The 55,001-nt window shown below is 69.3% G+C and carries 54 protein-coding genes and 1 pseudogene (2 of these 55 cut by a window edge); 39 read left to right on the top strand and 16 right to left on the bottom strand.

What is annotated here, in order from left to right:
- The 4 genes from KY49_RS20890 to KY49_RS20875 all read right to left on the bottom strand — a co-directional run.
- Nucleotides 1-964, bottom strand: the 5' portion of a protein-coding gene (locus KY49_RS20890; protein WP_042586432.1) for a homocysteine S-methyltransferase family protein. Its footprint begins 116 nt before the window's first position; only the first 964 of its 1,080 coding nucleotides appear in the window; it begins with the start codon at nt 962-964; the stop codon falls past the left edge of the window.
- A gap of 189 nt (nt 965-1,153) precedes the next feature.
- Nucleotides 1,154-1,411 (bottom strand): BTH_I0359 family protein, encoded by a 258-nt coding sequence (locus KY49_RS20885; protein ID WP_010090525.1) that lies wholly within the window; start codon nt 1,409-1,411, stop codon nt 1,154-1,156.
- Between the two features lie 285 nt (nt 1,412-1,696).
- Nucleotides 1,697-2,971: a DUF3108 domain-containing protein gene (locus tag KY49_RS20880; RefSeq protein WP_042586431.1), complete on the bottom strand. Its 1,275-nt coding sequence runs from the start codon at nt 2,969-2,971 to the stop codon at nt 1,697-1,699.
- A gap of 141 nt (nt 2,972-3,112) precedes the next feature.
- Nucleotides 3,113-3,988, bottom strand: coding sequence for an IclR family transcriptional regulator (locus KY49_RS20875; protein ID WP_042586430.1), 876 nt, complete (start codon nt 3,986-3,988; stop codon nt 3,113-3,115).
- Between the two features lie 136 nt (nt 3,989-4,124).
- Between KY49_RS20875 and KY49_RS20870 the strand changes: the two genes are divergently transcribed.
- From KY49_RS20870 to rfaE2, 6 genes are all read left to right on the top strand, one after another.
- The gene (locus KY49_RS20870) at nt 4,125-5,117 is read left to right on the top strand and encodes a fumarylacetoacetate hydrolase family protein (protein WP_042586429.1); all 993 of its coding nucleotides are present in this window, start codon (nt 4,125-4,127) and stop codon (nt 5,115-5,117) included.
- A gap of 117 nt (nt 5,118-5,234) precedes the next feature.
- Nucleotides 5,235-6,062, top strand: coding sequence for an enoyl-CoA hydratase/isomerase family protein (locus KY49_RS20865; RefSeq protein ID WP_042586428.1), 828 nt, complete (start codon nt 5,235-5,237; stop codon nt 6,060-6,062).
- A 67-nt stretch (nt 6,063-6,129) separates the two neighbouring features.
- Nucleotides 6,130-6,903 (top strand): PhaM family polyhydroxyalkanoate granule multifunctional regulatory protein, encoded by a 774-nt coding sequence (locus tag KY49_RS20860; protein WP_042586427.1) that lies wholly within the window; start codon nt 6,130-6,132, stop codon nt 6,901-6,903.
- 31 nt (nt 6,904-6,934) lie between these two features.
- Nucleotides 6,935-8,143, top strand: coding sequence for a patatin-like phospholipase family protein (locus KY49_RS20855; RefSeq protein ID WP_042586426.1), 1,209 nt, complete (start codon nt 6,935-6,937; stop codon nt 8,141-8,143).
- 437 nt (nt 8,144-8,580) lie between these two features.
- Entirely contained in the window at nt 8,581-9,456 is an 876-nt protein-coding gene (locus KY49_RS20850) for a ferritin (RefSeq protein WP_029226324.1), read from the top strand.
- A 114-nt stretch (nt 9,457-9,570) separates the two neighbouring features.
- Entirely contained in the window at nt 9,571-10,056 is a 486-nt protein-coding gene (gene rfaE2, locus KY49_RS20845; protein ID WP_042586425.1) for a D-glycero-beta-D-manno-heptose 1-phosphate adenylyltransferase, read from the top strand.
- A gap of 22 nt (nt 10,057-10,078) precedes the next feature.
- Here the strand turns inward: rfaE2 and KY49_RS20840 are convergent, their stop codons facing one another.
- From KY49_RS20840 to KY49_RS20830, 3 genes are all read right to left on the bottom strand, one after another.
- Nucleotides 10,079-10,312 (bottom strand): hypothetical protein, encoded by a 234-nt coding sequence (locus KY49_RS20840; protein WP_042586424.1) that lies wholly within the window; start codon nt 10,310-10,312, stop codon nt 10,079-10,081.
- A 99-nt stretch (nt 10,313-10,411) separates the two neighbouring features.
- Nucleotides 10,412-11,200, bottom strand: coding sequence for a type III pantothenate kinase (locus tag KY49_RS20835; protein WP_042586423.1), 789 nt, complete (start codon nt 11,198-11,200; stop codon nt 10,412-10,414).
- On the bottom strand, nt 11,197-12,117 hold the full coding sequence (locus KY49_RS20830; protein ID WP_042586422.1) for a biotin--[acetyl-CoA-carboxylase] ligase: 921 nt from the start codon (nt 12,115-12,117) through the stop codon (nt 11,197-11,199). The genes KY49_RS20835 and KY49_RS20830 overlap by 4 nt, the downstream gene beginning before the upstream one ends.
- 480 nt (nt 12,118-12,597) lie before the next feature.
- On the opposite strand from KY49_RS20830, the gene KY49_RS38670 reads away from it, so the two are divergent.
- The 5 genes from KY49_RS38670 (at nt 12,598) to KY49_RS20815 (ending at nt 15,096) form a co-directional block, all read left to right on the top strand.
- Nucleotides 12,598-13,191, top strand: a complete 594-nt coding sequence (locus KY49_RS38670; protein ID WP_231636459.1) for a hypothetical protein — start codon at nt 12,598-12,600, stop codon at nt 13,189-13,191.
- Entirely contained in the window at nt 13,191-13,778 is a 588-nt protein-coding gene (locus KY49_RS35960) for a type VI secretion system amidase effector protein Tae4 (RefSeq protein ID WP_082062427.1), read from the top strand. The genes KY49_RS38670 and KY49_RS35960 overlap by 1 nt, the downstream gene beginning before the upstream one ends.
- The gene (locus tag KY49_RS37520) at nt 13,775-14,026 is read left to right on the top strand and encodes a hypothetical protein (RefSeq protein ID WP_143137440.1); all 252 of its coding nucleotides are present in this window, start codon (nt 13,775-13,777) and stop codon (nt 14,024-14,026) included. Before KY49_RS35960 ends, KY49_RS37520 begins: the two co-directional genes overlap by 4 nt.
- A 346-nt stretch (nt 14,027-14,372) precedes the next feature.
- On the top strand, nt 14,373-14,555 hold the full coding sequence (locus KY49_RS20820; RefSeq protein ID WP_059477329.1) for a hypothetical protein: 183 nt from the start codon (nt 14,373-14,375) through the stop codon (nt 14,553-14,555).
- Nucleotides 14,556-14,586: 31 nt separating this feature from the next.
- On the top strand, nt 14,587-15,096 hold the full coding sequence (locus KY49_RS20815) for a hypothetical protein (protein WP_042586420.1): 510 nt from the start codon (nt 14,587-14,589) through the stop codon (nt 15,094-15,096).
- Between the two features lie 25 nt (nt 15,097-15,121).
- Here KY49_RS20815 and KY49_RS20810 read toward each other — a convergent pair whose 3' ends face one another.
- From KY49_RS20810 to KY49_RS20800, 3 genes are all read right to left on the bottom strand, one after another.
- Complete coding sequence (locus KY49_RS20810; protein ID WP_042586419.1) at nt 15,122-15,652, bottom strand: hypothetical protein; 531 nt, start codon at nt 15,650-15,652, stop codon at nt 15,122-15,124.
- A 153-nt stretch (nt 15,653-15,805) separates the two neighbouring features.
- Nucleotides 15,806-16,651, bottom strand: coding sequence for a tetratricopeptide repeat protein (locus KY49_RS20805; RefSeq protein WP_042586889.1), 846 nt, complete (start codon nt 16,649-16,651; stop codon nt 15,806-15,808).
- A 20-nt stretch (nt 16,652-16,671) separates the two neighbouring features.
- Nucleotides 16,672-18,720 carry a bifunctional 2',3'-cyclic-nucleotide 2'-phosphodiesterase/3'-nucleotidase gene (locus KY49_RS20800; RefSeq protein ID WP_042586418.1) on the bottom strand — a complete coding sequence of 683 codons (2,049 nt, stop codon included), beginning with the start codon at nt 18,718-18,720 and terminating at the stop codon, nt 16,672-16,674.
- Nucleotides 18,721-18,996: 276 nt separating this feature from the next.
- Between KY49_RS20800 and KY49_RS20795 the strand changes: the two genes are divergently transcribed.
- The 10 genes from KY49_RS20795 (at nt 18,997) to KY49_RS20750 (ending at nt 27,935) form a co-directional block, all read left to right on the top strand.
- Nucleotides 18,997-20,121, top strand: a complete 1,125-nt coding sequence (locus KY49_RS20795) for an MlaE family ABC transporter permease (RefSeq protein ID WP_042586417.1) — start codon at nt 18,997-18,999, stop codon at nt 20,119-20,121.
- Entirely contained in the window at nt 20,118-21,005 is an 888-nt protein-coding gene (locus tag KY49_RS20790; RefSeq protein WP_042586416.1) for an ABC transporter ATP-binding protein, read from the top strand. Before KY49_RS20795 ends, KY49_RS20790 begins: the two co-directional genes overlap by 4 nt.
- A gap of 28 nt (nt 21,006-21,033) precedes the next feature.
- Complete coding sequence (locus KY49_RS20785) at nt 21,034-21,960, top strand: MlaD family protein (RefSeq protein WP_042586415.1); 927 nt, start codon at nt 21,034-21,036, stop codon at nt 21,958-21,960.
- A gap of 35 nt (nt 21,961-21,995) precedes the next feature.
- Nucleotides 21,996-22,619 (top strand): ABC-type transport auxiliary lipoprotein family protein, encoded by a 624-nt coding sequence (locus KY49_RS20780; RefSeq protein WP_042586888.1) that lies wholly within the window; start codon nt 21,996-21,998, stop codon nt 22,617-22,619.
- 16 nt (nt 22,620-22,635) lie between these two features.
- Nucleotides 22,636-23,799: a VanZ family protein gene (locus KY49_RS20775; protein ID WP_042586414.1), complete on the top strand. Its 1,164-nt coding sequence runs from the start codon at nt 22,636-22,638 to the stop codon at nt 23,797-23,799.
- A 106-nt stretch (nt 23,800-23,905) separates the two neighbouring features.
- On the top strand, nt 23,906-24,223 hold the full coding sequence (locus KY49_RS20770; protein ID WP_042586413.1) for a (2Fe-2S) ferredoxin domain-containing protein: 318 nt from the start codon (nt 23,906-23,908) through the stop codon (nt 24,221-24,223).
- Between the two features lie 17 nt (nt 24,224-24,240).
- The gene (locus KY49_RS20765) at nt 24,241-24,885 is read left to right on the top strand and encodes an alpha/beta hydrolase (protein ID WP_042586412.1); all 645 of its coding nucleotides are present in this window, start codon (nt 24,241-24,243) and stop codon (nt 24,883-24,885) included.
- 440 nt (nt 24,886-25,325) lie between these two features.
- On the top strand, nt 25,326-26,642 hold the full coding sequence (locus tag KY49_RS20760) for a D-alanyl-D-alanine carboxypeptidase family protein (RefSeq protein ID WP_042586411.1): 1,317 nt from the start codon (nt 25,326-25,328) through the stop codon (nt 26,640-26,642).
- A 58-nt stretch (nt 26,643-26,700) separates the two neighbouring features.
- Nucleotides 26,701-27,627: a D-amino acid aminotransferase gene (locus KY49_RS20755; protein WP_042586410.1), complete on the top strand. Its 927-nt coding sequence runs from the start codon at nt 26,701-26,703 to the stop codon at nt 27,625-27,627.
- Entirely contained in the window at nt 27,627-27,935 is a 309-nt protein-coding gene (locus tag KY49_RS20750) for an HP0495 family protein (RefSeq protein WP_010090550.1), read from the top strand. Before KY49_RS20755 ends, KY49_RS20750 begins: the two co-directional genes overlap by 1 nt.
- Nucleotides 27,936-27,962: 27 nt before the next feature.
- Here the strand turns inward: KY49_RS20750 and KY49_RS20745 are convergent, their stop codons facing one another.
- Complete coding sequence (locus tag KY49_RS20745; protein ID WP_042586409.1) at nt 27,963-28,907, bottom strand: transcriptional regulator GcvA; 945 nt, start codon at nt 28,905-28,907, stop codon at nt 27,963-27,965.
- Between the two features lie 102 nt (nt 28,908-29,009).
- On the opposite strand from KY49_RS20745, the gene KY49_RS20740 reads away from it, so the two are divergent.
- The 6 genes from KY49_RS20740 to KY49_RS20715 all read left to right on the top strand — a co-directional run bounded on the left by KY49_RS20740 (nt 29,010) and on the right by KY49_RS20715 (nt 34,330).
- On the top strand, nt 29,010-29,336 hold the full coding sequence (locus tag KY49_RS20740; RefSeq protein ID WP_042586408.1) for a DUF2917 domain-containing protein: 327 nt from the start codon (nt 29,010-29,012) through the stop codon (nt 29,334-29,336).
- 83 nt (nt 29,337-29,419) lie between these two features.
- Nucleotides 29,420-30,166: a lipoyl(octanoyl) transferase LipB gene (gene lipB / locus KY49_RS20735; RefSeq protein ID WP_042586407.1), complete on the top strand. Its 747-nt coding sequence runs from the start codon at nt 29,420-29,422 to the stop codon at nt 30,164-30,166.
- A complete protein-coding gene (lipA, locus tag KY49_RS20730) occupies nt 30,159-31,151 on the top strand; it encodes a lipoyl synthase (RefSeq protein WP_010090554.1) in 993 nt (330 codons plus the stop codon). The genes lipB and lipA overlap by 8 nt, the downstream gene beginning before the upstream one ends.
- Nucleotides 31,152-31,487: 336 nt before the next feature.
- Nucleotides 31,488-32,513 carry a taurine ABC transporter substrate-binding protein gene (gene tauA, locus KY49_RS20725; protein WP_042586887.1) on the top strand — a complete coding sequence of 342 codons (1,026 nt, stop codon included), beginning with the start codon at nt 31,488-31,490 and terminating at the stop codon, nt 32,511-32,513.
- A 27-nt stretch (nt 32,514-32,540) separates the two neighbouring features.
- Entirely contained in the window at nt 32,541-33,362 is an 822-nt protein-coding gene (locus KY49_RS20720) for a taurine ABC transporter ATP-binding protein (protein ID WP_042586406.1), read from the top strand.
- On the top strand, nt 33,362-34,330 hold the full coding sequence (locus tag KY49_RS20715) for an ABC transporter permease subunit (protein WP_042586405.1): 969 nt from the start codon (nt 33,362-33,364) through the stop codon (nt 34,328-34,330). The genes KY49_RS20720 and KY49_RS20715 overlap by 1 nt, the downstream gene beginning before the upstream one ends.
- A gap of 35 nt (nt 34,331-34,365) precedes the next feature.
- Here the strand turns inward: KY49_RS20715 and ggt are convergent, their stop codons facing one another.
- Complete coding sequence (gene ggt / locus KY49_RS20710; protein ID WP_042586404.1) at nt 34,366-36,249, bottom strand: gamma-glutamyltransferase; 1,884 nt, start codon at nt 36,247-36,249, stop codon at nt 34,366-34,368.
- Between the two features lie 71 nt (nt 36,250-36,320).
- The gene (locus KY49_RS20705; RefSeq protein ID WP_010090562.1) at nt 36,321-37,283 is read right to left on the bottom strand and encodes a LysR family transcriptional regulator; all 963 of its coding nucleotides are present in this window, start codon (nt 37,281-37,283) and stop codon (nt 36,321-36,323) included.
- 177 nt (nt 37,284-37,460) lie between these two features.
- On the opposite strand from KY49_RS20705, the pseudogene KY49_RS20700 reads away from it, so the two are divergent.
- The 9 genes and pseudogenes from KY49_RS20700 to KY49_RS20660 all read left to right on the top strand — a co-directional run bounded on the left by KY49_RS20700 (nt 37,461) and on the right by KY49_RS20660 (nt 50,418).
- Nucleotides 37,461-39,589: pseudogene (locus tag KY49_RS20700) on the top strand (3-hydroxyacyl-CoA dehydrogenase NAD-binding domain-containing protein).
- A 30-nt stretch (nt 39,590-39,619) separates the two neighbouring features.
- On the top strand, nt 39,620-40,828 hold the full coding sequence (locus KY49_RS20695) for an acyl-CoA dehydrogenase family protein (RefSeq protein ID WP_042586403.1): 1,209 nt from the start codon (nt 39,620-39,622) through the stop codon (nt 40,826-40,828).
- Between the two features lie 9 nt (nt 40,829-40,837).
- Nucleotides 40,838-41,992, top strand: a complete 1,155-nt coding sequence (locus tag KY49_RS20690; protein WP_042586402.1) for an acyl-CoA dehydrogenase family protein — start codon at nt 40,838-40,840, stop codon at nt 41,990-41,992.
- 22 nt (nt 41,993-42,014) lie between these two features.
- Entirely contained in the window at nt 42,015-43,223 is a 1,209-nt protein-coding gene (locus KY49_RS20685) for a CaiB/BaiF CoA transferase family protein (protein WP_042586886.1), read from the top strand.
- Nucleotides 43,224-43,313: 90 nt separating this feature from the next.
- Nucleotides 43,314-43,619, top strand: a complete 306-nt coding sequence (locus tag KY49_RS20680; RefSeq protein ID WP_010090568.1) for a DUF485 domain-containing protein — start codon at nt 43,314-43,316, stop codon at nt 43,617-43,619.
- A gap of 11 nt (nt 43,620-43,630) precedes the next feature.
- Complete coding sequence (locus KY49_RS20675; RefSeq protein WP_042586885.1) at nt 43,631-45,316, top strand: cation acetate symporter; 1,686 nt, start codon at nt 43,631-43,633, stop codon at nt 45,314-45,316.
- Between the two features lie 356 nt (nt 45,317-45,672).
- Nucleotides 45,673-46,962, top strand: coding sequence for a dicarboxylate/amino acid:cation symporter (locus KY49_RS20670; protein ID WP_042586401.1), 1,290 nt, complete (start codon nt 45,673-45,675; stop codon nt 46,960-46,962).
- 4 nt (nt 46,963-46,966) lie between these two features.
- Entirely contained in the window at nt 46,967-48,985 is a 2,019-nt protein-coding gene (locus tag KY49_RS20665) for a sensor histidine kinase (RefSeq protein WP_042586400.1), read from the top strand.
- Between the two features lie 77 nt (nt 48,986-49,062).
- Nucleotides 49,063-50,418, top strand: coding sequence for a sigma-54-dependent transcriptional regulator (locus KY49_RS20660; RefSeq protein ID WP_042586399.1), 1,356 nt, complete (start codon nt 49,063-49,065; stop codon nt 50,416-50,418).
- A gap of 138 nt (nt 50,419-50,556) precedes the next feature.
- Here the strand turns inward: KY49_RS20660 and KY49_RS20655 are convergent, their stop codons facing one another.
- Nucleotides 50,557-51,093 carry a TlpA disulfide reductase family protein gene (locus tag KY49_RS20655; RefSeq protein WP_042586398.1) on the bottom strand — a complete coding sequence of 179 codons (537 nt, stop codon included), beginning with the start codon at nt 51,091-51,093 and terminating at the stop codon, nt 50,557-50,559.
- Nucleotides 51,094-51,265: 172 nt separating this feature from the next.
- On the opposite strand from KY49_RS20655, the gene KY49_RS20650 reads away from it, so the two are divergent.
- Nucleotides 51,266-51,847: a hypothetical protein gene (locus KY49_RS20650; RefSeq protein WP_042586397.1), complete on the top strand. Its 582-nt coding sequence runs from the start codon at nt 51,266-51,268 to the stop codon at nt 51,845-51,847.
- 323 nt (nt 51,848-52,170) lie between these two features.
- On the opposite strand, the gene KY49_RS20645 is transcribed toward KY49_RS20650, so the two are convergent.
- On the bottom strand, nt 52,171-53,727 hold the full coding sequence (locus KY49_RS20645) for a YifB family Mg chelatase-like AAA ATPase (RefSeq protein WP_042586396.1): 1,557 nt from the start codon (nt 53,725-53,727) through the stop codon (nt 52,171-52,173).
- Between the two features lie 217 nt (nt 53,728-53,944).
- Entirely contained in the window at nt 53,945-54,196 is a 252-nt protein-coding gene (locus tag KY49_RS20640; RefSeq protein WP_006398174.1) for an accessory factor UbiK family protein, read from the bottom strand.
- 353 nt (nt 54,197-54,549) lie between these two features.
- On the opposite strand from KY49_RS20640, the gene KY49_RS20635 reads away from it, so the two are divergent.
- Nucleotides 54,550-54,888, top strand: coding sequence for a P-II family nitrogen regulator (locus KY49_RS20635; protein ID WP_006398175.1), 339 nt, complete (start codon nt 54,550-54,552; stop codon nt 54,886-54,888).
- A gap of 32 nt (nt 54,889-54,920) precedes the next feature.
- A protein-coding gene (locus KY49_RS20630) for an ammonium transporter (RefSeq protein ID WP_042586395.1) crosses the window boundary here: on the top strand, nt 54,921-55,001 show its beginning. Its footprint extends 1,431 nt past the window's final position; only the first 81 of its 1,512 coding nucleotides appear in the window; the start codon lies at nt 54,921-54,923; its stop codon lies off the right edge, out of view.

The raw sequence follows: 55,001 nt of genomic DNA, 5'->3' as shown, positions 1-55,001 counted from the left end.
CGAGCCCGGCCTGCGCGAATTCCTTCAGCAGGCCCGACGTGACGTCGGGCGTCTCGTCGAAGCCGGTGTCGCTCATCGGGTTCGGCAGGCCCGCGTTCGGGTAGCACGACACGTAGGTGTCGCACAGCTTCGCGAGCTCGGCGATGTACGGGCGCATCAGCGCCGCGCCCAGTGCGCAGTTCAGGCCGAACGTGAGCGGCTTCGCATGGCGCAGCGAGTTCCAGAACGCCTCGACCGTCTGGCCGGACAGGATGCGGCCCGACGCGTCGGTGACGGTGCCCGAGATCATGACCGGCAGGCGCTCGCCGGTGTCCTCGAACAGCTGGTCGAGCGCGAACAGCGCGGCCTTCGCGTTCAGCGTGTCGAAGATCGTCTCGACGAGGAACAGGTCGACGCCGCCGTCGAGCAGCGCCTTCGCCTGCGCGTAGTACGCGTCGCGCAGCTCGTCGAACGTGACGTTGCGCGCGCCCGGATCGTTGACGTCCGGCGAGATGCTCGCAGTCTTCGGCGTCGGCCCGATCGCGCCGGCGACGAAGCGCGGCTTGTCAGGCGTCGCGTATTTCGCGGCCGATTCGCGCGCGAGCCGCGCCGATTCGACGTTCATCTCGACGACGAGGTCTTCCATCCCGTAGTCGGCCTGCGCGACCGTCGTCGCGCCGAACGTGTTGGTTTCGACGATGTCCGCGCCGGCCGCGAAGTACTGGTCGTGGATCTCGCGGATGATCTGCGGCTGCGTGAGCGACAGCAGCTCGTTGTTGCCCTTGATGTCGCGCGGGAAGTCCTTGAAGCGCTCGCCGCGATACGCGGCCTCGTCGAGCTTGTAGCGCTGGATCATCGTGCCCATCGCGCCGTCGAGGATCAGGATGCGCTGCTTGAGCAGCACCGGCAGCTGGGCGCCGCGCGTGTACGGGGCGTCGGGCGCGGCTGACGGGGCGGAGCGAACGGCGGATGAAGTCGCAGACATGGCGGATGACCGGCGAAGTGGGAAAGAAGCGGGAAAAGCGCCATTGTAGCCGTTGCGGCCGCCCGCCGTCCGGCGTGGCGCGGCGCCAAATGAAAGCCCCCGCGCGGCGGACCGGGCGGGGGCGGGATCGGAGTGCTTGCGGCGAACCCGGCGGCATCGGCCAGTATCGGGCGCCGGGCTGGCGTGTCGTCAGTGCAGGACGACCGGTTGCGTCATCAGGCTGTCGAACTGTCCGAGGAATTCGTCGACTTCGTCGAGCGACGGCTCGTCCTCGATCAGCTGCTTCACGTGCTCGCGAAACCGGGCGGCGAGTTCGCCATCGATGAAGATTTCGCGCTGCGCATTCTTGTCGACGATTTCGTAGCCACCCGAATTCATCGCGTGATGGCCGACCTGCGGCGGAAACTCGACGACGCAGTAGTTGGGGCTGTTGTAGATCATTTGCATGGCGGCACTCCTCTTCGCAGTGGCTTCTGGCCTTGTTGTTCCCCTAGGTGGGGTAGACCTCGCCGGTTTCAAGGGGCTTGCGCTGCACACCCCGTTCCCTCTGCATGGGGTGTATCGGTTAGAAGCCGATATCTCAGAAACGTTTCCTATTGTCGGCCGGTGTACCGAAATAGTTGTTAAAGAGTGTCATGGACGGCATGACTGATATTACGGCGCGTGACCGCCGATCTTTATGGCGGGTAACCATCGGTCGAATTTGCCGATTCGCGGGCGCGGCACGTGGCCTCACGGCGCCGCGGGTGGCGACGACGCAGCCGAGGGCGGCGCATTCGGCATGCCCGGTGCGGCGGCGTCGGACGCCGCATTCGGTGTGCCGCCGGTGTCCGGCGCCGCTTCGGCGGGCACGGCGGGCACGGCGGGCACGGCGGGCACGGCGGGTGCGGCGGGTGCGGCGGGTGCGGCGAGCGGGCCGTGCCACAGCAGCTCGATCTGCGCACCGTTCGGTTCCGTCTGCATGAGCCGCGCGGGCAGCCAGCCGAGCGACGGCGCGAGCCACATGTCGATGCGCCGTGTGTCGCCGGCGCGGCGCGGCAGGCGCATGAAGTGCCGCGTCTCGATGAAGCCGGCGGCGGTCTGCACCGGCTCGTCGCCGATCACCGTGATCGGCCAGGTCTCGCCGCTGTTGTTGTCGATCACGAAGAACTGCTGCGTGACGCCCCGCCGGTAGGCGTCGGGATTGCCGCGCACGAGGCCCGACAGCTGCATCAGCATGCTGAAGCGGTCCTGCGTGCCGTCGGGCAGCGGCGCGTTGTCCGGCGTGCGCGTGAACACGACCTGCCGGATTTCGCGGTTGAAGATCGCGATGTCCTCCGGGCGCTTGCCGCGCTGCTCGACGTATCGGTCGGGCGCGATCCCGTATGCATCGACGCGGCCCTGGCTCCGGTACCTGAACGGGCCGATGAACGGCACCGGCATCGTCACCGACAGCTCATACGTTTGTCCGTCGGTGCGCCAGTGGATCGTTCCCGTCGAGTTCTGCATGCCGTTGAAGAACGCATCGTATTGCAGGTCGCCGGACGGCGGCGCGGCGAACTTCACGCCGCTCGACGCGGGGCCGGCCGTCGCTGCGCCGCTTGCGCCGCCGGCCGTTGCAGCCGAGGCGCCCGAGGCACCCGTTGCGGTGCCGCCGGCGGATGCGGCCGCGGCCGCCGGCACGCCTTCCGCGGCGGTCTGCGTCGACGTCAGCACCGGCTCCTGCGGCGCCGGTCGCGATGGCGCGGCCGCCGGCTTCGCGGGTTTCGGCGCGGCCGGCTTCGGCGCGCCCGGCCTGGCAGCCGGTTTCGGCGCGGGTTGCGCCGGCTGCCGCTCGATCGGCCGCGGCCTAAGCAGCTCGATCTGCACCGGCACCTCGGCGGGCGCCGGCGGCGTAAACGGTTCGCGATGACGCATGAACCACAGCGCGGCGAGCGCATGCAGCACGAGCACCACGACGAGCGCGACGCCCGCGCGCAGCCAGCGGCGGGGCGGAGCGTAGCGGGGGCGGGCGTCGGAGGGCGGCATCGTCGGGCAGCGAAGGGTTCGGGGCGGTTGCGCGGCGTCGGCGCGCCGGCTGGCAGGTTGCGTCAGGAATCGGACCGCCGGGCGCGCCGCGCGTTCATGCGGCGCGTCGCGCGCCACGCGTCAGGAGTCAGGCGTCAGGCGTCAGGCGTCGCGCGCGTCCGGACTATAGCCGAGTTCGTACGACAGTTTCTGCGCGCAGGCGCGCAGCGCGGTGTCGATCTCGCCGCCCCACGCGATGTCGAACGTGCCTTCGTGGCCGAGCGCGAGGATCGCGAGCGCGAGCTCGCCGACCGCGTCGAACACCGGCATGCAGAACGCGTGGATCGTCGGCAGCAGCATCCCTTCGACGCGCGCGGCCGCATGGGCGCGCACGTCCGCGAGCACCGCGTCGACCTCGGCGAGCGTGCGCGGCCCGCCGTGATGCGGCGAGCGGCGCGTGTCGGCGAGCTCGCGCTCGATCATCGCGGCGGTCTTGCCGCGCGGCAGGTACGCGGCGAACAACAGGCCCGTCGCGGAGCCGAGCAGCGGCATCACGTCGCCGAGCTTCAGCGACGCCTTCGCCGGATGGCTCGATTCCATCCAGTGCACGATCGTCGGGCCCTGGTTGCCCCACACCGCGATGCCGACCGTCTGGTCGAGCCGGTCGCGCAATTCGGTCAGCGCGATCCGCGCGAGCTTCACGCCGTCGACCCGCGCGAGCCGCGCGAGGCCCATCTGCAGCGCGAAGCCGCCGAGCTCGTAGCGGCCGGAGACGGGGTCCTGCGACACGACGCCGAGCCGCGAGAAGCTGACGAGGTAGCGGTGCGCCTTCGCCGGGCTCATGCCCGCGCGCTGCGCGAGATCGCGCAGCATCATCGCGCGCGGCTCGCTCGTCAGCACGTCGAGCAGGCGGAAGCCGACCTCGATCGACTGGATGCCGGAGCGGACCTTCTCGCCGTTGTCGCCGCCATCGCCGGCGGCTTCGTCGGCGGTGTCGGAGTCGGCGAGATCGTCGTCTGGGAGCTGGCTGGCGGGCATGGGGCAACGGCGCGCGGCGCGCGATCTGGAGGGAAGGTTCGAATCGGCCGCGGCGCTCGCAAGCGCGGTGCGCCGCACGGATTCACCATCGTAAAATAGATTCCTTCCATCGTCACTACAACGGCAGATTCCCCTTATGAAACTTGCTTCGCTGAAGGACGGCACGCGCGACGGCCAGCTGATCGTGGTGTCGCGCGACCTGCACACCGCGGCGATCGCCGACGCGATCGCGCCGACGCTGCAGCGCGTGCTCGACGACTGGGCGTTCTACGCGCCGCAGCTGCGCGACCTGTACGACGCGCTGAACCACGGCCGCGCGCGGCACGCGTTCCCGTTCGATCCGGCGAACTGCATGGCGCCGCTGCCGCGCGCGTTCCAGTGGGCCGACGGCTCGGCGTACGTGAACCATGTCGAGCTCGTGCGCCGCGCGCGCGGCGCCGAGATGCCGCCGGAATTCTGGACCGATCCGCTGATGTACCAGGGCGGCAGCGACGATTTCCTCGGGGCGCGCGACGACGTCGTCTGTCCGTCCGAGGAATGGGGCATCGACTTCGAGGCGGAAGTCGCGGTGATCACCGGCGACGTGCCGATGAGCGCGTCGCCCGACGACGCGCTGAAGGCGGTACGGCTCGTCACGCTCGTGAACGACGTGTCGCTGCGCAACCTGATTCCGGCCGAGCTCGCGAAGGGCTTCGGCTTCTTCCAGAGCAAGCCGGCGACCGCGTTCGCGCCGGTCGCGGTCACCCCGGACGAACTCGGCGAGCACTGGCGCGAAGGCCGCGTGCACCGGCCGATGATCGTCCACTGGAACGGCAGGAAGGTCGGCCAGCCCGACGCGGGCACCGACATGGTGTTCCATTTCGGGCAACTGATCGCGCACGCGGCGAAGACGCGCAACCTGCGCGCGGGCTCGATCGTCGGCTCGGGCACGGTGTCGAACAAGGATTCGAAGCGCGGCTACTGCTGCATCGCCGAGAAGCGCTGCCTCGAGACGATCGAGCACGGCGCGCCGCAAACGCAGTTCATGCGCTACGGCGACACCGTGAAGATCGAGATGTTCGACGACGCGGGCAAGTCGATCTTCGGCGCGATCGAGCAGTCGGTCGCGCCGCCCGACGGCGCCGCCTGACGTAATGTAGCGCGCGGGCGCAACCCGGTTGCGGCGCGCGCGCCGGGTTTCGCCCGATGTTTGCCCGTGCGGGCTTGGCTACACTCGACTCATGGGTTTTTCCGCAAGGAGCTGCGCATGTCCGATACCGCCATCTACAGCGGTTATGAAGCACTGAAGGTGCGGCGCCAGCCGCACGGCATCCTCGAGATCGTGATGAGCGGCGAAGGCGCGAACAAGAGCGGCCTCGCGACCGCCGACGAGCGCATGCACCGCGAGCTGGCCGACATCTGGCGCGACGTCGATCGCGATCCCGACACGCGCGTCGCGGTGATCCGCGGCGAAGGCAAGGGCTTCTCGGCGGGCGGCGACCTCGCGCTCGTCGAGCAGATGGCGAACGATTTCGACGTGCGCGCGCGGGTCTGGCGCGAAGCGCGCGACCTCGTCTACAACGTGATCAACTGCAGCAAGCCGATCGTGTCCGCGATGCACGGCCCGGCCGTCGGCGCGGGGCTCGTCGCCGGGCTGCTCGCCGACATCTCGATCGCGTCGAAGAGCGCGCGCATCATCGACGGCCATACGCGGCTCGGCGTCGCGGCGGGCGACCACGCGGCGATCGTGTGGCCGCTCCTGTGCGGAATGGCGAAGGCGAAGTACTACCTGCTACTGTGCGAGCCGGTGAGCGGCGAGGAGGCCGAGCGGATCGGCCTCGTGTCGCTCGCGGTCGACGAGCCCGATTTGCTGCCGAAGGCGTACGAGGTCGCGGAGAAGCTCGCGCACGGCTCGCAGACGGCGATCCGCTGGACCAAGTACGCGCTCAACAACTGGCTGCGCTCGGCGGGGCCGACCTTCGACGCGTCGCTCGCGCTCGAATTCATGGGTTTTTCGGGGCCCGACGTGCAGGAGGGAATTCGCTCGCTGCGCGAACGGCGAGCGCCCGACTTCCCCGGCGGCGCGCCGTTCTGACGCGCGCTATGATCGATCCAGGCGGCCGGGCGATCCGGCCGCTCCCCCAGTCAACCAGGATGCCCGCATGACGATCGATACCTCCGGCTCCAATCCTTTCTCCGGCTTCGCCGGCTTCCAGCCTGCAGACATGCTCGAACGCATGTGGGAAATGATCCGCATGACGCCGTTCGGCGGCATGGGCGCGTTTCCCGGCGCGACGCACGGGCTGCCGCCGTCGCTGTCGGGCATGTCCGACATGATGGCGCCGCTCGCCAGCGTCGAGGAGCTCGACAAGCGCATCACCGACCTGCGCGCGGTCGAGCAATGGCTGAAGCTGAACCTCGGGATGCTGCAGTCCGCGATCCAGGCGATGGAAGTGCAGCGCGCGACGCTCGCGACGCTGCGCGCGTTCGGCGCGTTCGCGCAAACCTCGATGTCGGCCGCCGAGGATGCGGCCGTCGCGGCGGCGAAGGCGGCCGCGACGCCGCTCGGCGACACGCAGCAGGCCGCGCCGGAAGGCGCGCAGGCGGACGCGCCGCCCGAGGGCGAGAGCGCCGCGCAGAACGCGGCCTTCGATCCGGCCGGCTGGTGGAACCTGCTGCAGGCGCAGTTCAACCAGCTCGCGAGCCTCGCGATGGCGCAGCCGGGCGCGCAACCGGCCGCGCCGGACGCGCCGGCTGCGCCGGCGGCATCGGCCGCGGCGCGGCCCGATCCGGCCGACCCGCCGCCGGCGGCGCCGCGCAAGCCCGCCGCGAAGCGCGCGAAGCCGGCCGGATCGTCCGGATCGTCCGGCTCGGCCGCGGCGCGCGCGGCGGCCGCGTCGACGCCCGCGAGCCGTCCGCCGAAGCGCTCGACGTGACGGCGCGGCGGCTCATGTAGCAGGCCTGGCGATGCGGCTCGCGCTCGTACTGATGGGAGGCGGCGCGCGCGCCGCGTATCAGGTCGGCGTGCTGAAGGCGCTGGCCGAGATCGCGCTCGCGGCCGATCCGCAACGGCGCACGCTGCCGTTCGGCGTCGTGTGCGGCTCGTCGGCCGGCGCGATCAACGCGACGTCGATCGCGAGCCACGCCGACGATTTCTCGCACGGCGTGCGCCGCCTGCTCGAATTCTGGGAGCACCTGCGCGCGGACTACGTGTACCGCACCGACTGGCTCGGCATCGCCGCCGCGGGTGCGCGCTGGCTCGCGGCGATGAGCTTCGGCTGGGCGGCCCGCCGTTCGCCGCGCGGCCTGCTGGACAACGCGCCGCTCGCGCATCTGCTGCAGCGCGAGCTGAGCTTTCACCGGATCGAGCAGATGCTCGAGGCGCGCACGCTGCATGCGCTCGCGGTGACCGCGCTCAGCTATTCGAGCGGCCGCCATCTGACGTTCTACCAGGCCGCCGAACCGATCCAGGCGTGGCGGCGCGCGCAGCGCACCGCGCGGCTGGTCGACCTGTCGGCGTCGCACCTGCTCGCGTCGTCGGCGATTCCGTTCGTGTTCCCGGCCGTGCCGCTCGTGCTCGACGGCCAGATCGAGTATTTCGGCGACGGCTCAATCCGCCAGATCGCGCCGCTGTCGCCGGCGATCCACTTCGGCGCGGACCGGATCGTGGTCGTCGGCGCGGCCGACCCGCGGCCGGAGATCCCGGTGAACGGCGGCGGCTTCGTGCGCGGCTATCCGTCGCTCGCGCAGATCGGCCAGCAGGTGCTCGCGAGCGTGTTTCTCGACTCGATCGGCTCGGACATCGAACGGATCGAGCACATCAACCGGATGATCGCGCACCTGCCGCACCAGATCGAAGTGGACAGCGGCTGGCGGCACGTCGACGTGCTGGCGATCGCGCCGTCCGAGCGCATCGAGCTGATCGCCGCGAAACACCTGAAGCAACTGCCGCTCACCGTGCGCGGACTGCTCGGCGCGGTCGGCGGCAGCCAGCCGGCGGGCGCGTCGTTCGCGAGCTACCTGCTGTTCGAGGAGGCGTTCGCGCGCGAGCTGATCGAGCTCGGCTATCGCGACGGCTGCGCGCAGCACGACACGCTCGCCGGCTGGATCGCGCATGCGGACGGCGCGAGCGCGTCGCCGGCCGACGGGCAGGCGGCCGGGGAAATGCGGGTCTGACGCGGATCGGCTGCGTTTTCGCGATGCCGGCTGCGACGCTTTGCCGCATGGCGGCTGTCGGGAAGCGACCGGAAGCCTGTCTCGGAACCGTCATGCGTGCGTGCTATCATGGCCGCCGCCGAATACATCAAATCGAGCAGCTCGCCGGACCGGCGCCCGCAAGGGGCCGCGACGGGCTCGCCAGCGAAGCCGGCCAGCGCCGGCCCCCACTCAGGCACGCGCGGTCGGTTCCGTTCGAGCGGAGCGCGGCGCGCAGGCTTGCCCCAAGCGAGCGGCTTACGCGGCCGCGCGGCTGCCGGACGCGGAACACGCGGCCCGGGGGCTGGTTTCACGCGTAAAATTACAGTCTTGGTTGCAAAAAGCGCGTCCGCACGCGCATTGCTGCAACGGTCACGTTTAAGAGAAGTCGCATTGCGCAGAACAGGGGTGGGACCATCATGAACACCATGCTTTATCCGGAACTTTACAGGTCGCTCGAAGCCGTCCGCTGGGACATGGAGAAGGACATTCCGTGGGACAAGTTCGACGCTTCGCTGCTCACCGACGAGCAGGCGAAGACGATCAAGATGAACGCGATCACCGAGTGGTCGGCGCTGCCCGCGACGGAAATGTTCCTGCGCGACAACCAGCACGACAGCGACTTTTCCGCGTTCATGAGCGTGTGGTTCTTCGAAGAGCAGAAGCACTCGCTCGTGCTGATGGAATACCTGCGCCGCTTCAAGCCGGAGCTGGTGCCGACCGAGGAGGAGCTGCACGCGGTGCGCTTCGAGTTCGATCCGGCGCCGCCGCTCGAGACGCTGATGCTGCACTTCTGCGGCGAGATCCGCCTGAACCACTGGTACCGCTGCGCGGCCGACTGGCACACCGAGCCGGTCATCAAGCACATCTACGAAACGATCTCGCGTGACGAAGCCCGCCACGGCGGCGCGTACCTGCGCTACATGAAGAAGGCGCTGTCGAACTGCGGCGACGTCGCGCGCGCGGCGTTCGCGAAGATCGGCGTGCTGATGGCGTCGGCGCGCCGCACCGAGAAGCCGCTGCACCCGACCAACCTGCACGTGAACCAGGCGCTGTTCCCGCGCGACACCGTGCAGTCGCGCCTGCCCGATCCGGAGTGGCTCGAGCGCTGGCTCGACGAGCAGATCCGCTTCGACGGCGAGTGGGAGAAGAAGGTCGTCGAGCGCATCCTGCACAACCTGTCGATCCTGTTTGAGCGCACGTTCGCGACCGCGCAGGAGCTCAACCGGTATCGCAAGGAAGTCACCGGCCGCCTGCAGGCCGAAGGCGGCCAGTCGGCTGCCCAGCCGGCCTGACGACGAGACGCGCGCCCGGCGAGGGCGCGCGCGACATGAAGCCCGCCCGGCTCGGCGGGCTTTTTCTTGGGCATGCGCGCCGCGCACGCCGTTCGCTTCCGCCAGTCACCCATCATGCCCGCTACCTTCGAACGTAAGCTGATCACCCGCGACGCGCTCGTCGCCCTGCGCGCGTCGCTGCCCGCGCCCGTCGTGTTCACGAACGGCGTGTTCGACATCCTGCATCGCGGCCACGTCACCTATCTCGCCGACGCGAAAGCGCTCGGCGCGTGCCTGATCGTCGGCGTCAACAGCGACGCGTCGGTGCGCATGCTCGGCAAGGGCGACGACCGCCCGATCAACCACGAGGACGACCGGATGGCGCTGCTCGCGTCGCTCGAAAGCGTCGACTGGGTCGTGAAGTTCGAGGAGCAGACGCCGGTGTCGCTGATCGAGGCCGTGCATCCGGACATCCTCGTCAAGGGCGGCGACTACGACATGGACGTGCTGCCGGAATCCGCGCTGGTGCGCGGCTGGGGCGGCCGGGCGCTGGCGATTCCGTTCGAGCACGAGCGCTCGACCACCGCGCTGTTGAAGAAGGTGCGCGCGCAGCAGCCGTAAATCCGCGCCGCCGCGCGCGGCGTCAGGGCGCGGATGCCGCGAGCGGCTCCGCCGGTGCCGCGATCGGGCCGCCCGTGAGCGCCTGATCGGCAGCGTGCGCGAGCGGTGTGACGCGCAGCGCGTCGGGGTGCACTTGCCGCGACAGCATCCCCGGTTCGCGCGGGCCGGCCGCCGGCAGCGGCCCGAACACGCCGCGCGCCACCACGAGCGCGAGCATGTTGGCGAGAAAGAGAACAGCGATCAGCCAGCGCAGCATCGTCGACACCTCTTTTCGTCATTCAGTCAGGCCAGCCGCGGGGCTGGTCATTCGGTTCGCCCGGCCCACCCGCGCATGAGAACGCGCATGCGTGCCGTTTCAACCATTCGCAACCATTTCCGCCGCAATCAGCGCCAGCCCGGACAGGATCAGCGCATCGTGGCGCGTATGCGGCACCGTCAGCGCGCGCGCGACGTCGTCGGCCGCGCCGCCCGCCAGCACGAGCCGCACCGGCGCTTGCCAGGCGGCGTTCAGGTCGCGCCAGGCGCGCTCGATCAGCCCGGCCTGCGCATACAGGCAGCCCGCCGACAGCGAGCGCGGCGTGTCGAGCTGGAACGGCTCCGCCTGAGCGAGCGCGAGCAGGCCGCTCGCGATGTCGGTGGTGAGCGTCGGCAACTGCGCGGTGTGCGTGCCGAGCGAACGCATCATCAGCGCCCAGCCCGGCGCGATCAGTCCGCCCGTGAAGCGCCCGTCCGCGCGCAACGCCTCGAGCGTCGTCGCGGTGCCGAACGTCGCGATCAGCAGCGCTTCGCCAGGAAACGCCGCATGCGCGCCGATCAGGCCGGCCCAGCGGTCGCTGCCGAGCTGGTCGGGCGTCGCATAGCCGTTCGTCACGCCGCACTGCGCGGCACATGCGCGGATCGTCGTGCGCGGCAGGCCCGGCCAGCGCGCCTCGAGCAGCGCGTCGAGCCGTGCCGCCACCTCCGCGCCGGCGACGTTCGAAATCCACGCGCCGCGCGGGCGCGGCACGTGCGACCAGTCCGGATCGGCGCCGCCGTCGCGCGCGTGGCCGAACGCGCCCGTCTCGACCAGCTCGCGCCGCGCGTCGGCGAGCGCCCACTTGATCCGGCTGTTGCCGGCGTCGATCAGCAGGTGCGGCGCGCTCATTGCGCCTCGCGCAGCGACACGTCGCCGGCCGCGATCGCCTGCACGCCGCCGGGCGTGTCGAGCAGCAGCTGGCCTGCCGCGTCGATGCCGGTCGCGATGCCGCGCGCGCGTTCCGCGCCTTGCTCGATCAGCACCACTTCACGGCCCGCGAACGCGTGCCGCGCGTGCCAGCGCGGCACGAACGGCGCGAGCCCGTCGGCCGCGAACTGCGCGAGCGCGGGCGTGAGCGCGTTCAGCGACGCGGCGAGCGTATCGGTAAGGTTCGCCTCCGCCCACGCGGACGACAGTGCCGCGGGCGGCAGCGCGCCCGCGGTCGACGCTTCGCGCGCGCGCTGCGCGTCGACCTGCGCGGCGACGGCTTCCGCGCCGCGCACGTTGACGCCGAAGCCGATCACGACGGCCGTCGCGTCGGGCGTCGTCCACACCGTTTCGATCAGGATCCCGGCGAGCTTGCCGACGATGTGTGTCGAACCGGCGTCGGCGGCGGTCAGCAGCAGGTCGTTCGGCCACTTGAGCGCGATCCCGGCGCGCGCGTCGAGCGGCAGCGCGGCGAGCCCTTCGGCGAGCGCGACGCCGATCGCGAGGCTCAGCCCGCCGAGCGCGTCGACCGGGCGCGGCACGATGCAGCCGACCGAGCAGAGCAGCGCGTTGCCCGGCTGCGCGAACCATGGGCGGCCTTGCCGGCCTCGGCCGGCCGTCTGCTCGAACGCGACCCGCACGAGCGGCGCGGGCAGCGCGTTCGCGGTGCGCGGCAGCGCCTTCAGGCGGGCGGCGAGGTCGGCATTGGTCGAGCCGGTCGCGGCGACGATGTCGAGCGGCCACGCGCGCGGCGCGGCGTCCAGGTGCGCGTCGAGCCGGCTGCGCGCGATGTGCGCGTCGCCGGAGTCGGGCGTGTCGGAGGAGGTGGGGGCGTTCATGGTGGCTATTGTAGCGACAGGGGACGAGATCGCGCCGGGAAGTATGGGGGCAGCGGGGACGCGGCGTGCGCGGGGCTGAGACATGTATTTTTCGTTCTGGTCGTGCAGGCGCTTGATCAGGTCAAGCACAAGCATGAGTGCCAACGCCTTGCCAAGCTGGATGGCGATTGCGTTGGTTCATCTCGTATTGAGCAAACAAACTTAAACGAATCTTATTGGTAAGGATTTCGAATTTGTCAGATTGATTCTTCTTTCTCGTTCGCGCAAATTTTGTACGGAGCAATCCTCAGCCATTTGTCGAGAAGGGAAAATCCAGATGAGTAACGATCAGAAGGCCCCGCCCCATCTTTTCGCCACCGACGACTCACGCACGGAGCGTGGAAGCCAGATAACCCAGGCCGTCAGCAGCCCGGCAGTCATCGGGCCTGCTGTCGTCCACGTCAGCCATATCGCAGCCTATGAGGCCGGTAGCGAGGCAGCATGATTCGCTACTTTCTCGCCAGAGGCGATCGAGGTGGCAGCGCCACGATTACAGAAGGATTGGAACACGTCACTTGTTCTAATCCGCCGCCGCGCGTGCATATTGCGACGCTCTACATGAAAACCTATTGCACGGCCTGCAAACAGGAAGGGTTCATCGCGCCAAAGGGGCCGCGCCTGCCGGGTACAGGCCCAAATGGCAAGCCGTGGGCGTTGAGCGGCGATATCAATGTCTGTGGATGCAATCCGCCACCCGTTTTCCATGCCGAGCGCGGCATGAAAATGATCGTCACGTCGCAGGAAGCGGCGACGCTGGCGGGAGGAAGCAGCGCCTCGGCTGCAAGCACCACGGGGACCGAGGCTGCGATGGCAGTGCAGACGGTTGCTTCAGCTACGTATGACGAACAGGTGCGCGCCGGTATACGCACCACACTACCGCAGGATTATCCGTATCTGATTGAACTAAGCGATGGACGGACCTTCGCAGGGCATGTCAACAGTAATGGCCAGTTGCCGCGGATCCGTTCCGAGATCGCCGACAGTTACACGGTCTATTGGGGCGAAGACGCTCTTGTACACAAGGACTGGACGTGATGCCAAACAGCCCGACAACGGTAAGAACGAACACAACGCCCGATTCCATCAAGGTTGTGCAATTGCGGGCGGTAACATTCGAGGAGCTGTGGGATGCTTACCCATCCGGCAATCCCTATGACAACCCAGCCTATACCAATCAATGCGCCATTCGCATGAGCGTCGCCCTTCATCGCGTCGGCATTGAAATGAAGTCGTTCTCGTCGAAACTGGTCAAACCGCTTGGTGGTCAACCGAGTATCGGACGAATCCTGCTGAACGGAAAGGCAACGGCTACGCGCGCCAACGAGCTTGGGGCATGGCTGAGGTTGCAGCCTTTTGCGGGCCTGGGGAGGGCGGAAAACGTCACTGGAGAAGATTGGAGGGATAGAGTCAAGGGGCGAACCGGGATCATCATGTTTGACGGCTACTGGACTCGCGACGGGGAAACAGAGGGGAATGCCAGCGGCGGGCACATTGATTTATGGAACGGCGAAAAGCTCACGGGATTCGGTACTGGACTCCGAACCCGGTGGAATATCGTGATTCCAGGATTGTGGTCCGATTTTCGTAGGTCGAAAACAATCTTATTCTTCCAGATAAAATGAAACTGCTGAGAACCGCCATCGGCGCAATTGCTGGTTCGGTCATAGTCACACTTGCTTGTTGGGGCGGCTTATATCTGTTCGGCGTTTTGATTCTTCACGGGCAAGGAAGTCTGTTCGATACGAACCCGCAAGTTGCGAACCTGTTTTTTGCCGGCTGGTTTATGTCCGTGGTTGTGGGCACGGTAATCGGCGGCTGGCGCGGGTATGTATGGGAGCGATGCCGGGTAAGAAAAAGGCGGAAAGCATGACAATTCATGCCGCCTTTGCGGCTGCCTTGTATTAGGTCGAAAAGACGGGGAGGCTTACCGCGATTTTCACAGCGCTTGGACTTGCCAGTTAAGCGAGGGCCGCGCATCAGGCGCGGCCTTTTTTCCACGACCCGGCTCGAACGGTCACGCAAGCGCTTGCAGTTCGGCATCCTGCATTACTACAGCTTCGTCGCTTTCGTCTGCGGAACCCGACGCAGCGACGCGCCGGCAACGTCGTCATCTTGATCTTCCCGACCGGCGAGACTACGTTCGATATATCCGCTTTGGCGGCATGCGCGGCGAGTGCCAACCGGTTCTCGTCGTTGCCGCATCGAGGGAAACGGCGATGAGCAAGCTTCATTCATGTTCGAGCCTGTCCAGCCTGTTCGAGCGCTTCCACCGCAAGACGACCCGGATCTCCGACGCCATCGGGCCGCCGATGACGCGTGCTTGTCACCGGCTGTCGGAATCGCTCGCGTCGGCATGGTCGGCGGTGCGTTCGGGTACGTCGCATACGCACCGGCATTGACGCGGCGGCTGACGTTTTCAAGGAGACGGCGATGCAACTCCACATGCATTCGCACCATTACGTGCACCGCATTCCGGTGTGGCGTGCCGCCGTGATCGGCGGGTGCGTGGCCGGCGCGGTTTTCCTCGTCATCCAGGTCGTCGCGGCTGCCATCATCGGACACGACGCGTGGGCGCCGCTGCGCATGATCGCGGCCATCTACTTCGGCGACGACGCGCTCGCGCCGTCGGCCACGGTCGAAGTGGGAATCCTGCTGGCGGCGCTGGGCGTGCACTTCGCGTTGTCGATCGTGTTTGCGCTGATCCTGGCCGTGATCATCGCGTGTTTCAGCCTCGATTCGAGCGTCGGGATGGCCAGCGTGACGGGAGCCGTATTCGGCGTGCTGCTGTACGTCGTCAATTACTACGGGATGACGCAATTGTTCCCGTGGTTCGCCGACGCGCGTGGCTGGGTGAGCGCACTCGACCACATCGTCTTCGGGCTGATCGTGTCCGACGCGTACATGCGTCTGGAGCGACCCGCGCAGAGCAGCGCCGCCTGACGCGATGTCGCGGCGCCTGGCCGGCTCAATGCTGTTCCATCTGCTCCAGCGCCTTGATGTCTTCCTCGGACGTCATTTCGCAGGCAAGCAGCGTCTTGCCCTTCAGCGCGGGGCCCTGGCGGGCCGAAACGAGGATCAGGGCGCCCCCCGGCCCCCGGACGGTCAGCCGGCGGGAATAGCCGACGGACGACGCGCCCAGCAGGTGGCCTTTCTCGGGGGCGAGCTTGTAGCGTTGCGCGAGCTGGTCGGCGACTTCACCTTCCACGAGCACGCCGATTCCCGTACTGGTGAACACGACGTTCTGCGTCGTGAAGCCGTCCCGGCGGATCGGCTCTGGCAGACGAAAGACCGCGGCGCCCAGCATCGATTCGTCCGGCTTCGGATCGGCCGCCTTGACGGTGTCGTAGATCGCGCTCATGAGGTCCGACGTAAACGGCGGCTTGCAGATCGCGGCGTTGAAGATATCGGGATGGGCGGGCGGCGCGGCGAGCGCGACGAACGGGGCGGCGACGACGGCGCCGAGGGCGGCGCGAAGGCCGGACAGGCGATGCAACATGGATGCGGTCCTCTCAGGTTTTGTTGTGAGGCGGCATGATACGGCATCGCCGCGCGCATGCCCGCGTCTCGCGACCGATCCCGGTTCCAGGCGATCGATGCGCGAGGCGCCGGGTCATGCGTGTCAGGCCACCGCTGCGCTTCCGACGCACCCTTACGGCGCGACGACCGGATGCTTCAGCGCGTGCGCGGTCTCGATCCACTGCGCGTGGAATGCATCCGCATCCGGCGTGAGGCCCAGTTCGCCGTTGCGATACGCCATCGCGAGCGTCTGCACCGCTTCCGGCAGTTCGTGCTCGGCCGCGCGCCGGTACAGCGCGAGCGCGCGCGCGTCGTCGCGCGGCACGCCGCTGCCGTCGCGATACGCGTTCGCGAGCATGAAGTCGGCGGCCGGGAGGTCCGCGCGCGACGCCACGTCGAACCAGCGTGCCGCCTGCACGGGATCGGCGGCAATGCCGTAGCCGCTGCGATAGATCAACCCGAGGTAGTACGCGGCGGCCGGGTCGCCGTGCGCGGCGGCGGCGGCCAGCAGCGTCCGGGCGCGCGCATAGTCCTTCGGCAGCCCGCCGCTGCCGAGCAGCAGCGCCTTGCCGAGCGCGAGCTGCGCGCGGCGCGCTGCCGGCGCGTGCGTCGCGCCGCTCGCTTGCGCGGCGGTTTCGAGCCAGCCGCGCCCTTCGTCGCGCAGGCCGGGCTCGCGCGCGTCGACGAGCGCGCCGCCCAGCGCCGCCTGTGCGTCGGCGGACCCGGCGCGCGCGAGGTCGCGCAGCCGCGCGAGCGCGTGCGGCTCGCCGGCCTGCGTGACCATCGCCTGCCATTCGTCGAGCTGCGCGGCGCTCGGCGCGGGGCCGGCGCTGCGCCAGCCGCTCGCCGCGACTGCGGCGGCGGCGATCGCCGCCACCGCCGCCAGCAGCACGGCGGGCGGCAGCTTCACGCGCAGCAGGCGCCGCGCGGCTGGCGCGAAGCCCGCCTCGGCGGGCCGCATGGTGCGGATCGGTTGCATCGCGTATTTCATCGTGGACTTCATTGCGTCAGGTCGATCTCGTAGGTGGCGAGGTTCTTGCCCGAGCCGTCGTCGGCCGCGACCTGCGTGATGCCGGTCAGGCCGGCCGCCGCCGCGTCGGCGAGGCGGTTCGGCGCGGACGCGAACTGCACGTGCGCGACCGAGCTCGCGAGCTTCGTGAAGCGCCAGCTGCGCTGCGCGCCGTCCGCCGCGCGCGTGATCGCGCCGCGCTTCTTGATGAACGCGATCAGCACGTCGCGGTTCGCGTCCGGCGACGCGAAGATCGTCTTGCTGCCATCGAGGCCGGGGAAGTTGCCGCCGCCGCTCGCGCGGTAGTTGTTGGTCGCGACGATGAACTGCCCGTTCGGGTCGATCGGCGCGCCCTTGTACGTCAGGTTCCTGATCCGGCTGCCGACCGGCTGCGTGACGTCGATCTCGTACGACAGATCGGCGGACGTGAACATGTCGAAGTTGTAGCCGGGGAAGCTGCTGACGAGCTTCTGCACGGTTGCCTGCGTCGGATCGATCCGGTTGAAGCGCTTCGCGGCGGTCTCGAGCCAGTTCTTCACGTCCGCGCCGCTCACCTTCACCGCGTAGACGGTGTTCGGATACAGGTACAGGTCGGCCGCGTTGTTGATCGCGAGTGCGCCCGGCGCGACGTCGGTGAAGTCGTTGCCGCCGCCGAAGCCGCTCTTGAACGGCGCGCTGACCGACAGCACCGGCAGCGACGCGTACTGCGGCAGGTTCGCCTGCACGTAGGTCTTCACGTAGTCGGCCTGCGCCTCGTTGACGATCTGGATCGCGCCCGGATCGCCGACGTCGGCGAAATACGAGGTCATCCGGTAGTCGGTCGAGCCGATCGGCGTCTTCACGTAGTTGATCGTCGCCTGGTGCTCGGCGGCGATCGCGGCCGCCACCGACGGGTCGGCGGCGACGTAGCTCTTGTCCGCGTTCTGGATCGGGCGCGCCTCGACGGTCGTGAGCGACTTGTCGACGCTCCAGGTCTTGCCGTCGAACGCGAGGCCGAGCTTGATCACACCGAGGTGCTTGCCCCAGTAGTTCGCCATCACGGTCGGCACGCCGTTGACGGTGCCCTTGACCTTGTCGACGCCCGGCAGGTTGAACTGCGGCACCGTGCTGTTCGCATCCGGGAACACCTGGTGCGAGTGGCCGATCAGCATCGCGTCGATGCCCGGCACGGTCGACAGCCACCAGCTGCCGTTTTCCATCGTCGGCGAGTACGCCGAGTTGTCGAGCCCGCCGTGCGAGATCGCGACGATGAGGTCCGCGCCCTTCGCGCGCATCTCCGGAATGTACTTCTCGGCCGCTTCCTTCAGGCCGGTCGTGTAGACCTTGCCGTCGAGCCAGCGCTTGTCCCAGTTCATGATCGCGGGCGGCGTGAAGCCGATGATGCCGACCTTCACCGGCGCGCTGACCGTCTTGCCGTCCGGCGTGGTCGCGGTGATCGTGCGGGTCAGGATCGTGTACGGCGTGAAGAGGGGCGCGTTGGTCTTCGCGCTGATCACGTTCGCGAGCACCTGCGGGAACGCCGGGCCCGCGCACTTCTTCTGCTGCGCGGGCATGCCGTCGACGTCGAACGTGTTGCCGGTCACCTGCGACAGGTACGGCAGCCCGTAGTTGAATTCATGGTTGCCGATCCCGCCGCCGTCGAACTTCGCCGCGTTCATCACCTTGTAGATCGCGAGCGTCTGGTCGCAGCCGACCGGATTCACGAGCGCCTGGTAGTCGGCGAGCGCGGTGCCCTGGATCGTGTCGCCGTTGTCGAGCAGGAGCGTGTTCGGGTACTGCGCGCGGGCCTGCGCGATCAGCGTCGACACGCGCTCGAAGCCGAGCGAGTTGTCCGCCGCGAGCTTGAAATAGTCATACGAGAGCACGTTCGTGTGCAGGTCGGTCGTCTCGAGCAGCGCGAGGGTCGCCTTGGTGCCGGCGGGCGCCTGCGACGACGGCGGGGCGCTCACGCCGTCGCCGTTGCACGCGGCGAGAAAGGCGAGGCTCGCGAGCGCGGCGGCTGCCGGCGCGCGATGGCGGAGAAGCGAGGGGAATCGCATCGGTTGTCCTGTTTGGTGTTCTGTTGTCGTGGGTCGCACGGAAAGCGGCGCGTGTGGCGCGCCGACGGCCGGTCGTGCGAAGCGTGAGAGTATCGAAAGGAAACGTGACGGTGGAATGAAAGGGCCGCAACGGCCGGTGAAATGGAGGCGGCCGGCTGTGGGCGACGCACTGCAGGCGTCCGGGGCGGGCCGCCCGCCCCCGGCGGAAATCCTCGCGTCGCGGGAGCGGACGGTTCGTTACAATGGCCGGTGTCATTCATTTGCAAACAAGCCGCCTTGGATTTCGACACTCCTCCCGGCCTGTCGGTCGATGCCGGCGGCCCGGGCCCGACCGTGCGCCTGTACGGACAGTGGACCGCGCTCGCGCTGGCGCGCAACCGCGGCGTCGTCGCGCGCCGGGTCGCGGGGCTCGCGAAAGGCCGCGTGCGCGAATGGGACCTGTCCGGCATCGAGCGGATCGACCACGTCGGCGGCCAGGCGCTGTGGCGGGTCTGGGGCCGCAAGCTGCCGGACGGCATCGCGCTCACCGAGACCCAGCGCACGATCTTCGAGCGCATCGAGCGGCTCGACCGCCAGCGCGAGGCGCCCGAGCGCATCGCGCGCATCGATCCCGTCACGCGCCTCGGCCGCGCGCTCTTCACGTTCGCGGAACACCTGCAGGGCGGCATCACGATGTTCGGCCGCGTGGTGCTCGATGCGCTGTCGGTGCTGCGCCGGCCGAAGACGATGCCGTGGAAGGAGACGTCGGCGAACGTCTACAGCGCGGGCGCGCAGGCGCTGCCGATCACCGCGCTCGTCGCGTTCCTGATCGGCATCGTGCTGAGCTACCTGTCCGCGCAGCAATTGCAGATGTTCGGCGCGAACCGGTATATCGTGAACATCCTGGGGCTGTCGGTGATCCGCGAGCTCGGGCCGGTGCTGTCGGCGATCCTCGTCGCCGGCCGCTCGGGCTCGGCGATCACCGCGCGGATCGGCGTGATGCGCGTGACGGAGGAGCTCGACGCGATGCGCGTGATGGGCATCCCGCACGGGCTGCGGCTGGTCCTGCCGCGGGTGCTCGCGCTCGGCGTCGCGATGCCGCTGCTCGTGATGTGGACCAACATCATCGCGCTCACGGGCGGCGCGCTCGCCGCGAAGCTCGCGCTCGGCATCGACTTCAGCTTCTTCGTGCGCTCGCTGCCGGGCGTCGTGCCGATCGCGAACCTGTACATCGGGCTCGGCAAGGGTGTCGTGTTCGGCATGCTGATCGCGCTCGTCGCGTGCCATTTCGGCTTCCGCATCAAGGCGAACTCGCAGAGCCTCGGCGAAGGCACGACGACGTCGGTCGTCACGTCGATCACGGTCGTGATCCTCGCCGACGCGGTGTTCGCGATGCTGTTTCAGAACGTGGGGCTCGGATGAACATGCTGAACCTGCCGACAACCGATGACGCGGCGCCCGCCGGCGCCGCGCAGCGCGACGAGCTCGTGATCGAGGTGCGCAACCTGACGAAGCGCTACGGGCGCAACATCATCCACCAGAAGCTCGATTTCGACGTGCGGCGCGGCGAGATCGTGTCGATCGTCGGCGGCTCGGGCTCGGGCAAGACGACGCTGGTGCGGCAGATCCTCGGCCTCGAGCGGCCGACGTCGGGCACGATCAAGGTGTTCGGCGAGGACACGTCGAAGATCGACGCGGCGACCGCGCGGGCGATGCGCACCCGTTCCGGGATGCTGTTCCAGCAGGGCGCGCTGTTCTCGTCGATGACGGTGTTCGACAACGTCGCGCAGCCGCTGCGCGAGCTCGGCCGCGTGCCGGCCGACCTGCTGCACGACATCGTGATGCTCAAGCTCGAGATGGTCGGGCTGCCGTGCAAGCATGCGTCGAAGATGCCGGCCGCGCTGTCGGGCGGGATGGTGAAGCGGGTCGGCATCGCGCGCGCGATCGCGCTCGAGCCGGAGCTGCTGTTCCTCGACGAGCCGACGGCGGGGCTCGACCCGCAGGCGTCGGAAGAATTCGTCGAGCTGATCGCGACGCTGCACCGCACGCTCGGGCTGACCGTCGTGATGGTGACGCACGATCTCGACACGATGGTCGCGCTGTCGACGCGCGTCGCGGTGCTCGCCGACCGCAAGGTGCTGGTCGCCGCGCCGGTCGAGGAGGCCGCGAGCGTCGACCACCCGTTCATCCACGAATATTTTCTGGGGCTGCGCGGCCGGCGCGCGCTGCAGGCGCTGCCGCCCGAGCGGCGCGCGAAGCTGCCGCCGGCAGCCCTCGAACCGGCGCCGGCGAGCGCCGAGCTGTAGCAGCAGGAAAGCACGAAGGAACCCGCGAATGGAAAACAAATCTCATGCGTTCTGGGCCGGCCTGTTCACGATCGCGCTGACGCTCGCGATCGCGGGCGCCGTGTTCTGGTTCAACGTCGATCGCGCCGTGCGCGTTCCGTACGACCTGATCGCGCGCACCAACGTCACCGGGCTGTTTCCGGACGCGGCGGTGCGCTATCGCGGCCTCGACGTCGGCAAGGTGCAGTCGATCGGCTTCGACCGCTCGCGTCCCGGGCAGATTCGCATCCGCATCATGGTCGACAAGGACGCGCCGATCACGCAGTCGACCTTCGGCAGCCTCGGCTTCCAGGGCGTGACGGGCATCGCGTTCGTGCAGCTCGACGACACGGGCACCGACCTGTCGCCGCTGCCGTCGTCGGCGAAGGCGGTCGCGCAGATCCCGATGCACCCGAGCCTGTTCGACCAGATCCAGCAGCGCGGCGACGTGCTGCTGCGGCAGTTCGAACTGGCGGCGAAGAGCGCGAACGAGCTGATGTCGCCCGAGATGCGCGAGCAGCTGCGCGCGACGGCGGAAAGCCTGCAGCACGCGGCGGACGGCGCGGCGACGCTGTCGAAGCAGCTCGGCCCGGCGGTCGCGGCGCTGCCCGGCACGATGCACGAGGTCAACCGCGCGATGGCGTCGGCGAACACGCTACTGCAGCCGAACGGCCCGCTCGTCGGGAACCTGAACAAGGCCGGCACGGCCGCCGAGCATATCGGCGACGCGCTCAACGAGCTGAACGCGCGCGTGCAGTACGACACGCTGCCGCGCTTCAATGCGCTGGCGGCGAGCGTCGGCGACGCGTCGCGCCAGCTGAAGGACGTCGCGGGCGAGCTCGGCCGCAATCCGCGCAGCCTGCTGTTCGGCGCGCCGGGCGCGGCGCCCGGGCCGGGCGAGGCGGGCTTCGTCTGGCCGGGCGCGACGGCCCACTGATCATCGAATCCGGAAATCTCATGCAGGAACACGTCATGCCTCGAACCCTCGCCCGCGCGCTGCGCCCGGCCGCCGCCGCGCTCGCCGTGCTGACGCTCGCGCTCGCGGCCGGCTGCGCCGGCGAAAACGCGGCGCTGTCGAACGTCCGCTACGACCTCGGCCCGGCCGCGCCGGTCGCGACCGCCGGCCGCGGCCCCGCGCTGAAGGTGCTCGACGTCGCCGCGCCCGACGCGCTCGATTCGGACAAGTTCGTCTACCGGCTCGCCTATGCGGATGCGCAGCGCATGGCCGTCTACCGCGACAGCCGCTGGACCGCGCCGCCCGCGCAGCTGCTCACGCAGCGGCTGCGCGGCGCGCTGTCGTCGCGCGGCGCGGTGCTCGAGGGCGCCGACGGCGTGCGCGCACCGACGCTGCGGATCGACCTGAGCGAGTTCGAGCAGGTGTTCGACGGCGAGTCGCAAAGCCACGGCGCCGTCACCGCGCGCGCGACGCTCACGCAGGACGGCAAGGTGCTCGGCCAGCGCACGTTCGTCGCGCGCGCGCCGTCGAGCACGCCGGACGCCGCCGGCGGCGCGCGCGCGCTCGCGGCGGCGAGCGACGATCTCGTCGCGCAGATCGCCGCCTGGGTCGGCATGCAGGCCTACGCGGGCACGCCGTAATGCGCGGGCGCCCGCGATGAGCGTGCCCGGCTCGCCCCGCGCATCGACGCTGGCGCGGCAGGCGCTCGCCGCGTACGCGGTGCTCATCGTCTACGCGTCGCTGTATCCGTTCGACGGCTGGACCGCGCTCGGCATCGGCCCGTTCGACTACCTGTTCGCGCCGATGCAGCGCTACGTGACCGCGTTCGACGTGGTGACGAACGTGCTCGGCTACCTGCCGTTCGGCGCCCTCGCGGTGCTCGCGCTGCATCCGCGCTGGCGCGGCGTCGGCGCGACGCTGATCGCCGGCGTGCTCGGCGCGCTGCTGTCCGGGGCGATGGAGGCGCTGCAGACCTACCTGCCCACGCGCGTCGCGTCGAATCTCGATCTCGCCGCCAACGCGCTCGGCGCGCTGCTGGGCGCGGCGCTCATGGCGCCCGCGACCGGCGCGCTGCTCGATCGCGGCGCGCTCAGGCGGCTGCGCTTCGCGTGGTTCCAGCCGGACGGCGCGACGCCGCTGCTGCTGGCCGCGCTCTGGCCGTTCGCGATCCTGTTTCCTTCCCCGTTCCTGTTCGGCATCGGCGACTGGCCGGCCGCGCTGTGGGAGCGCGCCGACGCGTCGATGCAGGACGCGCTGCTCGCGTGGCTGCCGGCCGCGTGGCACGTGTCGGCATGGCCCGAGCGGGTCGACGGCTGGCTGTCCGATTCCGGATGGGAGGCCGTGCTCGGCGGACTGATGCTGTTCCCCGCGCTCGCGATCGCGTCGCTCGCGATGCGGCCGCGCGCGCCGCGCGTGCGGCTCCTGATCGTGCTCGTCGCCGCGGCGCTCGTGCTGAAGTCCGCCGCGACGTACATGCAGTCGGCCACCGGGCTCGTCGTCGTGTGGGCGACGCCCGGCGCGCGGCTCGGCATCGAGCTCGGCTTCGCGGCGGCGCTCGCCGCGCTGTACGTGCCCGACGCGTGGCGGGCGGCGCTCGCCGCCGCCGCGCTCGCCGCGGGCGTCGCGCTCGTCAACCTGCTGCCCGTCAACCCGTTCTTCGACTTCACGCTGTCCGGCTGGCGGCAGGGGCGCTACGTGCACTTCAACAGCATCGCGCGCTGGCTCGCGTGGATCTGGCCCTACGCGGCGCTGATCTGGCTCGGGCTGCGTGTCGAGCGCGCGTGGCTGCCGGCCGCCCAGCCCGGACGGCCGCGCCGGTGACGGTAGCGGCGCGGGCAGCCGCGCGCGCCGCTCGCTATAATCGTCCGCACCATTCACCTGCCACTTCCGACCCGGCCTCGTCGCCGGGCCGCTCGCCGTCACCATCATGGATTCCTACTACCAGCACCACGTCTTCTTCTGTCTGAACCAGCGCGAGCCCGGCGCCGAACGTCCGAGCTGCGCGCAGTGCGACGCGCAGACCATGCAGGAATACGCGAAAAAGCGCGTGAAGGAGCTTGGCCTCGCCGGGCCGGGCAAGGTCCGCATCAACAAGGCCGGCTGCCTCGACCGCTGCCAGGAGGGGCCCGTGATGGTCGTCTATCCGGAAGGCACGTGGTACACGTACGTCGACCGCGCCGACATCGACGAGATCGTCGAATCGCACCTGCGCGACGGCAAGGTCGTCGATCGCCTGAAGATCTGAGCGGGGCGGTCGCAAGCATGAACGCACATACGCAGAAATCGCTGATCGCCGGCCCCGTCGGCCAGATCGAGATCGCCGTCGACCTGCCCGACGCGGTGCGCGAAGGCAGCGCCGCGCCGCGCGGCATCGCGCTCGTCGCGCATCCGCATCCGCTGTTCGGCGGCACGATGGACAACAAGGTCGCGCAAACCCTGGCGCGCACGCTCGTGCAGCTCAACTACGTCGTCTACCGGTCGAACTTCCGCGGCGTCGGCGCGACCGAAGGCGTGCACGACAACGGCCTCGGCGAAGCCGACGACCTGCTCGCGGTGCTCGCGCACATGCGCGCGCAGCCCGCGTATGCGGACCTGCCGCTCGTGCTGGCCGGCTTCTCGTTCGGCACCTTCGTGCTGTCGCACGTCGCGAAGCGGCTGCGCGATGCGGGCGACGCGATCGAGCGGATCGTGTTCGTCGGCACGGCCGCGAGCCGCTGGCAGGTTGCCGACGTGCCGGAGAACACGCTCGTGATCCATGGCGAGACCGACGACACGGTGCCGATCGCGTCGGTGTACGACTGGGCGCGGCCGCAGGAATTGCCGGTCGTCGTGATTCCCGGCGCCGAGCATTTCTTTCATCGCAAGCTGCATGTGCTCAAGCGCGTCGTGATCGACGCGTGGCGCTAGAGCGGCGCCAGAGCGCGCTTCGCCGCCGGGCGGCGCGGCGCGTTTCGCCCCTTTTTTCGGCGCGCTTGCATGCCGCCTGCGCGCATCTTTCGTCTTCCTTCGATAGTGGTCCTGCACATTCGCGTCGCGCCAACCTCGCGTCGCCGATCCGTGCCTGCGCGGCGCCGCATTCACGAAAATGCCCGTCGCGGCCACGTATAATGGCCGGATTTCGCGTCGCCCGCGGCCCGGCCGGGCCCATGCGGCGCTCGATTCGCTGCCCGTCGCGCACGCGCTGCGCCGGCCGCGAACCGAACGCGTCCGCACGAGTCCAACCGGCGCGTTTCGCATCGCCTGACGTTTCAGGTGCAGGCCGAAACGCCCGCCGCCTTGCCATTCAACCGTGCGTCCGTGCTTTTTTTTCGCGCCCGTACTTTCTGCCATCTCAGCCTGAATCGATCATGCGTTTGTCCTCCCAAGGCCTCAAGTCCCTCGCTTCTACCATCGCCTTCGGCACCGCCGCGCGCAACGTCGCGCTCGGCGTGATGCTGCCCGTCGCGCTCGCGTCGACGATCGTCGCCGCCGAGGCGAAGCCCGCCGCCAAGGCCAAGGCAGCGCATGCCGCGCCGGCCGCCGCGCCCGAGGCGACCGGCGCGCCCGCGACCTACATGCCGGGCGCGGTGCCGCCGCCGGGCGTGAACGCGCGTTCGTGGGTGCTCGTCGACGCGACGAGCAACACCGTGCTCGCGTCGGGCAATGCGGACGAGCGCGTCGAGCCGGCGTCGCTGACGAAGCTGATGACCGCGTACCTCGTGTTCGAGGCGCTCGACAAGAAGAAGATCTCGATGGAGCAGATCGTCACGCCGAGCGCAGCGGTGCGCCGCGTCGGCACCGACGAGTCGCGGATGTTCATCGAGGCGGACAAGCCGGTGTCGGTGCACGACCTCGTGTACGGGATGATCATCCAGTCGGGCAACGACGCGGCGATCGCGCTCGCCGAACTGGTCGGCGGCAGCGAGGCGCAGTTCGTCAACATGATGAACGACGAGGTCAAGCGTCTCGGCATGAAGGGCACGCACTTCGCCGACGTGAACGGCATGCCCGACCCGAACCACTACACGACGGCCGGCGATCTCGCGACGCTGTCCGCGCACCTGATCCGCGATTTTCCGCAGTACTACAGCATCTTCTCGGAGAAGGAATTCAAGTACAACAACATCCGCCAGGGCAACCGCAACCGCCTGCTGTGGCTCGACCCGACGGTCGACGGCCTGAAGACCGGCCACACGCAGGCAGCGGGCTACTGCCTGATCTCGTCGGCGAAGCGGCAGATGCCGGGCACGGCGGATGCGCCGCGCCGCCTCGTGTCGGTGATGATGGGCGAGACCAAGGAAAGCGACCGCACGCAGGACAGCATGAAGATGCTGAACTACGGCTACAGCGCGTTCGATGCGGTGCGCCTGTTCAAGGGCGGCCAGGCGATCTCGACGCCGCGCCTCTACAAGGGCAAGAGCAACAACGTGCAGGTCGGCGTGAAGGGCGACCAGTGGGTGACGGTGCCGCGCGGCCTCGGCGACAAGGTGAAGACCGAGGTCGAGGTGAACGCGCCGCTGATCGCGCCGCTCGCGGACGGCCAGCCGGTCGGCACGGTGAAGATCGTCGCCGACGGCAAGACGCTGTCGCAGTTCCCGGTCGTCGCGCTGCAGGCGGTGCCGGAAGCGGGTATCTTCGGTCGCATCTGGGACTCGATCCTGCTGATGTTCAGCAAGAAGAAGTAAGCGCAAGCCAGCAGACCGGGCCTTTGTTTCGACGACTTCATCCCCATCTGACATAGCCATGAGCCAAGCCGAATTCGACCCGATCGTCTACCTGAGCGTCTCCTCGCAGGAAGAGATAGTGCCGCTGTCGCAAGCCCGCATCCCGGTGCTCGACCGCGGGTTCATCTTCGGCGACGGTGTGTATGAGGTCGTCCCCGTCTACGCACACGACGGCGCGCACGTGCCGTTCCGGATCGCCCAGCATCTCGCGCGGCTCGAGCGCAGCCTGAAGAAGATCGGCATCGCGAACCCGCACGACGACGCGGGGTGGCGCGCGCTGATCGAGCGCGTCGTCGCGGCGAACGCCGATGGCCTCGGCGCCGGCGACGCGCTCGTCTATATCCAGGTGACGCGCGGCGTCGCGAAGCGCGGCCACGCGTTCCCGGCGAACGCCGTGCCGACCGTGTTCGTGATGACGAGCCCGCTGCGCGTGCCGTGCGCCGACGAGCGCGCGGCCGGCGTGCGCTGCGTGACCGCCGAGGATCGGCGCTGGCTGCATTGCGACATCAAGTCGACCTCGCTGCTCGGCAACGTGCTGATGGCGCAGCATGCGGTCGAGCACGACGCGTTCGAGACGCTGCAGCTGCGCGACGGCAACCTGACCGAAGGCTCGTCGTCGAACGTGTGGATCGTGAAGAACGGCGAGCTGCTTGCGCCGCCGCGCAGCAACAGGATTCTCGAGGGGATCCGCTACGCGCTGCTCGAGGAGCTGGCCGACGAATGCGGGATTCCGTTCGTCGCGCGCGAAATCAGCGAAGTGGAGCTGCGCGCGGCCGACGAGATCATGATCACGTCGGCAACGAAGGAAGTGCTGCCCGTCACGGCGCTCGACGATTTGCCGGTGAATGGCGGCAAGCCCGGCCCGGTATTCGCGGCGTTGTACGACGCGTACCAGCGCGCGAAGGCGCGCGAGTTTGAACAGTTTGACCTAACCCGGAGAAAGTGATGAGCGAACCGTCCAAAACCGTCGAGCTGACCGGCGCGATCGATACCCGGAAGGAATCGCTGCTGGAGTTCCCGTGCGATTTCCCGATCAAGATCATGGGTAAGGCGCACCCGGAGTTCAAGGACACGATCTTCAAGGTCGTGAGCGTCCACGACAACGAAATCGACCTCGAGAAGATCGAGGAGCGTGCGTCGAGCGGCGGCAACTACACGGGCCTCACGATCACCGTGCGCGCGACGAGCCAGGAGCAGCTCGACAACATCTACCGCGCGCTGACCGGCCATCCGATGGTCAAGGTCGTGCTCTGATCCCTTCCTGATTCCTTCCTTGCGCGCTCACGCGGCGGCGGATTTCTCCGCCGCGCGGCGCGCGTCCAGTTCGCCGCACAGCAGCTTGAATTCGGCGACTTCCTGCAATATCCACGTCCTGAACGCCTGCACGCGCGGCGTACCCAGCAGCGGCGGCGGGCACACGAAGAAATAATTCCACGGGCTCGGCCCGTCGATGTCGAACAGGCGCACGAGGCGCCCCAGCCGCAGCTCGTGCACCGCGAGCGAGCGCCGCACGAGCGCGATGCCCTGGCCGTCGATCGCCGCCTGCAGCAGGTTCGACGAATCCTGGTACAGGATGCCGCGCTTCGGCTCCGTCAGCGTATCGAGGCCCGCCGCGTCGAACCACGGTCGCCACAGCTCGTCGTCCGAGCGCAGCAGGTTGTAGCGGGCCAGATCCGCGGGCGTCTTCGGCAGCACGCCGCCGTTCAGCGTCGGCGCGCAGGCCGGGAAGAACGCCTCGTCGAGCAGCGGCTCCACGTACAGCCCCGGATAGGTGCCGAACCCGAAGCGGATCGCGATGTCGACGTCGTCGCGCGCGAAATCGGTGAGGGTGTTGGTCGACTGCAGCTCGACGTCGATCTCCGGATGCTGCTCGATGAACGAGCCGATGCGCGGTGTCACGAAGCGCGCCGCGAACGACGACAGCATCGAGATCACCAGCCGCCGGTCGCGGTCGCTCGCGCGGACTTCGCGCGTTGCCTCGACGAGCATCATCAGCGCGGTGCGGACCTGCTGCGCGTAGCGGATGCCGGCGTTGGTCAGGCACAGGCGCTTGCCGTTGCGCGTGAAGAGCTGCACGCCGAGCTCCTCCTCGAGCGCGCGCACCTGGTGGCTGACCGCCCCGTGTGTGACGAACAGCTCGTCGGCGGCGCGCGAGAAGTTTTCGTGGCGGGCGGCGGCCTCGAACGCGCGAATCGCATTCAGCGCGGGGAGCTGGCGCAGGTCCATTTGCTAATTTTCCTCACATCGACGTGAAAATTGGTCGTTTGGTCGGACGCCTTGGGATGACTACGATTGTAGCCATCGAAGCATTTTTTGGCGGAGCCCATCATGCAAGAAATTTCTTCAAGCATCACGTTCGAGATTCCCCCTGGCGAAACCGTTCCGATGCGGGTGCGGCGCAGCACGCGGCTGACGGTCCAGTGCGGGCCGGTGTGGGCGACGCGCAGCAACGACGTCGACGACTACTTCCTCGCGGACGGCGAAACGCTGCGGCTGCGCCGCGGCGAGCGCCTGTGGCTGAGCGCCGAGGGCGCGCAGAGCGCGTGCGTCGCGTTCTCGGTGTCGCGGCCGCCGAAGGAAGTCGCGCTGACGGGGCTCGCCCGGCTGCGCGAGCGCGTCGCGGCGCTGTTGCAGAGCGGGTGGCGCACCGTCTGACGCCGTTCTGATCAGACGGATGTCGTCGATCCGTCCCTTTCGATAGCCGGCGAGACCCTTGGGTTTTCGGTAAACTACCGCCCATGTCCGTCTCGCCGGTTTCCACTGTGTCCACGCCTGTCGCCGCACCCGATTCGCCCGCAGCCCAACCGGCCTCACCGGTGACGGTACGCTGGCGCGGCGTCGAGCCGTACGACGCGAGCTTCGACGCGATGCGCGCGTTCACCGATGCGCGCACCGCGGATACCGGCGACGAAATCTGGGTGGTCGAGCATCCGCCCGTCTACACGCTCGGGCAGGCGGGCGATCCGGCCCACCTGCTGGTCGCCGACAGCGGCGTCCCGCTCGTGCGGGTCGACCGCGGCGGGCAGATCACCTATCACGGCCCCGGCCAGATCGTCATGTACCTGCTGCTGGACTTGCGCCGGCGCAAGCTGATGGTCCGCACGCTGGTGTCCCGGATCGAGGAGGCCGTGATCGAAACCCTCGCGGCGTATAATCTCGCTTCGGTCCGCAAGGCGGGCGCGCCGGGCATCTACGTGGCGTCGGGCGTTCACGAGGGCGCGAAGATCGCGGCCCTCGGCCTGAAGATCCGCAACGGCTGCAGCTATCACGGGCTGAGCCTGAACGTGAAGATGGATCTGCGCCCGTTTCTCGCGATCAATCCGTGCGGCTATGCCGGACTGGAAACCGTCGACATGGCGAGCCTCGAGGTTGCCGCCGACTGGAACGACGTTGCCCATACGCTGGTGCGCCGTCTGATCGCCAACCTCGACGGCGCATCCGCGGCCGCCGACAAGCCGCAGGCACTGGAACATTCGAATGACTGACGTTACCGCTTCCCCCGCACCGGCCGATTCGGCCGCGACCCCGGCCTACGATCCGACCGCCAAGCAGAAGGCGCAGGCGAAGACGGCGCGCATCCCGATCAAGGTCATTCCGATCGAGCGGCTGAAGAAGCCCGAGTGGATCCGCGTGAAGGCGGCCACCGGCAGCTCGCGCTTCAACGAGATCAAGACGATCCTGCGTGAGCACAACCTGCATACGGTGTGCGAGGAAGCGAGCTGCCCGAACATCGGCGAGTGCTTCGGCAAGGGCACCGCGACGTTCATGATCATGGGCGACAAGTGCACGCGCCGCTGCCCGTTCTGCGACGTCGGCCACGGCCGTCCCGATCCGCTCGACGCCGACGAGCCGAAGAACCTCGCGCGCACGATCGCCGCGCTGAAGCTCAAGTACGTGGTGATCACGAGCGTCGACCGCGACGACCTGCGCGACGGCGGCGCCGCCCACTTCGTCGAGTGCATCCGCGAAGTGCGCGAGCAGTCGCCGGAAACGCGCATCGAGATCCTGACGCCGGACTTCCGCGGCCGCCTCGACCGCGCGATTTCGATCCTGAACGCCGCGCCGCCCGACGTGATGAACCACAACCTCGAAACGGTGCCGCGCCTGTACAAGGAAGCACGCCCGGGCTCGGACTACGCGCACTCGCTGAAGCTCCTGAAGGACTTCAAGGCGCTGCATCCGGACGTCGCGACGAAGTCGGGGCTGATGGTCGGCCTCGGCGAGACGGAAGAGGAAATCCTGCAGGTGATGCGCGACCTGCGCGCGCACGACGTCGACATGCTGACGATCGGCCAGTACCTGCAGCCTTCCGAGCATCACCTGCCGGTGCGTGCGTACGTGCATCCGGACGTCTTCAAGATGTACGAGGAAGAGGCGTACAAGATGGGCTTCACGCACGCGGCCGTCGGCGCGATGGTGCGTTCGAGCTATCACGCCGACCTGCAGGCGCATGGGGCCGGGGTGGTCTGAGCGTCTTTGCTTCGTCGTCGGACGAGCCTGGAAAAGCCCGCAGCGATGCGGGCTTTTTTGTTTGCGCGTCGTTCTTCGATCAATGGCCCTCATCGGGGCCGCTACGGCCGTTAATGGCTCTCGCGAGAGCTGTTGCGCCACTGCGTCGTGCGAGAGGCAACCAGGCACGCCCCCGCACGACAATCGCCACCCCACCGGACGCGCGATCCAATCCAGCGTGGAAAGCAAAGCCGAAACGTCGTCGATAGCTTCGCAGGATAAGTTCGCTTCCGCCGCGCGCAAACCTCCTATAGTCGGCTCTCTCGTTGAATCGCCAGAATGCCGAAGGAGAGCCGCATGCCCCGTTTCAGCCTCATCCGCCGCGCGGTCGTCGCGCTGACCGCGCTCGCCGCCTTTGCCGCGCCCGGCGCGGCGCACGCCGAATCGCGCGAGGTCGTGATCGCATACCAGGACATGGTCGTCCCGTGGCGTTATGCGCAGGCGAGCGGCGAGGTCGAGAAGGCGACCGGCTACAAGGTCACGTTCCGCAAGCTCGACAGCGGCGCCGACGTGATCCGCGCGCTCGCGTCCGGCTCCGTGCAGCTCGGCGAAGCCGGTTCCAGCCCGATCGCGGCCGGCCTGTCGCAGGGGCTCGACATCTCGCTGTTCTGGGTGCTCGACAACATCAACGACGCCGAGGCGCTCGTCGCGCGCAACGGCTCCGGCGTGACGAGCATCGCCGCGCTGAAGGGCAGGAAGATCGGCGTGCCGTTCGTGTCGACGTCGCACTTCCACACGCTCGTCGCGCTGCAGGCCGCGGGCGTCAACCCGAACGACGTGAAGATCGTCAACCTGCGTCCGCCCGAAGTCGCGGCCGCATGGACGCGCGGCGACATCGACGCGACCTACATCTGGGATCCGGTGCTCGCGAAGGTCAAGCAGTCGGGCACCGTGCTGACGACGTCGGGGCGGGTCGCAAAGGAAAGCGGCAAGGCGACCTTCGACGGCTTCGTCGTGAGCCGCAAGTTCGCGCGTGCAAATCCCGAATTCGTCGAACGCTTCGTGAAGGTGCTCGCGGCGGCCGACGCCGATTACCGCGCGCATGCGGCCGCGTGGAAGGTCGGCTCGCCGCAGGTGGCGGCCGTCGCGAAGGTATCGGGCGCGAACGTCGCCGATGTGCCCGCGAGCCTCGCGCTCTATGCATTCCCGACGCCGGCCGAGCAGGCGTCGCCGACGTGGCTCGGCGGCGGCGCGCAGTCGGGCGCCGCGAAGTCGCTCGCGGCGACGGCCGCGTTCCTCAAATCGCAAGGCACGATCCAGACGGTGCTCGCCGACTACTCGGTCGGCGTCGATCCGCAGTTCGTGCAGAAGGCCGCGCGCTGAGCGCGGCGACGTATCGCGGAGCCACCCATGAGCACGCTCGAAGTCCGTCAGGTATCGGTCGCCTATCCGGGCGAGCGCGGGCGGCCGACGACGCAGGCGCTCGCGCGCGTCGACCTGCGCATCGACGCCGGCGAATTCGTCGTCGCGCTCGGCGCGTCCGGATGCGGGAAGACGACGTTGCTGAACTGCATGGCCGGCTTCGTCGCGCCGACGACAGGCGACGTGCGGGTCGACGGCGTGCCCGTGACGGGCCCCGGCGCCGATCGCGGCGTCGTGTTCCAGAAATACGCGCTGCTGCCGTGGCTCGACGTGCTCGACAACGTCGCGCTCGGGCTGCGCTTTGCCCGCGTGCCGAAGGTCGAGCGCGCGGCGCGCGCCCGGGAGATGCTCGCGCTCGTCGGGCTCGAGCGCCATGCGCATGCGCGCGTCTACGAGCTGTCGGGCGGGATGCAGCAGCGCGTCGGCATCGCGCGCGCGCTCGCGAGCGATCCGCGCGTGCTGCTGATGGACGAGCCGATGGGCGCGCTCGACGCGATGACGCGCGCCACGATGCAGGCACTCGTGCTCGACGTGTGGGCGCGCACCGGCAAGACGGTGTTCTTCATCACGCACGACGTCGAGGAGGCGCTGTTTCTCGCGACGCGGCTCGTCGTGATGACGCCCGGCCCAGGCCGGATCGCCGAGACCTTCGACCTGCCGTTCGCGCGCCGCTACGTCGAATCGCGCGACGCGCGCGCGGTGAAGTCGTCGCCCGATTTCATCGCGTGGCGGGAGCGGCTGATCGCGTATCTGCATCGCGACGAAGCGGGCGGAGAAGCGGTTGGAGAAGCGGTCGGGGAAGCCGCGTGATGCGCGAGCTGGCGCGGCAGGGCGCGTCCAGCGGGCGCGGTCGGAACGGCACTTTGCACAGGCAGGACAGCATGAGCACACGGGATTCGTGCGCGGTCGATCGCGCGGCCGCCTGCTTCGAGCAGGATGAGCGCACCGCGCCGCCGCGCGAGCGCGTTGTGCGGCCCGCGCGCGCGTCGCGCCGCTACCGGCTGCCGGGGCAGGGGAAGACGGGCGCGCTGAGCGCGGCGACGGTCGCGGCGCTCGTGGTGCTGTGGTGGGTCGCGACGCACCGGCAATGGCTGCCGCCGCTGTTCCTGCCCGCGCCGGAAGCGGTGTGGGCGGCGTTCGTCGACGCGTGGCACGGCCGCATCCAGGGTGGCTTGCCGTTGTCCGAGCATCTGCTTTGGAGCGCCGCGCGCGTGTTCGGCGCGTTCGTGCTGGCGACCGCGCTCGGCGTTCCCGCGGGAATCCTGATGGGCGTGAGCCGCGTCGCGCGCGGCGTGCTCGATCCGCTGCTGGAGTTCTACCGGCCGCTGCCGCCGCTCGCGTACCTGCCGCTCGTCGTGATCTGGTTCGGGATCGACGAGACGGCCAAGCTCGTCGTGATCTTCCTCGCATGCTTCGCGCCGGTCGCGATGGCGGCGCGCGCGGGCGTGCGGGCCGCGACGGTCGAGCAGATCAACGCCGCGTATTCGCTCGGCGGCAGCTTCGCGCAGATCGTGCGGCACGTGGTGCTGCCGGCCGCGCTGCCGGAAATCCTCACCGGGCTGCGGATCGCGATCGGCTTCGGCTGGACGACGCTCGTCGCGGCCGAGATGGTCGCCGCGACGGCCGGGCTCGGGCAGATGGTGCTGAACGCGTCGAGCTTCCTGCGCACGGACATCGTCGTGATGGGGATTCTCATCATCGGCGCGATCGCATGGCTGTTCGACCTCGGGATGCGCTGGGTCGAGCGGCGGGTCGTGCCGTGGAAGGGCCGGGGCTGAGCGCATGGCGCGTGAGCGTCGTGCGCGTCCACCGCTCAATCCCCCATCGCAACCCCTTCGCGCCGCGGGTCCGCGCCGCCGAACCAGACCGTCTGCCCCTGCACGTTCAGCCGCTGGATGCCCTGCAGGCCCGAGTTCATCTCGACGACCTGCACGGTGTGGCCGCGACCCTTCAGCGCGTCGACGAGCGTGTCCGACACGCGGCCGCGCTCGAGCTGCGTCGGCCCGTTCATCGACCCGAAGTTCGGCAGCGCGATCGCCTGCTGCATCGTCATCCCCCAGTCGAGCACGCCGACCAGCGCCTTCGCGACGTGGTTGATGATCGCCGGCCCGCCCGCGGAGCCGACGATCAGCGTGACCTGCTTCGTCTTCCGGTCGAACACGAGCTCAGGCGACATCGACGAGCGCGGCCGCTTGCCGGCCTGCACGCGGTTCGCGACCGGCCGGCCGTTCTCGGTCGACACGAACGAGAAATCGGTGAGCTGGTTGTTCAGCAGGAAGCCGCGCACCATCATGCGCGAGCCGAACGCATCCTCGACGCTCGTCGTCATCGACAGCGCGTGCCCGTAGCGGTCGACGATCGCGATGTCGGAGGTCGACGGCAGCTCGGGGCTGCGGTCGTCGGCCAGCGCGAGCGTCGCGCCCTGCGGCGTGCCGGCCTGCGCGGCGCCCATGCTGCCGTCGCCGATCAGCCGCGCGCGCTGCGTGAGATAGGCCTTGTCGGCGAGGCTCGCCCAGCTGCCGCCCGGCAGCGGCACGAAGTCCGGATCGGCGACGTAGCGCGCGCGGTCCGCATACGCGAGGCGCCCGGCCTCGCTGAACAGGTGCGCGGCGAACGGCGTCGGCTCGAAGCCGACGTCGTTGCGCACCGGCTTCTGCGCGCCGATCCGCTGCCAGTCGGGCATTGCCTCGAGGATGCCGAGCATCTGCGCGATCGCGAGGCCGCCCGACGACGGCGGCGGCATCCCGCAGACGACCGAGCGTTGGTAATCGGTGCACAGCGGCTCGCGCACCTTCGCCTTGTAGCGCGCGAGGTCCTGCAGCGACAGCAGGCCCGGGTTGGCCGGGTGCTTCCTGACCTTGGCGACGATGTCGCGCGCAATCGCGCCGGTGTAGAACGCATTCGCGCCGTGATCGGCGATCTGGCGCAGCACGACCGCGAGCGCCGGGTTCTTCAGGACCGTGCCGGCCGTCTTCGGCGTGCCGTCCGGGTTGTAGAAATACGCGCGCGCGGCCGGGTCCTTCATCAGGTAGCGGTCGTTCGCGATCAGCGTCGCGAGGCGCGGGCTGATCGTGAAGCCGTGCTGCGCAAGCGCGATCGCCGGCTGGAACAGCCGCCGCCACGGCAGCCTGCCGTGCGCGCGATGCGCGGCCTCGAGCATCCGCAGCACGCCCGGCGTGCCGACCGAGCGCCCGCCGACGACGCCTTCGTAGAAGCTCATCGGCTGGCCGGTCGGGCCGTAGAAGAGGCGCTCGGTTGCGGCGGCCGGCGCGGTCTCGCGGCCGTCGTACGCCTGCGTCGCCTTGCCGTCGAAATACAGCATGAACGCGCCGCCGCCGATGCCCGACGATTGCGGCTCGACGAGCGCGAGCACCATCTGCGTCGCGATTGCCGCGTCGATCGCGGTGCCGCCCGCCTTCAGCATCGTGTAGCCGGCCTGCGCCGCGAGCGGATTCGCGGCCGCGATCATGTAGCGCTGCGCGGTCCAGCCCGGCTTGTCGGCCCAGCCGGACGACCGTTCGGGCGCGTGCGCGGTGCTCGCGACGGCGCCGGACTCGGCAACGGGTGCGGTTGTGCTGTCGGCGGCGGCGCCGGCGGGCGGCGCGGGGGACGTGCAGGCGGCGTTGAGCGCGACGAGCGCAGCGGCGGCGGCAAGCATCGCCCACGAGCGCGGGCGCGGACGAATCCGGTCGGACATTGAACCCTCGGCAGGAGTGAATGCTGAAACGGCGCAACAGGGAACGACAGGGAGCGACAGGCGCCGGCGGGCTATTGTCGCCGCGCCGCGCGCGGCTTGTCATCCGACAGGAAACCCTGACGCAGCGCGTCGGGCCCGCCCCGGCCGGCCTTGCCGGCCTGTTCGAGGACGAACTCTATGAACGTCGCGGTCGCGCGCGTGTGATGCCGGTTCGGCATGTAGAGCATGTACATGTGCGTGCCGAAGATGGACAGCCGGTACGCGTCGAGCGACGTGACGATCGCGCCGCGCCGCACGTCGTCGTGCACGACGTAGTCCGGCACGATGCCGACGCCGAGCCCGGCGAGGATCGCCTGCCGCAGGAACAGGAAGTTCTCGGAGATCAGCGTCGGCTCGAGCAGCACCTCGTGGCGCTCGTCGCCGAGATACGCGGCGATGCGCAGCTGCCGGCCCATCACCGTCGCGGTGATCACGGGCGCACCGGCCAGCGCGTCGAGGCTCGCGGGCATCCCGTGCGCGGCCGCGAACGCGGGCGACGCGCACGCGACGTAGCGCACCGCGCCCATGTCGCGCGCGACGAGGTTCTGCGGCGGCTCGGACATCACGCGGATCGCGATGTCGACCTCGTCGCGCACGAGGTCCTCGACGCGGTTCTCGAACACGACGTCGAGCACGATGCCCGGATGCAATCGCTTGAACGCGAGCAGCCATTCCGACATCACGAGCTGCCCGTAGCCGCTCGGCACCGACAGCCGTACACGGCCCTGCAGGTCCTGGCCGAGCGTCGTCACCGACTCCTGCGCGGCGAGCAGCTCGTTGCGGATGCGCCGGCCGTGCTCGTAGAGCTTCAAGCCGATCTCGGTCGGCTCGATGCGGCGCGTCGTGCGCCGCACGAGCTGCTGGCCGATCGAGCGCTCGAGCTGGTTCAGCCGGTAGCTGACGTTCGCGCGGCTCATCTTCAACCGCTGCGCAGCCTTGCTGAGATTGCCGGCGTCGAGGATCTCGACGAGCAGCGTCAGCGCGTTCAGGTCCATGCCGAAAGTCTCCTCATCGATCCCTTTTAATGATTCGCAAGCATTCAGTGTCAAGCCGGATTTGACAGCTTGTTAAAGCACGCTGGAATTGTCAATGAATCTCGATCAATCGAGAATCGTGTCATACCCGGCGGCACGCCGGACACTTCTACCGTTTTGCATGGGGCCCGAGACACGATGAACGCATCCACCTCTCTCGATACCGGCACGGTCACGCATGAGCGGCGCGACAAGGTGCTCGTCGTCACGATCGACCATCCGCCCGTCAACGCGCTGTCCGCCGACGTCCGGCGCGGCCTCGCCGACGCGCTCGACGCCGCGCAGCACGACGCCGCGATTCACGCGGTGCTGATCGTCGGCGCGGGGCGCAACTTCATCGCGGGCGCGGACATCCGCGAATTCGGCAAGCCGGCGGCGCCGCCGTCGCTGCCCGACGTGTGCGAGCGGATCGAGGCGAGCGCGAAGCCGGTCGTGGTCGCGCTGCACGGCGCGACGCTCGGCGGCGGCCTCGAAGTCGCGCTCGCCGCGCATTACCGGCTCGCGGTGCCGGGCGCGAAGCTCGGGCTGCCCGAAGTGACGCTCGGCCTGCTGCCGGGCGCGGGCGGTACGCAGCGCGCGCCGCGGCTGATCGGCGCGAAGGCCGCGCTCGACCTGATGCTGTCCGGCCGCCACGCGAGCGCGGACGAGGCGCTCGCGCTCGGCCTCGTCGACCGCCTCGCGCACAGCGACGACACGCTCGCCGAAGGGCTCGCGTACGTGCAGGAGCTGCTGTCGCTCGGCGCGAGCGCGCGGCGCACGCGCGACGCGCAGGGGCTCGCGGACCGCGCGGCCGCACGAGCCGCGATCGACGCGGCGCGCGCCGAGCTCGCGAAGAAGTCGCGCGGGCTGTTCTCGCCCGCGAAGATCGTCGACGCGGTCGAGGCCGCGCTCACGCTGTCGTTCGACGCGGGGATGAAGCTCGAGCGCAGCCTGTTCCTGCAATGCGTCGACAGCCCGCAGCGCGCGGGCCTCGTGCACGCGTTCTTCGCGGAGCGCGAAGCCGCGAAGGCGCCCGAGGCGCGCCGCGCGAGCGCGCGGCCGGTCGAGCGGATCGGCGTGGTCGGCGGCGGCACGATGGGCGCGGGCATCGCGGTCGCGGCGCTCGACGCGGGGCTGCCGGTGACGATGATCGAGCGCGACGACGCATCGCTCGCGCGCGGCCGCGCGCACGTCGAGAAGGTGTACGACGGCCTCGTCGCGAAAGGCCGGATGACGCCCGCCGCGCATGCGGCGCGGATGGCGCGCTTCAAGGGCAGCACGTCGTACGATGCGCTCGCGCAGGCCGACGTCGTGATCGAGGCCGTGTTCGAGGACATGGCGGTCAAGCAGGCCGTGTTCGCCGAGCTCGCGCGCGCGTGCAAGCCGGGCGCGGTGCTCGCGACCAACACGTCGTATCTCGACATCGACCGGATCGCCGCGAGCATCGACCGGCCGTCCGACGTGATCGGCCTGCATTTCTTCTCGCCGGCCAACGTGATGAAGCTGCTCGAGATCGTCGTGCCGGCGCGCGTGAGCCCCGACGTCGTCGCGACCGCGTTCGAGCTTGCGAAGAAGCTGAAGAAGACGCCGGTGCGTGCGGGCGTGTGCGACGGCTTCATCGGCAACCGCATCCTCGCCGTCTACCGCACCGCGGCCGACTACCTGATGGAAGACGGCGCGTCGCCGTACCAGATCGACCGCGCGGTGCGCGCGTTCGGCTTCCCGATGGGGCCGTTCCAGGTCGTCGACCTCGCGGGCGGCGACATCGGCTGGGCGACCCGCAAGCGCCGCGCGGCGACGCGCGATCCGCGCGCCCGCTACGTCGGGATTTCCGACCGGCTGTGCGAACGCGGCTGGTTCGGCCAGAAGACCGGGCGCGGCTACTACCTGTATCCGGACGGCGCGCGCACCGGCACGCCCGATCCGGACGTGGAGGCGATCGTCGCCGACGAGCGCGCGAACAAGGGCGTCACGCCGCGCGCGTTCACCGACGACGAAATCCTGCGCCGCTACCTCGCCGCGATGATCAACGAAGGCGCGAACGTCGTGCACGAGCGGATCGCGCTGCGCCCGCTCGACGTCGACGCGGTGTTCCTGCACGGCTACGGCTTTCCGCGCCATCGCGGCGGCCCGATGCACTACGCGGACACGGTCGGCGTAGCGAACGTGCTCGCCGACATCCGCGCGTTCGCGAAGGAAGATCCGCTGTTCTGGAAGCCGTCGCCGCTCATCGTCGAGCTCGTCGCGCGCGCGGCGCGAACTTCGCGAGCCTGAACCGCCTCGACTAAACGCCGCCCCGAATTCATTACGGATACCCGATGGATCTCAATTTCACTCCCGAAGAAGAAGCGTTCCGCGCCGACGTGCAGCGCTTCCTGCAAGAACGGCTGCCCGAGCGCATCTCGCGCAAGGTGAAGGGCGGGCTGCACCTGACGCGCGACGACATGCGCGAATGGCACGCGATCCTCCACGCGCGCGGCTGGCTCGCGAGCCACTGGCCGCGCGAGCACGGCGGCCCCGGCTGGAGCGTCGCGCAGAAGTTCCTGTTCGACCACGAGTGCGCGCTCGCGGGCGCGCCGCGCATCGTGCCGTTCGGCGTGAACATGCTCGGCCCGGTGCTGATCAAGTACGGCAGCGACGCGCAGCAGCGCTACTGGCTGCCGCGCATTCTCGACGGGTCCGACTGGTGGTGCCAGGGCTACTCGGAGCCGGGCGCGGGCTCGGACCTCGCGGCGGTGAAGACGAGCGCGGTGCGGGGCGTCGACGCGCAGGGCGACCATTACATCGTGAACGGCCAGAAGACGTGGACCACGCTCGGCCACTACGCGAACATGATCTTCTGCCTCGTGCGCACCGCGACCGACGTGCGCAAGCAGGAAGGCGTCAGCTTCCTGCTGATCGACATGAACACGCCCGGCGTCGAGGTGCGCCCGATCATCACGCTCGACGGCGAGCACGAGGTGAACGAGGTGTTCTTCACCGACGTGCGCGTGCCGGCCGAGAACCTCGTCGGCGAGGAGAACCGCGGCTGGACCTATGCGAAGTACCTGCTGACCTACGAGCGCACCAACATCGCGGGCGTCGGCTTTTCGACTGCCGCGCTCGACCGGCTGCGCGCGGTCGCCGCGAAGGTGCGCAAGAACGGCCGGCCGCTCGCCGACGATCCGTTCTTCGCGGCGCGCGTCGCGCGCGTCGAGATCGAGCTCGAGAACATGAAGACGACCAACCTGCGCGTGCTGGCCGCGGTGGCGGGCGGCGGCGCGCCGGGCGCGGAAAGCTCGATGCTGAAGATCCGCGGCACGCAGATCCGCCAGGAGATCACCGCGCTGATGCGGCGCGCGATGGGGCCGTACGCGCAGCCGTTCGTCGACGAAGCACTCGACGCCGGTTACGACGGCGAGCCGGTCGGGCCGGAAGAGGCCGCGAGCGCCGCGCTGCAGTACTTCAACAACCGCAAGCTGTCGATCTTCGGCGGCTCGAACGAGATCCAGAAGAACATCATCGCGAAGATGATGCTCGGCTTGTAAGGAACGCTCATGGACTTTCGACATACCGAAGACCGCCGGATGCTGGCGGACACGCTGAACCGCTTCATCGGCGAGCAGTACGCGTTCCCGGTGCGCGACCGCATCGCGCAATCGGCGGCAGGCTTCGACCGGACGATGTGGGAACGCTTCGCCGAGCTCGGCGCGATCGGCGCGCTGTTTCCCGAAGCCGACGGCGGTTTCGGCGGCGCGGGCTTCGACATCGCGGTCGTATTCGAATGCCTCGGGCGCGGGCTCGTCGTCGAGCCGTTCCTCGGTGCGCTGCTCGCGGGCCGCGCGCTCGCGCTGGCTGGCGGCGACGCGCATCGCGCGAAGCTCGCCGCGCTGATCGACGGCCGCGCGAGCGCCGCGTTCGCGCACGACGAGCCGGGCTCGCACTACGAGCTGACCACCGTGCGCACGCGGGCGGAACGGCACGGCGACGGCTGGGTGCTGACGGGCGCGAAGGGCGTCGTCGACCAGGCCGCGCAGGCGGCGTTCTTCGTCGTCAGCGCGCGCACGGCCGGCCACGACGACGATGAAGACGGCATCGGCCTGTTCGTCGTGCCGGCCGATGCGCCGGGCGTGTCGCTGCGCGATTACCGGAAGATCGACGGCGGCCGCGCGGCGGAAGTGCGCTTCGGCCGCGTCGCGCTGCCGGCCGACGCCGCGCTCGGCGATCCGCAAGCGGATTCCGGAGCGGGCGCGGCGCTGCTCGAACGCGTGCTCGGCTACGGGCTGCTCGCGCTGTCGGCCGAAGCGCTCGGCGCGATGGACGTCGCGAAGGAGCACACGCTGGACTACCTGCGCACGCGCAAGCAGTTCGGGCTGCCGATCGGCAGCTTCCAGGCGCTGCAGCACCGGATGGCCGACCTGCTGCTCGAAGTCGAGCAGGCGCGCTCGGCGGTGATCAACGCGGCCGCGCAGCTCGACGCGCCGCGCGCCGTGCGCGAACGCGCGCTCGCCGCGGCCAAGGTCAGCGTCGGCCGGATCGGCACGCTGGTCGCGGAGGAGAGCATCCAGCTGCACGGCGGGATCGGCATGACGTGGGAGCTGCCGCTGTCGCACTACGCGAAGCGCCTCGTGATGATCGATCACCAGCTCGGCGACGAGGATCACCATCTCGCGCGCTACATCGCGCTGTCGAAACCGGTGTTTAAACAATAAGCCGACGATGGAGGAGACGACGATGGACCACGACACGCCACGCGCGTTGCCGCTCGCCGGCGTCAAGGTGCTCGATTTCTCGCGCGTGCTGGCCGGCCCGTGGTGCGCGATGGTGCTCGCCGATTTCGGCGCGGAAGTGATCAAGGTCGAGCATCCGGCGCGCGGCGACGACACGCGCGACTGGGGCTTGCGGATCGGCCGCACCGAGACGACCTACTTCAACAGCGTGAACCGCAGCAAGCGCTCGATCTGCCTGGACCTGCAGGCGGACGAAGGGCGGCGCGTCGCGCGCGAACTCGCCGCGCAGGCCGACGTGCTGATCCACAACTTCAAGCTCGGCGGCGCGGAGAAGCTCGGCCTCGGCTACGACGCGCTGGCCGGGCTGAACCCGCGCCTCGTGCACTGCGCGATTTCCGGCTACGACCGCTCGGGCCCGGAAGCGGGCCGCCCCGGCTACGACCTCGTCGTGCAGGGCGAGGCGGGGCTGATGGCGCTGAACGGCGAGGCAAACCAGCCGCCGCTGAAGTTCGGCGTCGCGGCGGTCGACCTGTTCACGGGGATGTATTCGGCGCAGGCGATCCTCGCCGCGCTCTACGAACGGCACGCGACAGGGCGCGGGCGGCGCATCGAGATGGCGCTGTTCGACTGCGGGCTGATGATCACCGCGTACTACGGGCTCGACGCGCTGCTGATGGAAGCGGATCCGCCGCGCTACGGCAACGCGCATCCGTCGATCGTGCCGTACGGCGTGTTCGACGCGGCCGACGGCCCGCTCGTGATCACGGTCGGCAACAACGCGCAGTTCGCGCGCTTTTGCGCCGCGATCGAGCGGCCCGATCTCGCCGCGGATGCGCGCTACCAGACCAACCTCGGCCGCTCGGAGCACCGCGCCGCGCTGCTGCCGGAGATCCGCCGCGAGCTCGCGCGCCGGCCGCGCGCGACGCTGCTCGCGGCGCTCGCCGAGGCGGGCATCCCGTGCGGCGAGGTGCTCGGCCTGCACGAGGCGCTGACGTCCGAACGCGCGCGGGGCGCCGGGCTCGTCACGCGGCAGCCGCATCCGGTCGCGGGCGGCGTCGACGTGCTCGCGCCGCCGTACCGCTTCGACGGCGCGCGGCTGCCGGTGCGCGGCGCGCCGCCCGTGCTCGGCGCCGATACGGACGACGTGCTCGGCGGCTGGCTCGGGCTGTCGACGGACGACGTCGCGAAGCTGCGCGCGCAGCGCGTGGTCTGAATCGATTTGTGCCGCCGCGGCGCGGGCGGGCTGCATCGCGCGCCGACCGATTACACGACAACCTCGCCAGACGAGCGAGCAGGAGACACCATGGAGACATCCGTCATCGAACAGGTCACGGCGCGCCGTGACTACCAGCAGCTCGTGCGCGCGCGGCGCCGCTTCAGTTTCGTGCTGACGGCGCTGATGATCGCGACGTACTACGGCTTCATCCTGCTCGTCGCGCTCGCGCCGCGCGTGCTCGCGACGCCGCTCTACCGGGGCGCGACGACGACCGTCGGCATTGCGGCCGGCGTCGCGATCATCCTGGTCGCGATCGGCCTGACCGCGTGCTACGTGCTGCGCGCGAACCGCTCGTTCGACCGCGCGGTCGCCGCGATTCTCCAGCGTTCGTGACGGAGGCCATGATGCGTCGTTCCTCGTTCGCGCTTGGCGCGCTTGCCGCTTTCGTTCCCGCTGCCGCGCACGCGGTGTCCGTCGCCGGGCCGATGCCCGACAAGGTCGAGCTGAACCCCGCCGCGATCGGCATGTTCTTCGCGTTCGTGTTCGCGACGCTCGCGCTCACGCGCTGGGCCGCGCGCCGCACGCGCTCGGCGCGCGACTTCTACACGGCCGGCGGCGGCATCACGGGCCTGCAGAACGGCCTCGCGATCGCCGGCGACTACATGTCGGCCGCGTCGTTCCTTGGTCTTTCCGGGATGGTGTTCATGTTCGGCTTCGACGGGCTCATCTACTCGATCGGCTTCCTCGTCGGCTGGCCGTTCGTGATGTTCCTGATCGCCGAGCCGCTGCGCAACCTCGGCAAGTTCACGTTCGTCGACGTCGTCGCGTACCGCTTCGCGCAGCGGCCGATCCGGCTCTTGACGTCCGCGAACGCGCTGACGATCGTCGTGCTGTACCTCGTCGTGCAGATGGTCGGCGCGGGCAAGCTGATCCAGCTGCTGTTCGGGCTGTCGTACGGCACGGCCGAGCTGATCGTCGGCGTGCTGATGGTGGTCTACGTGTTCTTCGGCGGGATGACCGCGACCACCTGGGTCCAGGTGATCAAGGCCGTGCTGCTGCTGTGCGGCGCGACGCTGCTCGCGTTGCTCGCGCTCGGCGAATTCGGCTTCAGCGTCGACGCGATGTTCCGCCGCGCGGTGGCCGTGCATCCGGGCGCGCTCGGCATCATGGGGCCGGGCAAACTGATCCGCGATCCGGCCAATGCGCTGTCGCTCGGCATCGCGCTGATGTTCGGCACCGCCGGCTTCCCGCACATCCTGATGCGCTTCTTCACGGTGCCGAACGCGAAGGAGGCGCGCAAGTCGGTGCTCTATGCGACCGGCTTCATCGGCTACTTCTACCTGCTGACGTTCGTGATCGGCTTCTCGGCGATCGTGCTGCTGGCGCAGCATCCGGAGTTCTTCCGGCTCGGCGCGAACGGCACGTTCAACCTGACGCACGACCTGCTCGGCGGCTCGAACATGGTCGCGGTGAAGCTCGCGCAGGCCGTCGGCGGCAACTGGTTCTACGGCTTCATCGCGGCGGTCACGTTCGCGACGATCCTCGCGGTGGTCGCGGGCCTCACGCTCGCCGGTGCAACGACGATCTCGCACGACCTGTACGCGCAGATGTGGGCGCGCGGCAAGCCCGACGAGCGCCTGGAGATGCGCATCTCGCGCGCGGCGACGATCGCGCTCTCCGCCGTCGCGATCGGGCTGTCGATCCTGTTCGAGCACGTCAACGTCGCGTTCATGGTCGGCCTCGTCGCGGCGGTCGCGGCGAGCGCGAATTTCCCGGTGCTCGCGATGTCGATCTTTTGGCGCGGGATGACGACCCGAGGCGCGGTGGTCGGCGGCAGCCTCGGGCTCGCGTCGGCGGTCGTGCTCACGCTGCTGTCGAAATCGGTGTGGGTCGACGTGCTGCACCATGCGCACGCGCCGGTGTTCCTCGACAATCCCGCGCTCGTGTCGGTGCCGCTCGCGTTCGTCGGCATCGTCGTCGGCTCGCTGGCCGACCGCGGCGAGCGCGCGCGCCGCGAGCGCGACGCGTTCGCGCGGCAGGAGTTCTACGCGCAGACGGGCGTGCTGGCCGGGCAGGCCGTGCGGCATTGATTCATCTGATGAAACAATGAATCCGTCCGGATCGCCGGACGGATTCATTCCGGATTTCCGGAAACCCGGATTTACTTGCCTGCCGCATTGTGGGAAGTTCAACGAAAACAACGGCTTGAGTGCTTTCGCGCGGCTGGCATCGACCTTGCAATATAAAAGGCACGGCCGCCCTCGGCCGAACTACTACAGCAAGCAAGGAGACAACCGATGACCGACGCCTTCCTCCTCCCCCTCCGGATGTCCTGAGGCATCGCTTGTTGCGGCACGGCAGCCGCGCGGGCGACGGACTTCCCCTGGCCTTCGCCCGCGCGCGTGACGCCGCTTCCCGGCTCATCTACCCTTCATCAGGAATCATCGTGAAGAAGAAACCGTTCTACAAAGTGCTCTATGTGCAGGTGATTTTCGCCATCGTCGTCGGCGTGATCCTCGGCCATTACTACCCGTCGCTCGCCACCGAGATGAAACCGCTCGGCGACGGCTTCATCAAGCTGATCAAGATGGTGATCGGGCCGATCATCTTCTGTACGGTCGTGACCGGCATCGCCGGCATGGAGGACATGAAGAAGGTCGGGCGCGTCGGCGGCAAGGCGCTGCTGTACTTCGAGGTCGTGTCGACCTTCGCGCTGGTGCTCGGCCTCGCGGCGACGCACATCCTGCGCCCGGGCGTCGGCTTCAACATCGATCCGGCCACGCTGAACGGCAAGGAAGTCGCGTCGTACGCGGCGAAGGCGCACGGGCAGTCGACGGTCGACTTCCTGATGCACATCATCCCGAACACGATGGTCGACGCGTTCGCGCAGGGCGAGATCCTGCAGATCCTGCTGGTCGCGCTGCTGTTCGGCAGCGTGCTCGCGCACCTCGGCGAGCGCGGCCGCGTCGTCACCGACTTCATCGACGGGATCACGCGCGTGCTGTTCGGCATCGTGCACATCGTCACGAAGCTCGCGCCGATCGGCGCGTTCGGCGCGATGGCGTTCACGATCGGCAAGTACGGCGTCGGCTCGCTGGTGCCGCTGCTCAAGCTGATCGGCACGTTCTACCTGACGTCGGTCGTGTTCGTGCTCGTCGTGCTCGGCACGATCGCGCGCATCACCGGCTTCTCGATCATCCGCTTCGTCGGCTACATCAAGGAAGAGCTGCTGATCGTGCTCGGCACGAGCTCGTCGGAAGCCGCGCTGCCGCAGTTGATGGAAAAGCTCGAGAAGGCCGGCTGCTCGCGCTCGGTCGTCGGCCTCGTCGTGCCGACCGGCTACTCGTTCAACCTCGACGGCACCAACATCTACATGACGATGGCCGTGCTGTTCATCGCGCAGGCGACCAACATCGAGCTCACGTGGATGCAGCAGCTCACGCTGCTCGCGGTCGCGATGCTGACGTCGAAGGGCGCGAGCGGCGTCACCGGCGCGGGCTTCATCACGCTGGCCGCGACGCTCGCCGTCGTGCCGACCATTCCGCTGTCGGGCATGGTGCTGATCCTCGGCATCGACCGCTTCATGAGCGAATGCCGCGCGCTGACCAACATCATCGGCAACGGCGTCGCGACGGTCGTCGTGTCCGCGTGGGAGAAGGAGCTCGACCGCAACAAGCTGCGCCAGGCGATGACGGGCGGCGGCGAAGTCGCCGCCACCGAGACGGCCGGCGTCTGACGCGATGAAGGAGCAGGCGGCGCTGCCCGCGGGCGGCGCGCCGCGCGGCGGCAGGGCGGATCGGAACGGCTATGACACAATAGACGAACCGCATCGCCAGGAAGCCGTCACCGTGAAGCGCCGCCTGCTCGTCCTCGTCGCGCTCGCCGCCGTGCTCGCCGCGGCGTGCGCGCTGACGTGGACCGTGACCTGGCAGCGCGGGGTCGGCGAACTGCAGCGCAATGCCGCGGTGCGCGTCGACCGCACGACCAACGCGCTGAAGAGCACCCTCGACCGCTACGAATCGCTGCCGTACCTGCTCGGCAGCCACCCGTACGTGCAGGAGCTGCTCGCCGAGCCGAAGCGCGCCGACTACGCCGCGCGCGCGAACCGCTACCTCGAAGACCTCAACCAGCACGCGCGCGCGACCGTCACCTATCTCGTCGGCGCGGACGGCCTGTGCGTCGCCGCGAGCAACTGGCGCGCGCCCGACAGCTTCATCGGGATCGAATACCGTTTTCGCCCGTACTTTATCGATGCGATGAACGGCCGGGTCGGCCGCTTCTTCGGCATCGGCACGATCTCGCGCGACCCCGGCTACTACATCTCGCAGCCGGTGTGGCGCGACGGCCGGATCGTCGGCGTCGTCGTCGTGAAGCTCAACCTCGAATGGTTCCAGGGCGCCGACGCGTCCGAGCCGCTCGTCGTCGCCGACGATCACGGCGTCGTGTTCCTGTCGTCGGTGCCCGCGTGGAAATATCACACGCTCAAGCCGCTGGCGGGGCCCGTCGCCACGTCGATCTTCGAGACCCGCCAGTACGCGCAGCAGCCGGTCACGCCGCTGCCGCTCAGGGTCGAGCAGGTGCTCGATCGCGATGCGCAGATCGTGCGGCTCGGGCCGGGCCGCCGCGCGCCGCGCTATCTCGCGACGCAGCGCCGCATCGGCGAGCCGGACTGGCTGCTCGTCACGCTCGCGCCGATCGCGCCGGTCGATGCCGACGCGCGCAACGCGACGATCGTCACCGGCTTCGGCTTCGTGTCGATTGCGCTGCTCGCGTTCTACTGGCGGATGCGCCGCGCGCGCGTGCGCGAGATGATCCGCGGCCGCGCGCTGCTGCAGCAGGCGTATGCGGAGCTGAACCGGCGCGTCGAGGAACGCACGGCCGACCTGTCGGAAGCGAACGCGCAGCTGCAGAAGGAGGTCGGCGAGCGGATTCGCGCCGAGCAGGACCTGCGCGCCGCGCACGACGAGCTGATCCAGGCGAGCAAGCTCGCCGCGCTCGGCCAGATGGCGGCGGGCATCACGCACGAACTGAACCAGCCGCTCGCCGCGCTGCGCAGCTTTTCCGACAACACGCGCGTGCTGCTCGACCGCGGCGAGCAGGCGGCCGCGCGCGAGAACCTCGAGGCGATCGCCGCGCTCACCGAGCGGATGGGCAAGATCACCAACCAGCTCAAGCTGTTCGTCGGCCGTGCGCGGCCGCGCAACGAGCAGGCGCTCGTCGTGCGCGCGCTGCGCAGCGTGCTCGCGCTGCTCGGCGAACGGCTGCGCGGCGTCGAGCTGGTGCTGACGCTGCGGGATGACGCGGTGTCGCCCGTGCGGGAAGCGCCGCTCGATCTCGCGAACGACCATCCGGAGCTCGTCGCGCGCTGCGAGGACCTGCGCCTCGAACAGGTGCTGATCAACCTGCTCGGCAACGCGCTCGACGCAGTCGCGGCGGGAGGCGCCCCTCGGACGGCCGCTCCACGGATCGACGTGACGATCGAGGCGTCGGCCGCGACGCTCGCGATCCAGGTGCGCGACAACGGCCCGGGCATTGCCCCCGACCTGCTGCCGCGTCTGTTCGAGCCGTTCTTCACGACGAAGGAAATGGGGCGCGGGCTCGGCCTCGGGCTTGCGATCTCGTCGTCGATCGCGAGCGACGCGGGCGGCTCGCTGACTGCCCGCAACGCGCCGGGCGGCGGCGCGCTGTTCGTCTTGACGTTGCGGCGCGCCCGCACGCATCATCCGGACTCCGTGTCCGAGCGGACGGGCGCGCGCTAGCCGCCCTCCGCGCGCCGAATCGACCGGCAATCGGCGTGAAGCGACCCGCGCCCGCCCATCAGGAGCAAGTGAGTACGATGGCCAACCGGCTGCAAGTGATCTATATCGAAGACGACGCGCTCGTGCGCCGCGCGAGCGTGCAGAGCCTCCAGCTGGCGGGCTTCGACGTGACCGGCTTCGAGTCGGCCGAGGCCGCCGAGAAGGCGATCGTCGCCGACGCCGCCGGCGTGATCGTCAGCGACATCCGCCTGCCCGGCGCGAGCGGGCTCGACCTGCTCGCGCAATGCCGCGAGCGCGTGCCCGACGTGCCGGTGATCCTCGTCACCGGCCACGGCGACATCTCGATGGCGGTGCAGGCGATGCGCGACGGCGCGTACGACTTCATCGAGAAGCCGTTCGCCGCGGAGCGGCTGATCGAGACCGTGCGGCGCGCGCTGGAGCGGCGCGAGCTGGTGCTCGAGAACCACGCGCTGCGCCGCGAGCTGGCCGAGCAGAACGTCGTCGCGCCGCGCATCATCGGCCGCAGCCCGGCGATCGAGCAGGTGCGCAAGCTGATCGCGAACGTCGCGCCGACCGATGCGTCGGTCCTCATCAACGGCGACACCGGCGCCGGCAAGGAGCTGATCGCGCGCAGCCTGCACGAGCTGTCGCCGCGCCGCGACAAGCCGTTCATCGCGGTGAACTGCGGCGCGCTGCCCGAGCCGATGTTCGAATCGGAGATGTTCGGCTACGAGCCCGGCGCGTTCACGGGCGCGGCGAAGCGCCGGGTCGGCAAGCTCGAATACGCGTCCGGCGGCACGCTGTTCCTCGACGAGATCGAAAGCATGCCGCTCGCGCTGCAGGTGAAGCTGCTGCGCGTGCTGCAGGACGGCGTGCTCGAGCGGCTCGGCTCGAACCAGCCGATCCGCGTGAACTGCCGGGTCGTCGCGGCCGCGAAGGGCGACATGAGCGAGCTGGTCGCGGCCGGCACGTTCCGGCGCGACCTGCTGTACCGCCTCAACGTCGTGACGATCGCGCTGCCGCCGCTCGCCGAGCGCCGCGAGGACATCGTGCCGCTGTTCGAGCACTTCATGCTCGATGCGGCCGTGCGCTACGACCGCCCGGCGCCGGTGCTCACCGACCGGCAGCGCGCGAGCCTGATGCAGCGCGACTGGCCGGGCAACGTGCGCGAGCTGCGCAACGCGGCCGACCGGTTCGTGCTCGGCGTCGCCGACATGACGCAGGACGCGGGCGCGGCGGGCGACGACGACGCGAACGGGCAGACGCTGAAGGAGCGGATCGAGGAGTTCGAGCGCGCGGTGATCGCCGAGGCGCTGAACCAGACGGGCGGCGCGGTCGCGGCGACCGCCGACCGGCTGCACGTCGGCAAGGCGACGCTCTACGAGAAGATGAAGCGCTACGGGCTGTCGGCGAAAGGCGATACGGACCGCTGAAAGGACCGCTGAGACGAAAACGGACCGCGGAACCGGTGCTGTCCGGTCATGCGGTCCGTGTCGGGGCCCTGCTTGCGGCGACGCGCGCATTGCGCGCCTGTCGGCCGGTATCGGGCGGGTGGGCGGGTGGGCGGGTGCTCAGGCGGCGTTGCCGAGCGCCTTCTTGAGCAGCGCGTCGAGCTCCGCGAACTGCGGCGCGCCGACATAGCGCTTCAGGATCTTGCCGTCCTTGTCGACGACGAAGGTCGTCGGCGTCAGCTGCACGTTGCCGAACTGCTTCGCGGCGCTGCCGTCGTCGAGCGCGACCTTGAACGGCAGCTGGCGCGTCTGCGCGTAGTTCGCGACGTACATCGGCGGATCGTAGTTCATCGCGACCGCGACAAATTCCAGGCCCTGTCCCTTGAAGCGGTTGTAGGTCTCGACCATCTGCGGCATTTCCTGCATGCAGGTCGCGCAGCTCGTCGCCCAGAAGTTGACGAGGTAGACCTTGCCCTTCAGGTCGGACGCGGTCGAGATCTTCTGGCCCGACAGCAGCGTGAAGGTGGCGTCCGGCGCGCTGGACTTGCCGTTGAACGCGAAAAAGCCGGCCACGGCGATCGCGGCCACGACGGCGACGGCCGCGACGTAGCGCATCGGGCTGGCGCGGCGGCCCTGGGTGGGAGGCGTGGAGTTCATCTGCGGGGCTCTCGGAGTCGGTCGACGGCGCGGGAAATTGCGGTCGAAATTCGGGCGGTCGAAATTCGGCGATTATTTTAGCGCGAATGCGGTGCGCGCACCGGAGGCCGCCGCGCATCCGCGGATGGCCGTTCGACGCATAATGCACGCTTTGCCTGCTTCGATCCGCGTCATGCCGAAGGAACTTGCCGATTCGCTGCGTCCCCTTTTTCGTCGTTTCCGTCCGCTGCGGCAGTTCGCCGCGGTCGTCTGCGCGAGCGCCGCGCTGGCCGCGTGCTCGCCGTCGTTCGACTGGCGCACGCTGCACAGCGACGCCGGCTACACGGTCGACCTGCCCGCGAAGCCGACCGTCGAGGAACACGCGGTCGCGATCGGCGGCACGCCGATGAAGATGCGGATGCAGGCCGCGCACGTCGGCGGCGCGGTGTTCGCGGTCGGCACGGTGATGCTGCCCGACGACCGCGACGACACCCGGCGCGCGGTGCTCGACTACCTGCGCGCGGGCCTGTCCCGCAACCTCGACGGCGCGCCGCAGACGGCCACGGTGCCGGTGCCGCTCGCGGCGGGCGGCGCGGTGAACGGGCTCGAGCTGCGCGTCGCCGGCACGGCGGCCGGGCAGGAGCGCGCCCGCAAGACGATCGTGGCGCGGCTCGTCGCGCGCGGCAAGCATGCGTACCAGGCGGTCGTGATCGCCGACGCGCCGCTTGCGCCGGAACAGCTCGACCAGTTCTTCGGCTCGTTGAAGCTCGACTGAACACGGCGGGCGAGGGCGCCTCAGAGCGTCTTCGCCGACTGAAAGTTCCTTCGCAGCATTCGCCGCTAATCGCCGGATTTTGCTGGGCTTTTTCGGCTATCCACAGCGCATGTGGATAACTTTGTTGAAAAGTTGGCCGAATCTGCCGCCCGCCCGCGCCGGGCGGGCTTCCGGCCTGCTTGAGCAGCGGCTTGCCGTTCAAGAAAAGTCAATCAAAACAATGGCATGCGAACCGCGCATCAAGTATTGCCCGTCACGACGCAATCCGGGCCCGGATGCGTGGAATTGTGCATAAGTCAAGTCTTGACAGCCAAATTTTGTCCTCAGAGCGAGGTCAGCGCGCGCCGGTAGCGGATCGCCTCGGCGATCTGCGCGGCGGTCGGCAGCGGGTCGCCGGCGAGATCGGCGATCGTCCGCGCGACCTTCAGCACCCGGTAATACGCCCGCGCAGACCAGCCGAACCGCTCGCCGGCCTCGCGCAGCAGGCGCTCGCCTTCGTCGGTCGGCCGGCACAGGTCGTCGGTCTCGCGGCCGGTCAGCATGTGATTGGTCTTGCCCTGTCGGCCGAGCTGCAGCGCGCGCGCCTGCGAGACCCGCGCGGCAACCGCGGCGCTCGGCTCGCCGGGGGCCGACGCCCGCGCGGAAAGCTCGGCCGGCGTGAGCGCGGGCAGGTCGATCTGGATGTCGATGCGGTCGAGCAGCGGCCCGGACAGCTTGCGCAGGTAGCGCGCGGCGATGTCCGGCGAGCAGCGGCAGCGGCCGGACGGGTCGCCGTGCCAGCCGCACGGGCATGGGTTCATCGCGGCGATCAACTGGCACGCGGCGGGGAAATCCGCCTGCATCGCGACGCGGGAAATCGTGATGCGGCCCGCTTCGAGCGGCTCGCGCAGCATTTCCAGCACATGCCGGTCGAACTCCGGCAGCTCGTCGAGGAACAGCACGCCGAGGTGTGCGAGCGTGATCTCGCCCGGTTGCGGCGGATTGCGGCCGCCGACGAGCGCCGCGGCGCTCGACGAATGATGCGGCGTGCGAAATGGCCGCTGCCGCCATTGCGCGGGCGAGAAGCCGACGCGGCTCGCCGACAGCAGCGCGGCCGACATGAGCGCCTCGTCGTCGGTCAGCGGCGGCAGCAGCCCCGGCAGCCGGGCGGCCAGCATCGACTTGCCCGCACCGGGCGGCCCGACCATCAGCATGTGATGCCCGCCCGCGGCGGCGACTTCGAGCGCCCGCCGCGCGCCGCGCTGGCCGATCACGTCGGCGAGATCGGGCGCGGCCGACGCCGGCCGGGCGTCGAGTTGCGGCGCGCAGACAGGCGCGAGCCGTCCGTCGGGCGCATCGGCCAGGTGCGCGCACAGCGCGGGGAGGTCGGGCGCGCCGAATACGGTCACGCCCGGCACGAGCGCGGCTTCGGCGGCGCTGTCGAGCGGCAGGTAAAGCTCCGGGTCGCGGGACGGCTCGGCCAACGCGCCGCCTTCGACATGCCGGTCGCGCGCGACGCCGCACGCCATCGCGAACGCGCCGCGCATCGGCCGCAGCGCGCCGGTCAGCGACAGTTCGCCGGCGAATTCGCGGCCGACCAGCGCGTCGGCCGGAATCTGGCCGTTCGCGGCGAGGATGCCGAGCGCGATCGGCAGGTCGAAGCGGCCCGATTCCTTCGGCAGGTCGGCGGGCGCGAGATTGACGGTGATGCGGCGGACCGGAAATTCGAATCCGCAGTTCTGCAGCGCGGCGCGCACGCGCTCGCGGCTTTCGCGGACTTCGAGATCGGGCAGGCCGACGATCGAGAACGACGGCAGGCCGTTGGCGAGATGGACTTCGACGGTGACGTCCGGCGCGCGGCCGGCCGCCGGGGCGCGGCTGCGCACCACGGCAAGCGACATGGCGAGACTCCTGTTGAGCGGTCGGGCAGCCGGTCGGGCCGCCTGCCGCGGGAAAGGGAGGGATCGGTGCGCGCTTGCCGGCGTGGCGCGGAACAAAGAACGACGTGAGTACTACATGTCAGGGCGAGGCTGACGAGCGGGCCGCGGCACGCGGCCTGCTCGTCATGCCCTTTGGTCAGGCCCGCGAAATCGGGCCTGCAAAATTACGCCTGCGAAATTACGCCTGAGAAGCGGCGAGCTTCTGCTCGAGTTCCGCGACGCGCTTTTCCAGTTCCTCGAGACGCACGCGGGTGCGGGCGAGCACCTGCGCCTGCGTGTCGAACTCCTCGCGGGTGACGAGATCGAGCTTCGAGAAGCCTTGCGACAGCATGGCCTTCACGTTGCGCTCGACATCCTTGGCCGGCGAGTTTTTCAGCAGGTCGCTGACGCGCGACTGCAGATCGTTGAAAACGTCGCTGGGTTGTTTCATGTGATTCCCCTTCATTGCACAAAAAATGTGCATCTTCAGTTGCATACGTGCCCGTGAAGCACGCATGACCGGAAATGGTGCGCGTCGCGCGCGATTTCCGGGCACGGCGCCCGCATGGGTGAAAGTCCCTGCATCCCGGGACGTGCGTGCACTCTAGCAACGATCGTCGCCCGGCGCCAGCAAACCCGGCCCGCGTTGGCCGTTCGGCCGGGCTTCGACGTCTTTTCGCGCGGGAAACGGCCGTCGCCGCGCGGCGCAATGCGTCACCCGGACGCACATGGCATGCGAGTTGCTGGAGAGAGTCCGGCACAACATCCAACCAATTCGACGGGACAACCCAGCGAGAGGACTTCATGAAACTCATTACCGCAATCATCAAGCCGTTCAAGCTCGATGAGACCCGCGAGGCGCTCTCCGCCCTCGGCGTCTCCGGCATCACGGTGACGGAGGTGAAAGGGTTCGGCCGCCAGAAAGGGCACACCGAACTGTACCGGGGCGCCGAATACGTGGTCGATTTCCTGCCGAAGATGAAGATCGAGGCGGCCGTGTCCGACGATCTCGTCGACCAGGCGGTGGAAGCGATCGAGCGGGCCGCACGCACCGGCAAGATCGGCGACGGCAAGATCTTCGTCACGCCGATCGAGCAGGTGATCCGGATCCGCACCGGGGAGACGGGCGCGGACGCGCTGTAACAGACAAGACGAGCGACAAGAGGAAAACCAAGATGCGCAAACTTCTGATGACCCTGCTGATGGCCGGCTCGCTGATCGCGGCCGGCGTTGGCCCCGCGCTCGCGGACGACGCG

Origin of the sequence: Burkholderia sp. MSHR3999 (genome assembly GCF_000833595.1) — a bacterium.
GTDB lineage: Bacteria > Pseudomonadota > Gammaproteobacteria > Burkholderiales > Burkholderiaceae > Burkholderia > Burkholderia ubonensis.
This window is presented reverse-complemented; position numbering and strand designations above follow the sequence as displayed.

What these genes read in the sequence shown, in the direction of transcription:
- KY49_RS20885 (WP_010090525.1), bottom strand. Translation starts at nt 1,411, where the DNA reads ATGCAAATGATCTACAACAGCCCCAACTACTGCGTCGTCGAGTTTCCG.
- KY49_RS20880 (WP_042586431.1), bottom strand. Translation starts at nt 2,971, where the DNA reads ATGCCGCCCTCCGACGCCCGCCCCCGCTACGCTCCGCCCCGCCGCTGG.
- KY49_RS20875 (WP_042586430.1), bottom strand. Translation starts at nt 3,988, where the DNA reads ATGCCCGCCAGCCAGCTCCCAGACGACGATCTCGCCGACTCCGACACC.
- KY49_RS20870 (WP_042586429.1), top strand. Translation starts at nt 4,125, where the DNA reads ATGAAACTTGCTTCGCTGAAGGACGGCACGCGCGACGGCCAGCTGATC.
- KY49_RS20865 (WP_042586428.1), top strand. Translation starts at nt 5,235, where the DNA reads ATGTCCGATACCGCCATCTACAGCGGTTATGAAGCACTGAAGGTGCGG.
- KY49_RS20860 (WP_042586427.1), top strand. Translation starts at nt 6,130, where the DNA reads ATGACGATCGATACCTCCGGCTCCAATCCTTTCTCCGGCTTCGCCGGC.
- KY49_RS20855 (WP_042586426.1), top strand. Translation starts at nt 6,935, where the DNA reads ATGCGGCTCGCGCTCGTACTGATGGGAGGCGGCGCGCGCGCCGCGTAT.
- KY49_RS20850 (WP_029226324.1), top strand. Translation starts at nt 8,581, where the DNA reads ATGAACACCATGCTTTATCCGGAACTTTACAGGTCGCTCGAAGCCGTC.
- rfaE2 (WP_042586425.1), top strand. Translation starts at nt 9,571, where the DNA reads ATGCCCGCTACCTTCGAACGTAAGCTGATCACCCGCGACGCGCTCGTC.
- KY49_RS20840 (WP_042586424.1), bottom strand. Translation starts at nt 10,312, where the DNA reads ATGCTGCGCTGGCTGATCGCTGTTCTCTTTCTCGCCAACATGCTCGCG.
- KY49_RS20835 (WP_042586423.1), bottom strand. Translation starts at nt 11,200, where the DNA reads ATGAGCGCGCCGCACCTGCTGATCGACGCCGGCAACAGCCGGATCAAG.
- KY49_RS20830 (WP_042586422.1), bottom strand. Translation starts at nt 12,117, where the DNA reads ATGAACGCCCCCACCTCCTCCGACACGCCCGACTCCGGCGACGCGCAC.
- KY49_RS38670 (WP_231636459.1), top strand. Translation starts at nt 12,598, where the DNA reads ATGATTCGCTACTTTCTCGCCAGAGGCGATCGAGGTGGCAGCGCCACG.
- KY49_RS35960 (WP_082062427.1), top strand. Translation starts at nt 13,191, where the DNA reads ATGCCAAACAGCCCGACAACGGTAAGAACGAACACAACGCCCGATTCC.
- KY49_RS37520 (WP_143137440.1), top strand. Translation starts at nt 13,775, where the DNA reads ATGAAACTGCTGAGAACCGCCATCGGCGCAATTGCTGGTTCGGTCATA.
- KY49_RS20820 (WP_059477329.1), top strand. Translation starts at nt 14,373, where the DNA reads ATGAGCAAGCTTCATTCATGTTCGAGCCTGTCCAGCCTGTTCGAGCGC.
- KY49_RS20815 (WP_042586420.1), top strand. Translation starts at nt 14,587, where the DNA reads ATGCAACTCCACATGCATTCGCACCATTACGTGCACCGCATTCCGGTG.
- KY49_RS20810 (WP_042586419.1), bottom strand. Translation starts at nt 15,652, where the DNA reads ATGTTGCATCGCCTGTCCGGCCTTCGCGCCGCCCTCGGCGCCGTCGTC.
- KY49_RS20805 (WP_042586889.1), bottom strand. Translation starts at nt 16,651, where the DNA reads ATGCAACCGATCCGCACCATGCGGCCCGCCGAGGCGGGCTTCGCGCCA.
- KY49_RS20800 (WP_042586418.1), bottom strand. Translation starts at nt 18,720, where the DNA reads ATGCGATTCCCCTCGCTTCTCCGCCATCGCGCGCCGGCAGCCGCCGCG.
- KY49_RS20790 (WP_042586416.1), top strand. Translation starts at nt 20,118, where the DNA reads ATGAACATGCTGAACCTGCCGACAACCGATGACGCGGCGCCCGCCGGC.
- KY49_RS20785 (WP_042586415.1), top strand. Translation starts at nt 21,034, where the DNA reads ATGGAAAACAAATCTCATGCGTTCTGGGCCGGCCTGTTCACGATCGCG.
- KY49_RS20780 (WP_042586888.1), top strand. Translation starts at nt 21,996, where the DNA reads ATGCCTCGAACCCTCGCCCGCGCGCTGCGCCCGGCCGCCGCCGCGCTC.
- KY49_RS20775 (WP_042586414.1), top strand. Translation starts at nt 22,636, where the DNA reads ATGAGCGTGCCCGGCTCGCCCCGCGCATCGACGCTGGCGCGGCAGGCG.
- KY49_RS20770 (WP_042586413.1), top strand. Translation starts at nt 23,906, where the DNA reads ATGGATTCCTACTACCAGCACCACGTCTTCTTCTGTCTGAACCAGCGC.
- KY49_RS20765 (WP_042586412.1), top strand. Translation starts at nt 24,241, where the DNA reads ATGAACGCACATACGCAGAAATCGCTGATCGCCGGCCCCGTCGGCCAG.
- KY49_RS20760 (WP_042586411.1), top strand. Translation starts at nt 25,326, where the DNA reads ATGCGTTTGTCCTCCCAAGGCCTCAAGTCCCTCGCTTCTACCATCGCC.
- KY49_RS20755 (WP_042586410.1), top strand. Translation starts at nt 26,701, where the DNA reads ATGAGCCAAGCCGAATTCGACCCGATCGTCTACCTGAGCGTCTCCTCG.
- KY49_RS20750 (WP_010090550.1), top strand. Translation starts at nt 27,627, where the DNA reads ATGAGCGAACCGTCCAAAACCGTCGAGCTGACCGGCGCGATCGATACC.
- KY49_RS20745 (WP_042586409.1), bottom strand. Translation starts at nt 28,907, where the DNA reads ATGGACCTGCGCCAGCTCCCCGCGCTGAATGCGATTCGCGCGTTCGAG.
- KY49_RS20740 (WP_042586408.1), top strand. Translation starts at nt 29,010, where the DNA reads ATGCAAGAAATTTCTTCAAGCATCACGTTCGAGATTCCCCCTGGCGAA.
- lipB (WP_042586407.1), top strand. Translation starts at nt 29,420, where the DNA reads ATGTCCGTCTCGCCGGTTTCCACTGTGTCCACGCCTGTCGCCGCACCC.
- lipA (WP_010090554.1), top strand. Translation starts at nt 30,159, where the DNA reads ATGACTGACGTTACCGCTTCCCCCGCACCGGCCGATTCGGCCGCGACC.
- tauA (WP_042586887.1), top strand. Translation starts at nt 31,488, where the DNA reads ATGCCCCGTTTCAGCCTCATCCGCCGCGCGGTCGTCGCGCTGACCGCG.
- KY49_RS20720 (WP_042586406.1), top strand. Translation starts at nt 32,541, where the DNA reads ATGAGCACGCTCGAAGTCCGTCAGGTATCGGTCGCCTATCCGGGCGAG.
- KY49_RS20715 (WP_042586405.1), top strand. Translation starts at nt 33,362, where the DNA reads ATGCGCGAGCTGGCGCGGCAGGGCGCGTCCAGCGGGCGCGGTCGGAAC.
- ggt (WP_042586404.1), bottom strand. Translation starts at nt 36,249, where the DNA reads ATGTCCGACCGGATTCGTCCGCGCCCGCGCTCGTGGGCGATGCTTGCC.
- KY49_RS20705 (WP_010090562.1), bottom strand. Translation starts at nt 37,283, where the DNA reads ATGGACCTGAACGCGCTGACGCTGCTCGTCGAGATCCTCGACGCCGGC.
- KY49_RS20695 (WP_042586403.1), top strand. Translation starts at nt 39,620, where the DNA reads ATGGATCTCAATTTCACTCCCGAAGAAGAAGCGTTCCGCGCCGACGTG.
- KY49_RS20690 (WP_042586402.1), top strand. Translation starts at nt 40,838, where the DNA reads ATGGACTTTCGACATACCGAAGACCGCCGGATGCTGGCGGACACGCTG.
- KY49_RS20685 (WP_042586886.1), top strand. Translation starts at nt 42,015, where the DNA reads ATGGACCACGACACGCCACGCGCGTTGCCGCTCGCCGGCGTCAAGGTG.
- KY49_RS20680 (WP_010090568.1), top strand. Translation starts at nt 43,314, where the DNA reads ATGGAGACATCCGTCATCGAACAGGTCACGGCGCGCCGTGACTACCAG.
- KY49_RS20675 (WP_042586885.1), top strand. Translation starts at nt 43,631, where the DNA reads ATGCGTCGTTCCTCGTTCGCGCTTGGCGCGCTTGCCGCTTTCGTTCCC.
- KY49_RS20665 (WP_042586400.1), top strand. Translation starts at nt 46,967, where the DNA reads ATGAAGGAGCAGGCGGCGCTGCCCGCGGGCGGCGCGCCGCGCGGCGGC.
- KY49_RS20660 (WP_042586399.1), top strand. Translation starts at nt 49,063, where the DNA reads ATGGCCAACCGGCTGCAAGTGATCTATATCGAAGACGACGCGCTCGTG.
- KY49_RS20655 (WP_042586398.1), bottom strand. Translation starts at nt 51,093, where the DNA reads ATGAACTCCACGCCTCCCACCCAGGGCCGCCGCGCCAGCCCGATGCGC.
- KY49_RS20650 (WP_042586397.1), top strand. Translation starts at nt 51,266, where the DNA reads ATGCCGAAGGAACTTGCCGATTCGCTGCGTCCCCTTTTTCGTCGTTTC.
- KY49_RS20645 (WP_042586396.1), bottom strand. Translation starts at nt 53,727, where the DNA reads ATGTCGCTTGCCGTGGTGCGCAGCCGCGCCCCGGCGGCCGGCCGCGCG.
- KY49_RS20640 (WP_006398174.1), bottom strand. Translation starts at nt 54,196, where the DNA reads ATGAAACAACCCAGCGACGTTTTCAACGATCTGCAGTCGCGCGTCAGC.
- KY49_RS20635 (WP_006398175.1), top strand. Translation starts at nt 54,550, where the DNA reads ATGAAACTCATTACCGCAATCATCAAGCCGTTCAAGCTCGATGAGACC.